The sequence below is a fragment of the Streptomyces sp. NPDC048481 genome, assembly GCF_043200075.1.
Lineage (GTDB): Bacteria > Actinomycetota > Actinomycetes > Streptomycetales > Streptomycetaceae > Streptomyces.
In genome coordinates this window covers 338,670-394,364 of sequence record NZ_JBICXC010000004.1, presented here as the reverse complement: position 1 = coordinate 394,364, position 55,695 = coordinate 338,670, and the positions used below count along the sequence as shown (strand labels likewise).

Annotated in this window: 51 protein-coding genes and 2 pseudogenes (2 of these 53 running past the window's edge); 32 read left to right on the top strand and 21 right to left on the bottom strand. The window is 72.4% G+C overall.

What is annotated here, in order from left to right; all coding sequences use genetic code 11:
• The 13 genes from ACGFSH_RS15845 to hypE form a co-directional block, all read left to right on the top strand.
• Positions 1 to 1,718 carry the 3' portion of a nickel-dependent hydrogenase large subunit gene (locus tag ACGFSH_RS15845; protein ID WP_097260870.1) on the top strand. 67 nt of this gene lie to the left of the window's left edge, so the window shows 1,718 of its 1,785 coding nt (coding positions 68–1,785); its start codon lies beyond the left edge, outside the window; the stop codon is at positions 1,716 to 1,718.
• Positions 1,715 to 2,233, top strand: a complete 519-nt coding sequence (locus ACGFSH_RS15840) for a hypothetical protein (protein ID WP_393348771.1) — start codon at positions 1,715 to 1,717, stop codon at positions 2,231 to 2,233. The genes ACGFSH_RS15845 and ACGFSH_RS15840 overlap by 4 nt, the downstream gene beginning before the upstream one ends.
• Positions 2,230 to 2,871, top strand: coding sequence for a DUF5947 family protein (locus ACGFSH_RS15835; RefSeq protein WP_393348770.1), 642 nt, complete (start codon positions 2,230 to 2,232; stop codon positions 2,869 to 2,871). The genes ACGFSH_RS15840 and ACGFSH_RS15835 overlap by 4 nt, the downstream gene beginning before the upstream one ends.
• The gene (locus ACGFSH_RS15830; RefSeq protein WP_393348768.1) at positions 2,868 to 3,554 is read left to right on the top strand and encodes a DUF6084 family protein; all 687 of its coding nucleotides are present in this window, start codon (positions 2,868 to 2,870) and stop codon (positions 3,552 to 3,554) included. Before ACGFSH_RS15835 ends, ACGFSH_RS15830 begins: the two co-directional genes overlap by 4 nt.
• Positions 3,551 to 4,981 (top strand): hypothetical protein, encoded by a 1,431-nt coding sequence (locus tag ACGFSH_RS15825; RefSeq protein ID WP_393348766.1) that lies wholly within the window; start codon positions 3,551 to 3,553, stop codon positions 4,979 to 4,981. The genes ACGFSH_RS15830 and ACGFSH_RS15825 overlap by 4 nt, the downstream gene beginning before the upstream one ends.
• On the top strand, positions 4,978 to 5,523 hold the full coding sequence (locus ACGFSH_RS15820) for a hydrogenase maturation protease (RefSeq protein WP_393348764.1): 546 nt from the start codon (positions 4,978 to 4,980) through the stop codon (positions 5,521 to 5,523). The genes ACGFSH_RS15825 and ACGFSH_RS15820 overlap by 4 nt, the downstream gene beginning before the upstream one ends.
• Before the next feature lie 11 nt (positions 5,524 to 5,534).
• Positions 5,535 to 5,639, top strand: a complete 105-nt coding sequence (locus ACGFSH_RS15815; RefSeq protein ID WP_373559629.1) for a DUF6893 family small protein — start codon at positions 5,535 to 5,537, stop codon at positions 5,637 to 5,639.
• 145 nt (positions 5,640 to 5,784) lie between these two features.
• Complete coding sequence (locus tag ACGFSH_RS15810; protein ID WP_393348762.1) at positions 5,785 to 6,186, top strand: hydrogenase maturation nickel metallochaperone HypA; 402 nt, start codon at positions 5,785 to 5,787, stop codon at positions 6,184 to 6,186.
• A gap of 3 nt (positions 6,187 to 6,189) precedes the next feature.
• Positions 6,190 to 6,945 carry a hydrogenase nickel incorporation protein HypB gene (gene hypB, locus ACGFSH_RS15805; RefSeq protein WP_393348760.1) on the top strand — a complete coding sequence of 252 codons (756 nt, stop codon included), beginning with the start codon at positions 6,190 to 6,192 and terminating at the stop codon, positions 6,943 to 6,945.
• Positions 6,942 to 9,329: a carbamoyltransferase HypF gene (hypF, locus tag ACGFSH_RS15800; RefSeq protein ID WP_393348758.1), complete on the top strand. Its 2,388-nt coding sequence runs from the start codon at positions 6,942 to 6,944 to the stop codon at positions 9,327 to 9,329. Before hypB ends, hypF begins: the two co-directional genes overlap by 4 nt.
• A 32-nt stretch (positions 9,330 to 9,361) precedes the next feature.
• On the top strand, positions 9,362 to 9,670 hold the full coding sequence (locus ACGFSH_RS15795) for a HypC/HybG/HupF family hydrogenase formation chaperone (RefSeq protein ID WP_393348756.1): 309 nt from the start codon (positions 9,362 to 9,364) through the stop codon (positions 9,668 to 9,670).
• Positions 9,667 to 10,794 (top strand): hydrogenase formation protein HypD, encoded by a 1,128-nt coding sequence (hypD, locus tag ACGFSH_RS15790; RefSeq protein WP_393348754.1) that lies wholly within the window; start codon positions 9,667 to 9,669, stop codon positions 10,792 to 10,794. The genes ACGFSH_RS15795 and hypD overlap by 4 nt, the downstream gene beginning before the upstream one ends.
• A complete protein-coding gene (hypE, locus tag ACGFSH_RS15785) occupies positions 10,787 to 11,866 on the top strand; it encodes a hydrogenase expression/formation protein HypE (RefSeq protein ID WP_393348752.1) in 1,080 nt (359 codons plus the stop codon). The genes hypD and hypE overlap by 8 nt, the downstream gene beginning before the upstream one ends.
• A gap of 58 nt (positions 11,867 to 11,924) precedes the next feature.
• Here hypE and ACGFSH_RS15780 read toward each other — a convergent pair whose 3' ends face one another.
• The 5 genes from ACGFSH_RS15780 to xylB form a co-directional block, all read right to left on the bottom strand.
• Entirely contained in the window at positions 11,925 to 12,299 is a 375-nt protein-coding gene (locus ACGFSH_RS15780; protein ID WP_391083627.1) for a hypothetical protein, read from the bottom strand.
• Positions 12,300 to 12,647: 348 nt separating this feature from the next.
• The gene (locus tag ACGFSH_RS15775) at positions 12,648 to 14,171 is read right to left on the bottom strand and encodes an aldehyde dehydrogenase family protein (protein ID WP_393348750.1); all 1,524 of its coding nucleotides are present in this window, start codon (positions 14,169 to 14,171) and stop codon (positions 12,648 to 12,650) included.
• Between the two features lie 99 nt (positions 14,172 to 14,270).
• Positions 14,271 to 15,539 (bottom strand): GAF domain-containing protein, encoded by a 1,269-nt coding sequence (locus ACGFSH_RS15770; protein WP_393348748.1) that lies wholly within the window; start codon positions 15,537 to 15,539, stop codon positions 14,271 to 14,273.
• Between the two features lie 351 nt (positions 15,540 to 15,890).
• Positions 15,891 to 17,099, bottom strand: a complete 1,209-nt coding sequence (locus ACGFSH_RS15765) for an ROK family protein (RefSeq protein ID WP_393348746.1) — start codon at positions 17,097 to 17,099, stop codon at positions 15,891 to 15,893.
• A gap of 126 nt (positions 17,100 to 17,225) precedes the next feature.
• On the bottom strand, positions 17,226 to 18,671 hold the full coding sequence (gene xylB, locus ACGFSH_RS15760; RefSeq protein ID WP_393348744.1) for a xylulokinase: 1,446 nt from the start codon (positions 18,669 to 18,671) through the stop codon (positions 17,226 to 17,228).
• A gap of 141 nt (positions 18,672 to 18,812) precedes the next feature.
• Here xylB and xylA point away from each other — a divergent pair, with 141 nt between their 5' ends.
• Together xylA and ACGFSH_RS15750 are read left to right on the top strand one after the other, a co-directional pair.
• A complete protein-coding gene (gene xylA, locus ACGFSH_RS15755) occupies positions 18,813 to 19,979 on the top strand; it encodes a xylose isomerase (protein WP_393348742.1) in 1,167 nt (388 codons plus the stop codon).
• Between the two features lie 246 nt (positions 19,980 to 20,225).
• Complete coding sequence (locus ACGFSH_RS15750) at positions 20,226 to 20,711, top strand: hypothetical protein (RefSeq protein WP_393348741.1); 486 nt, start codon at positions 20,226 to 20,228, stop codon at positions 20,709 to 20,711.
• A 229-nt stretch (positions 20,712 to 20,940) separates the two neighbouring features.
• On the opposite strand, the gene ACGFSH_RS15745 is transcribed toward ACGFSH_RS15750, so the two are convergent.
• Both ACGFSH_RS15745 and ACGFSH_RS15740 read right to left on the bottom strand, forming a co-directional pair.
• Complete coding sequence (locus tag ACGFSH_RS15745; protein WP_393348739.1) at positions 20,941 to 22,311, bottom strand: SWF or SNF family helicase; 1,371 nt, start codon at positions 22,309 to 22,311, stop codon at positions 20,941 to 20,943.
• A complete protein-coding gene (locus ACGFSH_RS15740) occupies positions 22,308 to 25,355 on the bottom strand; it encodes a DEAD/DEAH box helicase (RefSeq protein WP_393348737.1) in 3,048 nt (1,015 codons plus the stop codon). Before ACGFSH_RS15740 ends, ACGFSH_RS15745 begins: the two co-directional genes overlap by 4 nt.
• Positions 25,356 to 25,629: 274 nt before the next feature.
• On the opposite strand from ACGFSH_RS15740, the gene ACGFSH_RS15735 reads away from it, so the two are divergent.
• Positions 25,630 to 25,812, top strand: a complete 183-nt coding sequence (locus ACGFSH_RS15735; protein WP_393348735.1) for a hypothetical protein — start codon at positions 25,630 to 25,632, stop codon at positions 25,810 to 25,812.
• Positions 25,813 to 25,972: 160 nt separating this feature from the next.
• Here ACGFSH_RS15735 and ACGFSH_RS15730 read toward each other — a convergent pair whose 3' ends face one another.
• Together ACGFSH_RS15730 and ACGFSH_RS15725 are read right to left on the bottom strand one after the other, a co-directional pair.
• Positions 25,973 to 26,959 carry a hypothetical protein gene (locus ACGFSH_RS15730; RefSeq protein WP_393348733.1) on the bottom strand — a complete coding sequence of 329 codons (987 nt, stop codon included), beginning with the start codon at positions 26,957 to 26,959 and terminating at the stop codon, positions 25,973 to 25,975.
• Between the two features lie 139 nt (positions 26,960 to 27,098).
• Positions 27,099 to 27,428, bottom strand: coding sequence for a hypothetical protein (locus ACGFSH_RS15725; protein WP_393348731.1), 330 nt, complete (start codon positions 27,426 to 27,428; stop codon positions 27,099 to 27,101).
• A 97-nt stretch (positions 27,429 to 27,525) separates the two neighbouring features.
• Between ACGFSH_RS15725 and ACGFSH_RS15720 the strand changes: the two genes are divergently transcribed.
• On the top strand, positions 27,526 to 28,422 hold the full coding sequence (locus ACGFSH_RS15720; RefSeq protein ID WP_393349164.1) for an oxygenase MpaB family protein: 897 nt from the start codon (positions 27,526 to 27,528) through the stop codon (positions 28,420 to 28,422).
• On the opposite strand, the pseudogene ACGFSH_RS15715 reads toward ACGFSH_RS15720, so the two are convergent.
• Positions 28,408 to 28,763: pseudogene (locus ACGFSH_RS15715) on the bottom strand (PadR family transcriptional regulator); the annotation flags it as partial. The gene ACGFSH_RS15720 and the pseudogene ACGFSH_RS15715 overlap by 15 nt on opposite strands.
• A 7-nt stretch (positions 28,764 to 28,770) precedes the next feature.
• Between ACGFSH_RS15715 and ACGFSH_RS15710 the strand changes: the two are divergent.
• A pseudogene (locus ACGFSH_RS15710) lies at positions 28,771 to 29,054 on the top strand (alpha/beta hydrolase); the annotation flags it as partial.
• Between the two features lie 4 nt (positions 29,055 to 29,058).
• Here the strand turns inward: ACGFSH_RS15710 and ACGFSH_RS15705 are convergent.
• A complete protein-coding gene (locus ACGFSH_RS15705; RefSeq protein ID WP_393348730.1) occupies positions 29,059 to 29,658 on the bottom strand; it encodes a class I SAM-dependent methyltransferase in 600 nt (199 codons plus the stop codon).
• A 152-nt stretch (positions 29,659 to 29,810) separates the two neighbouring features.
• Here ACGFSH_RS15705 and ACGFSH_RS15700 point away from each other — a divergent pair, with 152 nt between their 5' ends.
• From ACGFSH_RS15700 to ACGFSH_RS15680, 5 genes are all read left to right on the top strand, one after another.
• Complete coding sequence (locus ACGFSH_RS15700) at positions 29,811 to 30,605, top strand: MHYT domain-containing protein (protein WP_393348728.1); 795 nt, start codon at positions 29,811 to 29,813, stop codon at positions 30,603 to 30,605.
• Positions 30,606 to 30,647: 42 nt separating this feature from the next.
• The gene (locus ACGFSH_RS15695) at positions 30,648 to 33,347 is read left to right on the top strand and encodes a nitrate- and nitrite sensing domain-containing protein (RefSeq protein ID WP_393348726.1); all 2,700 of its coding nucleotides are present in this window, start codon (positions 30,648 to 30,650) and stop codon (positions 33,345 to 33,347) included.
• On the top strand, positions 33,344 to 33,778 hold the full coding sequence (locus tag ACGFSH_RS15690; RefSeq protein WP_393348725.1) for a roadblock/LC7 domain-containing protein: 435 nt from the start codon (positions 33,344 to 33,346) through the stop codon (positions 33,776 to 33,778). Before ACGFSH_RS15695 ends, ACGFSH_RS15690 begins: the two co-directional genes overlap by 4 nt.
• A gap of 22 nt (positions 33,779 to 33,800) precedes the next feature.
• Positions 33,801 to 34,211, top strand: coding sequence for a DUF742 domain-containing protein (locus tag ACGFSH_RS15685; RefSeq protein ID WP_393348723.1), 411 nt, complete (start codon positions 33,801 to 33,803; stop codon positions 34,209 to 34,211).
• Between the two features lie 281 nt (positions 34,212 to 34,492).
• On the top strand, positions 34,493 to 35,095 hold the full coding sequence (locus ACGFSH_RS15680) for an ATP/GTP-binding protein (protein WP_393348722.1): 603 nt from the start codon (positions 34,493 to 34,495) through the stop codon (positions 35,093 to 35,095).
• Positions 35,096 to 35,116: 21 nt separating this feature from the next.
• On the opposite strand, the gene ACGFSH_RS15675 is transcribed toward ACGFSH_RS15680, so the two are convergent.
• Positions 35,117 to 35,545, bottom strand: coding sequence for a PPOX class F420-dependent oxidoreductase (locus ACGFSH_RS15675; RefSeq protein WP_393348720.1), 429 nt, complete (start codon positions 35,543 to 35,545; stop codon positions 35,117 to 35,119).
• Positions 35,546 to 35,663: 118 nt separating this feature from the next.
• Here ACGFSH_RS15675 and ACGFSH_RS15670 point away from each other — a divergent pair, with 118 nt between their 5' ends.
• Both ACGFSH_RS15670 and ACGFSH_RS15665 read left to right on the top strand, forming a co-directional pair.
• Positions 35,664 to 36,077 (top strand): roadblock/LC7 domain-containing protein, encoded by a 414-nt coding sequence (locus tag ACGFSH_RS15670; RefSeq protein WP_393348718.1) that lies wholly within the window; start codon positions 35,664 to 35,666, stop codon positions 36,075 to 36,077.
• A gap of 215 nt (positions 36,078 to 36,292) precedes the next feature.
• Positions 36,293 to 37,243 carry a DUF6397 family protein gene (locus tag ACGFSH_RS15665; protein WP_393349162.1) on the top strand — a complete coding sequence of 317 codons (951 nt, stop codon included), beginning with the start codon at positions 36,293 to 36,295 and terminating at the stop codon, positions 37,241 to 37,243.
• Positions 37,244 to 37,274: 31 nt separating this feature from the next.
• Here the strand turns inward: ACGFSH_RS15665 and ACGFSH_RS15660 are convergent, their stop codons facing one another.
• Both ACGFSH_RS15660 and ACGFSH_RS15655 read right to left on the bottom strand, forming a co-directional pair.
• Positions 37,275 to 38,144 (bottom strand): acyl-CoA thioesterase, encoded by an 870-nt coding sequence (locus ACGFSH_RS15660; RefSeq protein ID WP_393348716.1) that lies wholly within the window; start codon positions 38,142 to 38,144, stop codon positions 37,275 to 37,277.
• 175 nt (positions 38,145 to 38,319) lie between these two features.
• Positions 38,320 to 40,833, bottom strand: a complete 2,514-nt coding sequence (locus tag ACGFSH_RS15655; protein ID WP_393348714.1) for a DEAD/DEAH box helicase — start codon at positions 40,831 to 40,833, stop codon at positions 38,320 to 38,322.
• Positions 40,834 to 40,978: 145 nt separating this feature from the next.
• Here ACGFSH_RS15655 and ACGFSH_RS15650 point away from each other — a divergent pair, with 145 nt between their 5' ends.
• Complete coding sequence (locus ACGFSH_RS15650; protein ID WP_393348712.1) at positions 40,979 to 41,773, top strand: metal-dependent hydrolase; 795 nt, start codon at positions 40,979 to 40,981, stop codon at positions 41,771 to 41,773.
• A gap of 35 nt (positions 41,774 to 41,808) precedes the next feature.
• Here ACGFSH_RS15650 and ACGFSH_RS15645 read toward each other — a convergent pair whose 3' ends face one another.
• From ACGFSH_RS15645 to ACGFSH_RS15630, 4 genes are all read right to left on the bottom strand, one after another.
• A complete protein-coding gene (locus tag ACGFSH_RS15645) occupies positions 41,809 to 42,066 on the bottom strand; it encodes a type B 50S ribosomal protein L31 (protein WP_069772314.1) in 258 nt (85 codons plus the stop codon).
• 18 nt (positions 42,067 to 42,084) lie between these two features.
• On the bottom strand, positions 42,085 to 42,555 hold the full coding sequence (locus ACGFSH_RS15640) for a DUF5709 domain-containing protein (protein WP_393348710.1): 471 nt from the start codon (positions 42,553 to 42,555) through the stop codon (positions 42,085 to 42,087).
• Positions 42,556 to 43,056: 501 nt separating this feature from the next.
• A complete protein-coding gene (locus ACGFSH_RS15635) occupies positions 43,057 to 44,874 on the bottom strand; it encodes an ABC transporter ATP-binding protein (RefSeq protein ID WP_393348708.1) in 1,818 nt (605 codons plus the stop codon).
• A complete protein-coding gene (locus ACGFSH_RS15630) occupies positions 44,871 to 46,772 on the bottom strand; it encodes an ABC transporter transmembrane domain-containing protein (RefSeq protein ID WP_393348706.1) in 1,902 nt (633 codons plus the stop codon). The genes ACGFSH_RS15635 and ACGFSH_RS15630 overlap by 4 nt, the downstream gene beginning before the upstream one ends.
• A gap of 242 nt (positions 46,773 to 47,014) precedes the next feature.
• On the opposite strand from ACGFSH_RS15630, the gene ACGFSH_RS15625 reads away from it, so the two are divergent.
• Both ACGFSH_RS15625 and ACGFSH_RS15620 read left to right on the top strand, forming a co-directional pair.
• The gene (locus ACGFSH_RS15625; RefSeq protein WP_393348704.1) at positions 47,015 to 47,824 is read left to right on the top strand and encodes a L,D-transpeptidase family protein; all 810 of its coding nucleotides are present in this window, start codon (positions 47,015 to 47,017) and stop codon (positions 47,822 to 47,824) included.
• Positions 47,825 to 48,208: 384 nt separating this feature from the next.
• Positions 48,209 to 49,669, top strand: coding sequence for a cation:dicarboxylate symporter family transporter (locus ACGFSH_RS15620; protein ID WP_393348702.1), 1,461 nt, complete (start codon positions 48,209 to 48,211; stop codon positions 49,667 to 49,669).
• A gap of 128 nt (positions 49,670 to 49,797) precedes the next feature.
• On the opposite strand, the gene ACGFSH_RS15615 is transcribed toward ACGFSH_RS15620, so the two are convergent.
• Positions 49,798 to 50,334, bottom strand: a complete 537-nt coding sequence (locus tag ACGFSH_RS15615; protein ID WP_393348701.1) for a MarR family winged helix-turn-helix transcriptional regulator — start codon at positions 50,332 to 50,334, stop codon at positions 49,798 to 49,800.
• Between the two features lie 93 nt (positions 50,335 to 50,427).
• Between ACGFSH_RS15615 and ACGFSH_RS15610 the strand changes: the two genes are divergently transcribed.
• Together ACGFSH_RS15610 and mltG are read left to right on the top strand one after the other, a co-directional pair.
• A complete protein-coding gene (locus tag ACGFSH_RS15610; protein WP_393348699.1) occupies positions 50,428 to 52,329 on the top strand; it encodes an ABC transporter ATP-binding protein in 1,902 nt (633 codons plus the stop codon).
• Positions 52,330 to 52,382: 53 nt separating this feature from the next.
• Complete coding sequence (mltG, locus tag ACGFSH_RS15605; RefSeq protein WP_393348697.1) at positions 52,383 to 53,237, top strand: endolytic transglycosylase MltG; 855 nt, start codon at positions 52,383 to 52,385, stop codon at positions 53,235 to 53,237.
• Between the two features lie 13 nt (positions 53,238 to 53,250).
• Here mltG and ACGFSH_RS15600 read toward each other — a convergent pair whose 3' ends face one another.
• The gene (locus ACGFSH_RS15600; RefSeq protein ID WP_393348695.1) at positions 53,251 to 54,327 is read right to left on the bottom strand and encodes an NAD(P)-binding domain-containing protein; all 1,077 of its coding nucleotides are present in this window, start codon (positions 54,325 to 54,327) and stop codon (positions 53,251 to 53,253) included.
• A 160-nt stretch (positions 54,328 to 54,487) separates the two neighbouring features.
• Here ACGFSH_RS15600 and ACGFSH_RS15595 point away from each other — a divergent pair, with 160 nt between their 5' ends.
• Positions 54,488 to 54,910: a secondary thiamine-phosphate synthase enzyme YjbQ gene (locus tag ACGFSH_RS15595; protein WP_393348693.1), complete on the top strand. Its 423-nt coding sequence runs from the start codon at positions 54,488 to 54,490 to the stop codon at positions 54,908 to 54,910.
• A gap of 107 nt (positions 54,911 to 55,017) precedes the next feature.
• Here ACGFSH_RS15595 and ACGFSH_RS15590 read toward each other — a convergent pair whose 3' ends face one another.
• The gene (locus ACGFSH_RS15590) at positions 55,018 to 55,233 is read right to left on the bottom strand and encodes a DUF4177 domain-containing protein (RefSeq protein WP_057582602.1); all 216 of its coding nucleotides are present in this window, start codon (positions 55,231 to 55,233) and stop codon (positions 55,018 to 55,020) included.
• A gap of 350 nt (positions 55,234 to 55,583) precedes the next feature.
• Here ACGFSH_RS15590 and ACGFSH_RS15585 point away from each other — a divergent pair, with 350 nt between their 5' ends.
• Positions 55,584 to 55,695: the 5' end (the start) of a cytochrome P450 gene (locus ACGFSH_RS15585; protein ID WP_393348691.1), read on the top strand. It continues 1,301 nt past the right edge of the window; only the first 112 of its 1,413 coding nucleotides appear in the window; the start codon lies at positions 55,584 to 55,586; its stop codon lies beyond the right edge, outside the window.

Genomic DNA, 55,695 nt, shown 5'->3' with positions numbered 1-55,695 from the left:
CCCGGATCGTGGGCAGCCTCGGCATCCACACGAAGATCGACTTCAAGCAGAAGCGAGTCGCCGAGTGCTACAGCACCTCGTCGGTCTTCCGGGGCTACAGCGTCTTCATGCGCGGCAAGGACCCCCGCGACGCCCACTTCATCACCAGCCGCATCTGCGGCATCTGCGGTGACAACCACGCCACCTGTTCGGTGTACGCGCAGAACATGGCGTACGGCGTGAAGCCCCCGCACCTCGGCGAGTGGATCATCAACCTCGGCGAGTCCGCGGAGTACATGTTCGACCACAACATCTTCCAGGAGAACCTGGTCGGGGTCGACTACTGCGAGAAGATGGTCAAGGAGACCAACCCCGGCGTCCTCGAACTCGCCGAGCGCACCGAGGCCCCGCACGCCGCGGAGCACGGCTACCGCACGATCGCCGACATCATGCGCTCGCTGAACCCCCTTGAGGGCGAGTTCTACCGCGAGGCCCTCCAGGTCAGCCGCTACACGCGCGAGATGTTCTGCCTGATGGAGGGCCGCCATGTGCACCCCTCCACGCTCTACCCGGGCGGCGTCGGCACCATCGCCTCCGTGCAGCTCTTCACGGACTACCTCAGCCGGCTGATGCGCTACGTGGAGTTCATGAAGCGCGTCGTCCCCCTCCACGACGACCTGTTCGACTTCTTCTACGAGGCGCTGCCCGGGTACGAGGAAGTGGGCCGCCGACGTGTCCTGCTCGGCTGCTGGGGCGCGCTCAACGACCCCGAGTACTGCGACTTCACCTACGCCAACATGACGGACTGGGGCCGGCGCATGTTCGTCACGCCCGGCATCGTCGTCGACGGCAAGCTCGTCACCAACGACCTCACCGAGATCAACCTCGGCATCCGCATCCTGCTGGGCAGCTCTTACTACGAGGACTGGCAGGGCCAGGAGCAGTTCGTCACCCACGACCCGCTCGGCAACCCCGTGGACCCGCGCCACCCGTGGAACCAGCACACCATCCCCACCCCGCAGAAGCGGAACTTCGACGACAAGTACAGCTGGGTCATGTCCCCGCGCTGGTTCGACGGCAAGGACCACCTCGCCCTGGACACCGGTGGTGGCCCCATCGCCCGCCTGTGGTCGACCGCCCTGTCCGGCCTCGTCGACATCGGGTACGTCAAGGCCACCGGCCACAGCGTGGTCATCAACCTGCCCCGCACTATGACCAAGCCGGAGACCACCTTCGAGTGGAAGATCCCGAAATGGTCCAACGCGCTGGAGCGCAACCGCGCCCGCACCTACTTCCAGGCGTACGCCGCCGCCGTCGCCCTGCACTGCGCGGAGAAGGGACTGGCGGAGGTCCGTGCCGGACGCACCCAGACCTGGGAGAAGTTCGAGGTTCCGGACGAGAGCATCGGTGTCGGCTTCACCGAGGCGGTCCGCGGCGTCCTCTCCCACCACATGGTGATCCGGGACGGCAAGATCGCCAACTACCACCCGTACCCGCCGACCCCTTGGAACGCCAGCGTCCGGGACACCTACGGCACGCCCGGCCCCTACGAGGACGCCGTGCAGAACACGCCCATCTTCGAGGAGAACACCCCGGAGAACTTCAAGGGCATCGACATCATGCGCGCCGTCCGCAGCTTCGACCCCTGTCTGCCCTGTGGTGTCCACATGTACGTCGGCGGCGGCAAGACGGTGAAGTCCATGCACGTGCCCACCGGCCTGAGCGGACTGGGCGGATGAGCGCGGTCAGCTCCGCGGAGCAGACCGGGCGCCGCGTCGAGGAAATCCTCGACAGGCTGGCCGAGAGCGGCGACCCTGCCGCCACGGCGGCGGCGGAGGAACTCGTCCGGTCCCTCATGGACTTCTACGGCGCCGGCCTCGCCCGCATCCTCCACCTGCTGTCCGGCGCTCCCGGCGAAGCAGCCGCACGCCTCCTGGGCGACGACCTGGTCGCGAGCCTGCTCGTCCTGCACGACCTGCACCCCGAGGACCGCGACGCCCGCATCGCCCGCGCCCTCGACGGGGTCCGGGACCACACCCTGGAGGTGGTGGGCTTCGACGAGGAGAGCGGCACCCTGACCGTGCGGGCCCGAGAGGCCGGCGGCTGCGGTTGCGGCCCCGGCACGGGTGCCCGGGAGGCCGCGGAGGCAGCACTCGCCTGCTTCGCACCGGAAGTCAGAGCGGTCGACCTGCAGACCGCCCCGGCGGGGCCGACGCTCCTCCAGATCGGCACCGCACCGACGGGGGCCCGATGACGGCGTCCCCGGCGACACGCACGCCCGGCCTGCGGAGGTTCCTCACCGAGAGGCCTCCGCAGCCCGAGCGGTGCGAGCTGTGCGCCGTGGCGGTGGAGGCGGGCCACCGTCATCTCGTCGACACCGAGAAGCGCGCCCTCGTCTGCGCCTGCCCTCCGTGCGCGCTGCTGATGGAGCAGCCGGGCGCCGCCGCGGGCCGCTTCCGCACGGTCCCGGCGCGCTACCTGACCGACCCCGGACACCGCCTCGACGAGAGCGCGTGGGACGCGCTGCAGATCCCGGTCGGCGTCGCCTTCCTCTTCCGCAACGCGGCGCTCGACCGGCTGGTCGCCCTCTACCCGAGCCCGGCCGGAGCCACCGAGAGCGAACTCGAACCGGCCACCTGGACGGACGTCCTCGGTGGCAGCCGCCTCGCCGAACTGCTCGAACCCGACGTGGAGGCGCTGCTGCTGCGCCGCACCGACGGCCGGTTCGAGTGCCACCTCGTACCGATCGACATCTGTTACGAACTCGTCGGCCGTATGCGCCTGTTGTGGCAGGGCTTCGACGGTGGTGCCGAAGCCCGGGCCGCGCTGGACGCCTTCTTCGCGGACGTCGCGCGACGCGTCCGGCCCGTGGGCGAGGTGGGTCATCCGTGACCGCGTTCTCTTTCGCCTGCACCGGCGTCCGCGCCGACCAGTACGCCGCCGGACCGACCCTCGTCTTCCGGCTGCGCGTCACCGCCGCCGACAACGCGCGTGTGCACGCCCTCGCGTTGCGCTGCCAGATCCGCATCGAACCCGCCCGCCGCGGCTACGAGCCCGCCGAGACCGACGGTCTCGCGGACCTCTTCGGCGAGCGCTCACGCTGGGGCAGCACGCTCCAGCCGGTGCAGTTCGCCCAGGTCTCGGTCATGGTCCCGAGCTTCACCGGAGAGATCGAGACCGACCTGGTCGTGCCCTGCACCTACGACATGGACATCGCCGCCACCCGCTACCTCACCGCCCTCTCCGACGGCGAGGTCCCCCTGCTGATGCTCTTCTCCGGTACGGCGTTCACCGGAACCGGCGGCTTCCAGGTGGAGCCCGTCCCGTGGGACCGCGAGGCGGCCTTCCGGATGCCCGTCACCGCCTGGCGGGAGATGGTCGAGCAGCACTTCCCCGGCTGCGGCTGGATCCGGCTGCCCCGCGACACCATGGACGCCCTCCTCGCCTACCGCTCCCGGCACGCCCTGCCCTCCTGGGAGGCGACCGTCGCGGCGCTGCTGGAGGAGGGGGCCGATCCGCCCGCGCACGACCCGCTGCGCGCCCTCACCGCCACCACCGGAAGGACCGATCCGTGACCGTGACCGCGTTCGCCCCCGAGACCGAGGAGCGCCTCGCCCTCGCCCGGCAGGTGGCCGACGCCGTCCTGTTCGAGGGCTATGTGCTCTACCCGTACCGCGCCTCGGCGGCCAAGAACCGGCTGCGCTGGCAGTTCGGCGTGCTCGTGCCGCCCGGCTGGGGCGCCGAGTGCGAGGAGCACGACTTCCAGCACACCGAATGCCTGATGGAACCGAAGGCGGGGGCGACCCTCTCGGTCGAGGTGCGCTTCCTGCACGCCCGACGGCGCGCGGTGCAGCAGGCCCGCCCGGACGGCGGCTACGACACGGTTCCCGAACTCCGCCTCGACGAGCGGGTGTTGGTGCCCTGGGACGAGGGAAGCCAGGAACGCGTCGAGGTGGTCGCGTCGGTCGACGAACTCCTCGGCGACGGCGTCACGTGCCCCTTCCGGCTCCCCGCCCGCGAGGACACCGAGCCGGTCCTGGACGAGGCCGGCCGCGTCGTCGGCCGGCTGGTCCGGCGCTGCGAGGAGATCAGCGGGAGGGTCCGGCTGTCCGCCCGCGAACTCGACGGCCCCTACCGGGTGTTGCGGCTGACCGCCGTCGTCGAGAACACGAGCGACTGGACACCGCCCGAGGGCCGCGGCGCGGACCGGGAGGCGGCGCTGCCGCACTCCCTGGTGGCCAGCCACCTCCTCATGGCCCTCAGCGCCGGATCGTTCCTGTCGATGACCGATCCCCCCGAGTGGGCGCAGGGCGCGGTCGCCGCCTGCCGCAACCTGCACACCTGGCCCGTGCTCGCCGGCGAACCCGGCCGCGCCGACCTCGTGCTGTCCTCGCCGATCATCCTGGAGGACCATCCGGCCATCGCGCCGGAGAGCCCGGGCGCGCTCTACGACGCCCTCGAGATCGACGAGATCCTCGCGCTCCGCACCGCGGCCCTCACCGACGAGGAGAAACGCGAGGCCCGGGGCACCGACGAGCGGGCGGCCGCCGTGATCGAACTGGCGGACTCGATGCCGCCCGAGGTTCTGGAGCGGCTGCACGGGGCGGTGCGGAGCCTGCGCGAGGTGACCGGTCCCGGCCCCGCCGCCCCGGACGGCGGCTTCCCCGACGAATACGGGGTGATGCGGCCGGACACCCCCTGGTGGGACCCCGCGAGCGACGCGGGCTTCGACCCGGCGCAGGACCGGGTGGTCGTGGACGGCCGTTCGGTGGGCCAGGGCAGCCGCGTCGAGCTGCAACCGGGCCTGCGGCGCACCGATGCGCAGGACATCTTCCTGCGAGGCCGCACCGCGAAGGTCGAAGCGGTGCTGCACGACGTGGACGGCGGGGTGCACCTGGCGGTCACCGTGGAGGGCGACCCGGGCGCCGACGTCCGCCGCGAGCAGGGACGGTTCCTGTACTTCCAGCCCGACGAGGTCACACCGCTGGAGGACGACGTATGAACCTTCCCCCACCGCCTGGTCCGAGGACGCTCGTGGCGGGCATCGGCAACGTCTTCCTCGGAGACGACGGCTTCGGCGTGGAGACCGCCCGCCGGCTCGCCGAGCACGACCTGCCCGGACACGTCGAGGTAGTGGACATCGGGGTGCGCGGGGTGCACCTCGCCTATCAGCTGCTGGACGGCTACGACACCCTCGTTCTCGTGGACGCCACGGCACGCGGCGAAGCCCCCGGCACGCTGTACGTGATCGAGCACGACGTCGGCGGAGGGAGCCCTTCCCCCGCCGCCCCCACGCTGGACGGCCACCGGATGACCCCCGACGCCGTCCTGGCGCTGCTGGGCACCCTGTGCGCCGGGACCGGCGGCGAGCCACCACGCCGCGTCCTGGTCGTGGGATGCGAACCGGTCTCGGTGGACGAGGGCATCGGTCTCAGCCCGCCCGTGTCCGATGCCGTACCCGAGGCCGTCCGGCTGATCGAAGAGCTGCTGCGGGACGGCGAGCCGTCCGTGGCGCAGGCCTCAACCGCTGAGGCTCCGACATGAGGAGAGACGGGATGAAGAAGATCGTCATCGGCGGAGCGGCCGTCGCCGCCATGGTCGCTGTCGTCTATGAGGTACTTCCCGACCTGAGGCGCTACCTGCGCATCAGACGGATGTGAATCGTGGCCGCCACCGGTGTGCCGCGCGGTTGCGTCGAACGGCGTACCCGCCGGCCGGCCACGGCGTGCCGGACCGTGCGACCCGGCCGCGCCCGCCTCTAATGAAGGCCGACCGGAGGCAGCCGCGGACGGAAGGACGGCAACCATGCACGAGATGTCGATCGCGCTGGCCGTCGTCGACCAGGTGGAAGAGGCCGCCGCACGGGCCAAGGACGTCACGGCGGTGCGATCGGTACGGCTCCAGGTGGGCGAACTGGCCGGTGTCGTACCCGACGCACTCGCCTTCTCCTTCGAACTGGCCTGCGCCGGAACCCTGCTGGAAGGCGCCGAACTGATCACCGAGGCGGTGCCCGGGCGGGCCCGCTGCACCCCCTGCGCACACGAATGGGCCGTCGGTATGCCGCCCCGGCTGACCTGCCCCGCGTGCGGCGGTACGCAGACCGACCTGCTCGCGGGCCGGGAACTGCAGATCGTCGACGTGCACTGGGAGGACGGGCTCGGCCCCGCGCACACGCTCACCCGCGAACCGATCTCCGAGGAGCGCTGAACCATGTGTCGTGTCGTCGACCTGCGGCAGGCCGTACTCGCGAAGAACGACGCGAGCGCCCACGAACTGCGCGCGCAGCTCGCGGCTCGAGGCATCGCGCTCGTCAACCTGCTGTCCAGTCCGGGCAGCGGCAAGACCGCGCTGCTGGAACGCGAACTGCTGCGGGCACGGGAGCGGGCCGTTCCCGTCGCGGCGCTGAGCGCCGATCTGGCCACCGAGAACGACGCGGCCCGGCTGGCGCGTTCGGGGGTCCCCGTCAAGCAGGTGCTCACCGACGGACTGTGCCATCTGGAGGCCGGGATGCTCGCCGGGCACCTGGACGGGTGGCTGCCCGACGACACCCGGCTGCTGTTCGTGGAGAACGTCGGCAACCTGGTCTGCCCGGCCTCCTACGACCTGGGGGAGACCCTGAGGGTCACCCTCGCCTCCGTGACGGAGGGCGAGGACAAGCCACTCAAGTACCCCACCGCCTTCGGCCTCGCCCACCTCGTGGTGGTCACCAAGACCGACATCGCGGAGGCCGTCGAGTTCGACGAGGCGGCGTTCCGCGCGAATGTGCAGCAGGTCAACCCCGGAGTCGAGGTGCTCATGACGTCGGCACGCCGGGGGCAGGGAGTCGGCGCGCTGCTCGACCGGGCGCTGGCCGCCATGGACGGCACACCTGTCCACTCACCGGTCATGACTCGGCGCCCTCATCAGCACGGCCACCCGCACACGCACCCGGAGGCCACCGGCACCATGGCCCACACCCACTCGTGAGCGGTCCGCAGGCTCCGACCACCGCTGCCGAGGACACCCCACGACGCCGCCGGGTCACCGTCCGGGGAGTGGTACAGGGCGTGGGCTTCAGGCCCTACCTCTACGGCCTGGCCACTGAACTCGCCCTGGCCGGACACGTGACCAACACTCCGGAGGGCGTCGTAGCGGAGGTCGAGGGCAACGCCTCGGCCGTGGCCCGGTTCTGCGACCTGATCGCCGCCCAGGCACCGCCGCTGGCCCGCGTGGAGTCCGTCCACCACCGGGAGATGCCTCCCGTCGGCGGCACCGCGTTCACCATCCGCACCTCACGCAACGGTGGACCGGCCCGCACCCTGGTCTCCCCGGATTCCGCCACCTGCCCCGACTGCCTCGCCGAGTTGGCCGCCCCGGCGGACCGGCGCTACCGGCACCCGTTCGTCAACTGCACCCACTGCGGCCCGCGCTTCACGATCGTCACAGGTGTGCCGTACGACCGGGCGAACACCACCATGGCCGGGTTCGCGATGTGCGCCGACTGCGCCCGGGAGTACGAGGATCCGGCCGACCGCCGGTTCCACGCCCAGCCGGTCGCCTGCCCGGCCTGCGGGCCCCGTCTGCGGCTGGTCCTCGCCCAGGAGGCACGGATCGGGAACGTGGAGGGGGCGGACCCGCTCACCGACGCCCGCGCGCTGCTGACGCGAGGCGCGATCCTCGCCGTGAAGGGCCTGGGCGGCTACCACCTGGCCTGCGATGCCACGAACCAGGAGGCGGTCGCCCTACTGCGTCGGCGCAAGGCGCGCGGGGGCAAGCCGTTCGCCGTCATGGCCAGGACCGCGGACGACGTCCGTCACCTCGCCGGGCTGAGCCCGGCGGAGCGGAGCCTGCTCGAAGACCGGGCCAGGCCGGTCGTCCTGCTGAGGCGGAGTCCGCACGCCGACGGGGATCCCCGGCCCGCCGAGGCCGTGGCACCCGGCAGCCCCGACCTCGGCGTGATGCTGCCCTACACGCCCGTGCACCATCTGCTGCTCGGTCTGCCCGGCGACCCGGACGGCCCCGGGCTGCTCGTCATGACCAGCGGCAACCTGTCCGGTGAGCCCATCGTCACCGACGACGACGAGGCGCTGGAGCGACTGGCGCACCTGGCCGACGCCTGGCTCACGCACGACCGGCCGATCCACGTCCCGTGCGACGACTCCGTGGTCCGCGTCTGCGACGGGGAGCCGTTGGTGATCCGCCGCTCACGCGGCTACGCCCCGCTGCCGGTCTCCCTCCCGCTGCCCGTGCGGCCGGCCCTCGCCGTCGGCGGAGACCTGAAGAACGCCTTCTGTCTCGGGGCCGGCCGTCAGGCCTGGCTGTCGGCGCACATCGGCGACATGGACGACGCAGGCACACAGAGGGTCTTCGAGCGTGCGGTGGCGCAGTTGGAGTCCATTACCGGGGTGCGCCCCGCGACCTTGGTCTCCGACCGGCATCCTGGCTACCGCTCCGCTGGATGGGCCGACCGGAACGCGGCGCACCGGCCCGTTGTGCGCGTGCAGCACCATCACGCGCACATCGCCGCTGCCATGGCGGAGCACGGACTGGACGGCACCCGGCCGGTGATCGGCATCGCCTTCGACGGCACCGGCCACGGCGACGACGGCGCCGTGTGGGGCGGCGAGTTCCTGCTCGCGGACTACGACCGTTTCACCCGGTTCGGACATCTCGCGTATGTTCCGCTGCCCGGTGGTGACGCCGCGGTGCGCCGGCCGTACCGCATGGCGCTGGCCCATCTGAGGGCGGCCGGGATCGACTGGTCCGACGACCTCGCCTGTACGACCGCCTGCCCGCCCGACGAACTCCACCTACTGGCAAGGCAGTTGGAGCGCGACCTGAACTGTGTGCCCACGTCGAGCATGGGCCGCCTCTTCGACGCCGTGTCCTCTCTCGCCGGGGTGTGCCATCGAGCCGGATACGAGGCACAGGCCGCCGTCGAACTGGAGGGGGCGGCTCTGCACGCACCCGCCGACGACACCACCGCGTACGCCTTCGCGCTGCACGCGTCGGAGGAGAACCGCGACGGCGCCGTACGGGCCGATCCGGCACCCGTACTCGCGGCGATCGTCGGCGACCTGCGCGTGGGTGTCGAGCCGGCCCTGGTCGCCGCGCGCTTCCACCGGGGAGTGACCGGCCTGGTGCACCGGATGTGCGCGCGGGCTCGAGAGCGGCACGGGCTGGACACGGTTGCCCTGACGGGAGGCGTGTTCGCCAACACGCTGCTCTCCTCGGCCTGTGCCGCCACCCTGCGCGAGGACGGCTTCACGGTCCTGCGGCACCACATGGTGCCGCCCAACGACGGTGGCCTGGCCCTGGGCCAACTGATGGTGGCCGCCCGCGCCACTCCCACTCTCACCCCCACCGACTGAGCAGACGCGCGACCCACAGCGAGGAGAGGCTCATGTGCCTGGCGGTACCCGGCAGAGTGCTGGACATCGAGGAACGGGACGGCACTCGGATGGCCACCGTCGACTTCGGCGGCGTGGTCAAGGAGGTGTGCCTGGAGTATCTGCCCGACCTCCAGGTCGGCGAGTACGCCATCGTCCACGTCGGGTTCGCCCTGCAGCGGCTGGACGAGGAGTCGGCGCGGCGGACACTCGAACTCTTCGCCGAACTCGGCCTTTTGCAGGAGGAGTTCGGCGACCCCTGGGAAACGGCGGCGGCGGAGGCGGCAGGCTCGGAACCGGTGGAAGAGGTGCAAAACAAGTGAAGTACATCGACGAGTTCCAGGACCCGGAGCTGGCACGCCGGCTACTCGACGACATTCACGCCACGGTGACCAGGCCGTGGGCGCTGATGGAGGTGTGCGGAGGGCAGACGCACAGCATCATCCGGCACGGCATCGACCAACTCCTGCCGGAGGAGGTCGAGTTGATCCACGGGCCCGGCTGTCCCGTGTGCGTGACACCGCTGGACGTCATCGACAAGGCTCTGGAGATCGCCTCCCGACCGGAGGTGATCTTCTGTTCCTTCGGTGACATGCTCCGCGTGCCGGGCACCGGACGGGACCTGTTCCAGGTCCGCGGAGAGGGCGGTGACGTGCGCGTCGTCTACTCACCGCTCGACGCGCTGCGGATCGCCCAGCAGAACCCGGAGCGCGAGGTGGTGTTCTTCGGCATCGGCTTCGAGACGACGGCACCCCCCAACGCCATGACGGTCCATCAGGCCCGGAAGCTCGGCATCCCGAACTTCAGCATGCTGGTGTCGCACGTCCGCGTACCGCCCGCCATCGAGGCCATCATGTCCTCGCCGAGCTGCCGGGTGCAGGGCTTCCTCGCGGCCGGCCATGTCTGCAGCGTGATGGGCATGGGGGAGTACCCGGAGCTGGCGGAGCGCTTCCGGGTGCCGATCGTCGTGACGGGCTTCGAGCCACTGGACATCCTCGAAGGCGTGCGCCGTACCGTCCAGCAGCTGGAACGCGGTGAGCACACCGTCGACAACGCCTACGCCCGTGCCGTTCGCGCGGAGGGCAACCCGGCCGCCCGGGCCATGCTGGAGGACGTCTTCGAGGTCACCGACCGCGCCTGGCGCGGCATCGGGGTGATCCCGCAGAGCGGCTGGCGGCTGGCACCGAAATACCGCGCCTACGACGCCGAGCGCCGCTTCTCCGTCGAGGGCATCCGCACGCAGGAGCCGGCCGAGTGCCGCAGCGGAGAGGTCCTGCAGGGACTGCTCAAGCCGCACGAGTGCGAGGCCTTCGGCACGCTGTGCACGCCTCGTACACCGCTGGGGGCCACCATGGTCTCCAGCGAGGGAGCCTGCGCCGCGTACTACCTCTACCGGCGGCTGGACATGCCCGCCACCAAGGCCCAGGAGGTGACCCCCGTTGTCTGACACCACCGATCTCCCCGTCCCCGCCCTGGACGTCGAGGCGTGGACGTGTCCGGCGCCGCTGCGGGACCGGCCGCGTGTCGTCATGGGTCACGGCGGTGGCGGAGTGCTCTCCGCCGAATTGGTCCAGCAGATCTTCGCTCCCGCTTTCGGGGGCGCGGTGCTCGCCCAGATGGGTGACGCCGCCGTCCTCTCCCTGGGCGGCGCCCGGCTGGCGTTCTCGACGGACTCATACGTGGTGCGGCCGCTGTTCTTCCCCGGCGGCAGCATCGGAGACCTGGCGGTCAACGGCACCGTCAACGACCTCGCCATGAGCGGTGCCCGCGCCGCCTACCTCTCCTGCGGATTCATCCTGGAGGAGGGCGTCGAGCTGGATGTGGTCACTCGGGTGTCCAAGGCTCTGGGGGCGGCCGCGCGCGCCGCCGGTGTGGAGGTGGCCACCGGGGACACCAAGGTGGTGGAGGCCGGCCACGGCGACGGGATCTACATCAACACCGCGGGCATCGGTCTAGTCCCGGCGGGCGTCGATCTGCGTCCTCAGCGGGTCGTCCCCGGCGACGTCGTGATCGTCAGCGGCGCCATCGGTGTCCACGGGGTGGCGGTCATGAGCGTACGCGAGGGACTGGAATTCGGAGTGGAGATCAAGAGCGACTGCGCGGCGCTCGGCGGCCTGGTCGACGCCATGCTCGCCGTCACCTCTGATCTGCACGTCCTCCGCGACCCCACCCGAGGCGGCCTGGCCGCCTCACTCAATGAGATCGCGCAGGCCTCCGGCACCGGGGTGGTCATCCAGGAACGCGACGTCCCGGTCCCGCCGGCCGTGGCCAACGCCTGCGCCATTCTCGGACTGGACCCCATGTACATCGCCAACGAGGGCAAGCTGGTGGCCTTCGTTCCGCGCGAGCACGCCGACGCCGTCCTCGGGGCGATGCGCACCCATCCTCTGGGCGCGGACTCCGTGATCATCGGTGAGGCCGTGGAGGAGCATCCCGGCATGGTCGTGGCACGGACCGGCCTGGGCGGGACACGGGTGGTCGATCTGCCGATCGGGGAGCAACTTCCGCGCATCTGCTGACGTGGGTGTGTCTCGCCGGGGAACCTCTCGTCCGGGCCCGATCGGAGGGTTGATCCGGTCAGCGCCCGGACGGCGGATCCTGTGGGTCCACGCCGGTCTTGGCGGCAGCGTCCTTCGTGCCGCTGGGGCGCTGGGAGCGGCCCTTGCGTCCGGCGTCGCGCCTGCCCCTCTCGTCCGCGTCGCCGTACTCCTCGCCGCTTGCGTTCGGGCTTTCGACCGTGTCACCGGGGACGGACTTCGTCTCTTCGGCGGACTTCGTCCGGCCCGGACCGCGCTTGCCGGCGTGCTCGGCGTGGAACGAGCGTTCGGCGCTCGGGTTGTCCTGCTGGCGCGTTTCGTCCACGTCGGGTGACCAGCCGTGCTGTCCGGTGCCCTGGTGACGGCTGGGACCCTTTCCGTGCGGTGGCTCGGACGAACGTGGTTTCTTCGACATGGTCGGATCCGCCTTTTCACGGTCAGGGGGACACCGGAGACGGCGTTCCCGAGTTACGTAAATTATCCCACCTTGCAATATTTTGGGCATTTCATGACCCCTTTCCAGCGCTGCCCCGGAACACGGGCTCCCGACCGCGGGCCGGCTCCCCCGCAGGCACGATCGGCGAGGACCGGGACGCCCTGGCGCTCACAGAGCAGGTCGACGGCGGCTCCTGTGCCTGTGGGTTGAGACTTCCAGCCCCTCCCCGACGGCACGGGAGCCGCGCGCGTTGCGCACACCACCGGTGTCACCCGATCAGTGGGGCCACTCTGCGCAACGACGCCTCCAGGCAACCGACTTCAAGCTCTAGAAGAACCCGAGCTTCTTCGGGCTGTAGGAAACAAGGAGGTTCTTCGTCTGCTGGTAGTGCTCCAGCATCATCTTGTGCGTCTCGCGGCCGATCCCGGACTGCTTGTAGCCTCCGAACGCCGCGTGCGCCGGATAGGCGTGGTAGCAGTTCGTCCACACCCGGCCGGCCTGTATCGCCCTGCCCGCGCGGTACGCCGTGGTGATGTCACGGGTCCAGACGCCGGCTCCCAGGCCGTACGACGTGTCGTTGGCGATCTTGACGGCGTCGTCGAAGTCGTCGAACGAGGCGACCGACACCACCGGGCCGAAGATCTCCTCCTGGAAGATCCGCATCCGGTTGTCGCCCTCGAAGATCGTCGGGCGGACGTAGTAACCGCCCTTCAGCTCGCCGTCGTATTCGGCTCGTTCACCGCCGGTGAGGACCTTGGCGCCCTCCTTCCGGCCGATGTCGATGTACGAGAGGATCTTCGCGAGCTGCTCTCCCGACGCCTGCGCGCCGATCATCGTGTCCGTGTCGAGGGGATGCCCCGGCTTGATGAGTTCGGTGCGGGCCACGGCCGCCTGGAGGAAGTCGCCGTAATTGCCGCGCTGGATCAGGCCCCGCGACGGACAGGTGCACACCTCGCCCTGGTTGAGGGCGAACATGGTGAAGCCCTCCAGGGCCTTGTCGCGCAGGTCGTCGTCCTTGTCCCACACGTCGTCGAAGAAGATGTTCGGCGACTTGCCGCCCAGTTCCAGCGTGACCGGCTTCAGGTTCTCGGCCGCGTACTGCATGATCAGCCGGCCCGTGGAGGTCTCGCCCGTGAAGGCGACCTTCGCCACCCGCGGACTGGACGCGAGCGGCTTGCCCGCCTCCGGGCCGAAGCCGTTGACGATGTTCACCACGCCCGGCGGCAGCAGGTCGGCGACCAGGCTCATCCAGTAGTGCAGCGAGACCGGGGTCTGCTCGGCCGGCTTGATCACCACCGCGTTGCCCGCGGCCAGCGCCGGGGCGAGCTTCCAGGTGGCCATCAGGATCGGGAAGTTCCACGGGATGATCTGCGCCACGACCCCGAGGGGTTCATGGAAGTGGTACGCCACGGTGTCGCCGTCGACCTCGCTGAGGGAGCCCTCCTGCGCGCGGACCGCGCCCGCGAAATAGCGGAAGTGGTCGATGGCCAGCGGGATGTCCGCCGCCAGCGTCTCGCGCACCGGCTTGCCGTTCTCCCAGCTCTCGGCGACCGCCAGCGGCTCCAGGTACGCCTCCATGCGGTCGGCGATCTTCAGCAGGATGTCGGAACGTTCGGTCGCCGAGGTGCGACCCCAGCCCGGCGCCGCCGCGTGCGCCGCGTCCAGCGCCCGCTCCACGTCCTCGGCGGTGCCGCGCGCCACCTCGGTGAACGTCTCCCCGTTCACCGGCGACGGGTTCTCGAAGTACCGGCCGCGAGCGGGGGGCACGTACTCGCCGCCGATGTAGTGGTCGTAGCGCGCCCGGTAGGAGACGATCGCGCCCTCGCTCCCCGGCGCCGCGTAACGGGTCATCCTGGTCGGCCTCCTTCGGCAGCGCTGCCCGCCGCCGGACAGCTCTGCGCGCGACGCTAGGCGCGCGGACGTTGCACTCACGTTGCGCCTCCGCCGTGTTCACGGACGCCGCCGCTCGCCCGGCGCCGTCAGCTCGCGCTCCAGCGACGCGAGGCGGGCCAGCGTCGCGGCCGCCGGACGTGACGCCGCGAGAGCCCGCCACACGTCGAGGTCGTCCTCGCCCCACGGCGCGTGCGCCCAGTCCGTCAGCAGGTCCGGGTCGCCGCAGGCGATCAGCGCCGCGCGCAGACCGTCCGCGAGACGCCGTCCGAGCCGTGCCACCGCCGGCGCGCGGGAGCCCGGCAGCGGCGGTCCGGTGTAGGCGGTCAGCGCCGCCGTCACCGCGCCAGCCGCCAGCCGCCGTTCGACGACGTCCAGGTCCGACTCGACGGCCGCGGTGAGCCGGTAGGGCCGCGAGGCCAGCGATCCGGGACCCAGCACCCCGCGCAGCCGGGCCAGTTCGGCCCGCAGGGTCACCGGGGTCACCGACTCGTCCTCGTAAAGGGCGCACAGCAATTCGTCCCCTGTCAGGCCCTCGGGGTGACGGGCCAGCAGCAACAGGATCTCGCTGTGCCGGCGGCTCAGCCGGATGCTCCGCCCGTCGGCGGTCATACGCGCCTCGTCCCGGCCCAGCACCGCCAGGCGCCACGTCCCGGCGGCCGGCCGCTCGGGGGTGAGCAGAGCGAGATGGGCCTCCGCGGCCCGGGCGACGGCCTGCACGAACCCGAGGCTGTGCGGGTGCGCCAGCCCGTCGCCGCCCGTGATGTCCACGGCGCCCAGCACGCGTCCGGTCCGCGGATCGTGCACCGGGGCGGCCGCGCACGTCCACGGCTGCACCTGGCGTATGAAGTGCTCGGCGGCGAACACCTGCACCGGCCTGTCCAGGGCGACCGCCGTGCCGGGCGCGTTCGTCCCCACCGCACTCTCCGCCCAGCGCGCGCCGGGCACGAAGTTCATCCGGTCCGCCTGCCGCCGGGTCGCCGCGTGCCCCTCCACCCACAGCAGCCGCCCGCGCGCGTCGCACACGGCCAGCAGGTGTTCGCCGTCGGCGGCGAACGTGCCCATCAGCTCGCGGAACAGCGGCATCACCCGTGCCAGCGGGTGTTCGCACCGGTAGGCGCCCAGCTCGCCGTCGTCCAACTCGACGCGTGCGGCTCCGTCCGGACCGACTCCCGCCCGCGCGGAACGCCGCCAGGAGTCGGCCACGACGGCACGCACCGGCCGTGGCACGGTGCCCGCCGCGGTGAACGTCTCGTGCGCCCGGCGCAGGAGCCGCACGCGCTCGGCGGGGTCGGCCCCGGGTTCCAGGGCCACCCAGGGATCGGTCAACTGGTCCTCCCGGAAGGCGTCGCGGCTGTGGGCGGGTTGAGGTGCGGCTGCGGACATCGTCACGCCGGGGGCGCGGGCCGACAACCGTCCGGACGACGCTCGGCCGAAACGTCGCCGCCCGATCACGCTACGGTGCCCGCCTGACGGACCGGGGGACGCCGCCGAGATCCGTGGACGAACCCGCGCTTGGGGACAACTCGCTCACCGGAACGAGAATCTCCGGGCACACGACGACCGGTCGGCGGCGCGGCGAGGCGGCCTCGGGCCCCGCCGTCGCTCACGCGGCACTCGGGCCTCTCAGCACCCTCGCGCTTCTCAGTGCCCTCAGGACTCGCAGCGTCCTCGGGACCGTCAGGACCGTCCCGCCACCGTCGCGGGGTCGTCGAGCACGGACCGGACCACCGAGTGCGCGGCGCCGAGCAGAGGGCCCTCGGGGCCGAGGCCGGAGACGAAGACCGGGCATGCGGGGCCGGCCGTGCGCCGCGCCAGCTCGGCCTCCAGCGACGGAAGCAGCCACGGCGCGAGCCCGGAGAGCGCTCCGCCGAGCACGACGCCCTGCGGGTCCAGCAGGTTGAGCGCCCCCGTCAGGGCGATGCCGAGGGCCGTTCCGGCCTCGTGCAGAGCACGCCGCACCTGCGGGTCGCCGTCCGCGGCCCGTCCCGCGAGGAGGCCGACGCGGTCCTCGCCCGGCTCCAGGCCGGCCGACCGCAGCACCGCCTCCTCGCCGGCGTACTGCTCCAGGCACCCGCGTCCGCCGCACCCGCACGCCGGGCCGTCGGGATGCACCGGCACATGGCCCAGCTCGCCCGCGAACCCACGGGTGCCGCGCAGCAGGCTGCCGTCCATGACCAGCGCGGCGCCGATGCCGATCTCGGCGGACACGTGCAAAAAATTGTCCGGAGTGTCCGTGCCGAGCCAGAGTTCGGCGAGCCCGCCGAAGTTGGCCTCGTTGTCGACCGTCAACGGGAACTCGCCGGGCAGCAGCGCGCCGAGGTCGACACCCTGCCAGTCGAGGTTCGGCGCGCGGACCACCGTGCGGGCGTCGCGTGCCACGAGACCGGGGACGGCGACCGCGAGCCCGGCCGGCCAGAGGCCCTCACGGTCGGCCTCGGCGACGACCCGGCGCACGAGGCCGGTCAGTTCCTCGACCACCGGCCCGGGGGAGCGGCCCCGGTTCGCGCCGTGCCGCTCGGCGCGCGCCCGCACCTCGCCGCGCAGGTCGACGACGCAGACAGCCAGGTGGTCGACGCCGATCTCGGCGCCGATGCCCGCGGGGCCGTGCCCGCTGACCGCGAGCGCTGATCCCGGCCGCCCCACCCGGCCGGGGCGCTCCGGGCCCAGCTCGTCGAGCAGGCCGGTGCGTATGAGCTCGTCGACGAGGGTCGAGACGGCCGCCCGGGTCAGACCGATGCGTGAGGCGACCCCCGCGCGCGAGAGCGGCCCTTCGGCCCTGACGGCGTGCATCACCCTGGCCAGGTTGCGGCGGCGCATGCCCTGCTGGGTGTCGGGCAGCGCGCGCCCCGGGCCGGTCGGCCGGGCCTCGTGCGGCGGTGCGGTCATGCCTCCGTCGATTCGTCGATTCGTCGATCGGTCTGTTCATCGAGTGGTGCTGCGGCGTCCTGCGTCCTGCGTCCTGCGTCCTGCGTCGTGCGTGGTGCCCGGGTGCCGACGCCGGGTGGTCGAGGGTCAGCGGGCGTCCGTGCTCCGTTCGAGCAGCGGGGCCGCGTCGGAGAGTACCCCGGCGATCCTGGCCAGCGTCGACTCGTCCCGCTCGACGGCGTCGAGGACCGGCCCGCGGGCGGTGTTCCAGCGGCGGGCGACGGCGGCCGGATCCTCGCCGGTCAGCAGCCCCGCGGCCTGGGCCGCGGCCCCCAGCGCGACGAGTTCCTCGGCCTCGGGCACCTGGACGGGCCGCCCGGACAGCCGGCGCACGGTCTGCTGCCAGGCCCGGCCCCGGGCGCCGCCGCCGATCAGGAGCAGGGGGGCCGAGCGGTCGGCGTCGTCGTCCAGGACCAGGTCGAGCGCGCCGAGCAGCGAGTGCACGGCGCCGTCGTAGGCGGCCTGGAGGAGCTGGCCGGCCGTCGTGTCATGGCGCAGCCCGTGCAGCAGGCCGGAGGCGTTCGGCAGGTTCGGGGTGCGTTCGCCGTCGAGGTAGGGCAGCAGGGTGAGGTGTGCGGTGGGCTCGACCGCCTCGCGGTCCAGACCGAGCAGGGCGGCGACCCGGTCGACGGCGAGCGTGCAGTTCAGGGTGCACGCCAGCGGCAGCCAGTCGCCGTGGGCGTCGGCGAAGCCGGCCACGGTCCCGGTGGGGTCGGTGGGGCGCTGCCTGGCGACCGCGTACACGGTGCCGGAGGTGCCCAGGCTCAGGACCGGCGTGCCGGGGCGCAGGCCCAGGCCCAGCGCCGCGGCCGCGTTGTCGCCGGTGCCGGGGGCGACCAGCGTTCCCTTGGCGAAGGGCAGACCGTGACCGTCACGCACGGTGCCGGCGATCTCGCCGGGCCGGACCACGCGCGGGAGCAGCGCCGGCGGGAGACCCACGTGGGCGAGGATCTCCTCGTCGTACGCCTCGGTGGCCGAGGCCCACCAGCCGGTGCCGGAGGCGTCGCCGCGGTCCGTGGTGCCCTCGCCCGTCAGCCGCTCGGTGAGGTAGTCGTGGGGGAGGCGCACCGCCTTCGTGGCGCGCACGGCCTCCGGCTCGTTCTCGGCCAGCCACGCCCACTTCGTGACCGTGAAGGAGGCCGCCGGGACGGACCCGGTGCGTTCCGCCCAGAACTTCGCGCCGCCCAGCTCCTCGGTGAGCCGACGGGACTGCGGGGCCGACCGCACGTCGTTCCACAGCAGGGCCGGACGCACCGGCTCCCCGCGCCCGTCCAGCGTGACGAGCCCGTGCTGCTGCCCGCCGATGGACACCGCGGCCGCCTCGCGGGCCGCGTCGCCGCACTGGTGCAAGGCCTGGCGCAGGGCGTCCCACCACTGGCGCGGGTCGCTCTCGCGGCCCGCTCCGGAGGACACCGAGTGCGGCGCCCGGCCGCTCGCGACGACCTCGCCGGTGGCCGCGTCGACGACCAGCGCCTTGGTGGACTGGGTGGACGTGTCCACGCCGACGACGAGCGGACCCTCGGCTGCTGACATCGGGCTCTCCCTCAAGTTTTTCCGCGGCTCTGCGGGATCTGTCTTCCCAGAGATGCGTTGGCATACTAATTTGTAAACGGCCATGACGAAATAGTTCGCCACGGACCGAACCGACAGATCCGTACAGCAAGGAGCCGCGGCATGAGCTACCAGCCCACCCCCGACGACAGGTTCACCTTCGGTTTGTGGACCGTCGGCTGGCAGGGAAGGGACCCGTTCGGCGACGCCACGCGGCGTGCCCTGGACCCGGTCGAGACGGTGACGCGCCTGGCCGAGCTGGGCGCCTACGGCGTGACCTTCCACGACGACGACCTGATCCCCTTCGGGTCCTCCGACAGCGAGCGCGAGGAGCACATCAAGCGCTTCCGCCAGGCTCTGGACACCACCGGCATGACGGTGCCGATGGCCACCACCAACCTGTTCACGCACCCCGTCTTCAAGGACGGCGCGTTCACCGCGAACGACCGTGACGTGCGCCGCTACGCCCTGCGCAAGACGATCCGCAACATCGACCTGGCCGCCGAGCTGGGCGCGAAGACCTACGTCGCCTGGGGCGGCCGTGAGGGCGCGGAGTCCGGCGCCGCCAAGGACGTGCGCGTGGCGCTCGACCGCATGAAGGAGGCCTTCGACCTCCTCGGCGAGTACGTGACCGCCCAGGGCTACGACCTGAAGTTCGCCATCGAGCCCAAGCCGAACGAGCCGCGCGGCGACATCCTGCTGCCCACGGTCGGCCACGCCCTGGCCTTCATCGAGCGCCTGGAGCGCCCGGAGCTGTACGGCGTCAACCCCGAGGTCGGCCACGAGCAGATGGCCGGGCTGAACTTCCCGCACGGCATCGCCCAGGCGCTGTGGGCGGGCAAGCTCTTCCACATCGACCTCAACGGTCAGTCCGGCATCAAGTACGACCAGGACCTGCGCTTCGGCGCCGGCGACCTGCGTGCCGCGTTCTGGCTGGTCGACCTGCTGGAGAGCGCCGGCTACGCTGGCCCGAAGCACTTCGACTTCAAGCCGCCGCGTACCGAGGACCTCGACGGCGTGTGGGCCTCGGCCGAGGGCTGCATGCGCAACTACCTGATCCTGAAGGAGCGCGCGGCCGCCTTCCGCGGCGACCCGGAGGTCCAGGAGGCCCTGCGCGCCTCGCGCCTCGACGAGCTGGCCCAGGCCACCGCCGAGGACGGCCTGCAGGGGCTGCTCGCCGACCGCACCGCCTTCGAGGACTTCGACCCCGAGGCGGCCGCCGCCCGCGGCATGGCCTTCGAGCGGCTCGACCAGCTCGCCATGGACCACCTTCTCGGCGCCCGGGGCTGAGCCGGCGCCCGCACACGCGCGCGTGTGCTGTCAGGGGCCGCACCCCGCACGCGCCCGGCGGCGGGAGCCGCACAGGCGCTTACGGGGTGGGGCCGCACACGCGCGTGCCGCCGGACGCACCTGTCCGGCGGCGGACGGGTACCTCCGCGCGCAATACGCCGGAATCATGTCCTCCGTGACCTGAACCGGTATCAACTCGCGCGCGGAGGTCGCGTTCCGCACGCCTCCACGGTCACGCTGAGCGGTATGGCCCAACCGCCCGTACCGCCTCAGCCGCCCGTTCCGCCGGGCGGCATGCCGCCCTCCGGCGGCTTCGGACCGCCCACCACCCCGTTCGCCACCGTCGGCCCGGGCGACCCCGGGAACTCCGGCGGTCCCGGCCGGCGCAGGAACCCGCTTCTCGTGGTGCTCGTCCTGCTGGTCGTGGCCGGCGCCGTGCTCGCCGTCGTGCTGATGGCCTCACGCGACGGCTCCTCGGACGACACGCCGGGCACGGGAAAGAGTGCCACGACGTCGCCCGAGCCAACCGCCAGCCTGCCCGTGGAACTGCCCAGCGGGTTCCCGAGCGAACTGCCGTCCCAGCTGCCGACCGGCCTGCCCACACAGCTGCCGAGCGGGATGCCGACCGAACTGCCGAGCACCCTGCCCACCGACCTGCCCAGCGGACTGCCCTCCGACCTGCCGAGCGCGCTGGAGTCGCTGCTGTCCCAGGCGGGCGAGCCGGCGTCATGACCGGCCGACCGGCTTCCCACCCCCGCGGCAGCCACGCGCGCGTGCCGTCCACACGCGCGTGACCGTCGTCCCGTCGCCGCATGAGCGGACACCGGCCGGCCGCGGGCCCTGATGCTGACGACGGGTGTCGGAACCAGGGGTGTCGGACGTACGGGCGACGGCCTTCGGGTTCACCCGGAGGCCGCCGCCCGTCATCCGACACCACGGCCGGCGACAGGAAACGGACCGTCTAGGAAGACGCTTCCTCGGTGTCGCCGGTCCACACGGTGGCCCACGCCGTCGCCGGGTCTTCGGCGGCTTCCCCCGCCGGCGCCCAGTGACCGCCCTCCTCCCGGTACGGCCACCAGCGCCCGTCCCGTCCCAACCGGAGCTGGACGCCGGTCCCCACGGCCGTCCACCGGTTCCCGCACACACGCAGAACGGGGCGCTCGTCCGCCTCCCAGGCCGAGTCCAGTGCGGCACGCGCGCGTGCGAGCACCTCGCCCCCGACGGCCCACTCCTCCTCGAGGACCGACAGCGCGTGTGCTCCTCCGTACGTCCAGGCGCGTACGGCCGAGGCCAGGCGCTCCCGGTCGCGCCCCGACCCCGCGGCGAGCCGGCCGATCACGGCCGCCATCGGGCCGTCCACCTCGGGACGGCAGCCGAGGACGCCCGCCGCCAGCCGCACCGCGTCCTGGGACAGCGTCCACCGCCCTGCGACAGCCGCGCCCCGCCCGGCGTCCTCCCGCAGCGCCTGCGCGAGCATCAGACGCGCCTCGACGGCCGTCACCGCCGCAAGGATCTCCAGCGCCGCCGGATCCAGCCCGGCCGGGACCGGCGCATCCGTGTCCAGCGACGGCAGGCGGCCCGCTTCTTGGGGGAGTCCGGGCGCCGCGGGCAACGGGGGGAGGATGCTCCCGGCCGCGTAGGCCTCCGCCGCGTCCACGCCCTCCGCACGTTCCGCCTCGCGCACGACGGCGGCCGCGGATCCCCGCGCCTGGAGATCGCTCAGCAGGACGGCCTCGGGACGTCCTCTGAGCAGCAGCAGGACGAACGGATCCTGGTCGAGCAGCCTCGCCACCTGGTAGCAGACCGCCGCGGTATGACCGCAGTGGTCCCAGGCGCCGCAGTCGCACTCCGCCTCCAGGTCGCCCAGCGCCGGGAGGAGGTTCACGCCCGCCGCCCCGGCATCCTCGACCAGATGGGGCGGCATGTCCCGGTCGAGCAGCGCGGCAACGTGTCCCGAGCGCTCCCCGGCCAGATCCAGGAACCGGTCCCACTGAACGTCGGTCAGCACGTCCAGCAGCACGTCGGCCCGGTGAGCCGTGCGGTCGCGGTCCCGGACGACGGCCGTGACCCGTCCGGGCCGAACCGACACCGCGCCCACCGCGCCCGCGCGCGCCAGCCGACGGCCCGCCTTCACCTGCGCCCCGTCCAGTGCGCCGTCCTCCAGGGCGGTCAGCCAGGCGCGGCCCCACCACGTCTGTGCGAACGCCCTGCCCGGCGCGGGAGGCAACCCCGCGAACGTCCGCTCCCCGACGTCCTCGCGGCCGCCCCGGCCGTCCTGATCCTCGTGGCCGCCCCGGCCGTCGTGGCCGGCGCGCCCGTCGTACCCACTCATCGTGCGTCCCCCCGCAGTTCCACCAGTTCCGCCAGCTCGGCGTCCGTCAGCTCCGTCAGCGCCGCCTCTCCGGCCCCCAGAACGGCGTCGGCGAGGTGCTGCTTGCGGCGCAGCATGTCGGCGATGCGATCCTCGATCGTGCCCTCCGCGATCAGCCGGTGCACCTGTACCGGCCGGGTCTGGCCGATGCGGTACGCGCGGTCGGTGGCCTGCGCCTCGACGGCCGGGTTCCACCATCGGTCGAAGTGCACGACATGCTCCGCGCGCGTGAGGTTCAGGCCGGTGCCCGCCGCTCGCAGCGACAGCAGGAACACGGGCACCTCACCGTCCTGGAAGCGCCGGACCATCGCCTCGCGCTCCGCGACCGGGACACCGCCGTGCAGGAACCGGGTGGGCACTGCTCGCGCCGCCAGATGCAGTTCCAGCAGACGCGCCAGGCGCACGTACTGCGTGAAGACCAGCACGCTCGCGCCCTCGGCCAGGAGCGCGTCGAGCAGCTCGTCGAGGAGGTCCAGCTTCCCGGAGCGGCCGGCGGTCCTCGGCCGCTCCTCCCTCAGGTACTGCGCGGGGTGGTTGCAGATCTGTTTGAGCGCGGTCAGCAACTTCACGACCAGTCCGCGCCGCTCGATGCCGTCGGAGGCGGCGATCGCCGCCAACGTCTCGCGCACCACCGCCTCGTACAGACCCGCCTGCTCCTCCGTGAGGGCCACGGGATGATCGGTCTCGGTCTTGGGCGGCAGTTCCGGTGCGATCCCCGGGTCCGACTTACGACGACGCAGCAGGAACGGGCCCACCAGCCGCGCCAGACGCTCGGCCGCGGCCGGATCACGCCCGCCCTCGACCGGGCGCGCGTACCGTTTACGGAAACCACCCAGACGGCCCAGCAGCCCCGGCGTCGTCCAGTCGAGGATCGCCCACAGTTCCGAAAGGTTGTTCTCCACGGGCGTGCCGGTCAGCGCCACGCGTGCGCGTGCGCCGATGGTGCGCAGCGCCCGCGCGGTAGCCGAGCAGGGGTTCTTGACGTGCTGCGCCTCGTCCGCCACGACGAGCCCCCACGATGTGCGGCCGAGCCGTTCCGCGTCCAGCCGCAGCGTGCCGTACGTGGTGAGCACGAACTCGCCGTCGCCCAGGCCGTCCAGATCGCGCCGGGTGCCGTGGAAGCGGCGCACGGGCGTGCCGGGCGCGAACCTCTCGATCTCCCGCTGCCAGTTGCCCATCAGGGAGGTCGGACAGACCACGAGCGTGGGACCCGCCGAGGACGGGTCCGTCTGCCGGTGCAGGTGGAGTGCGATCAGCGTGACCGTCTTGCCGAGCCCCATGTCGTCCGCCAGGCAGCAGCCCAGTCCCACGGACGTGGTCCGGGCCAGCCAGGTCAGCCCGCGCCGCTGGTAGTCGCGCAGGGTGGCGTCGAGCGCCGCGGGCTGGTCCACCGGCTCGTGCGCCTCGGGGTCGGCCAACCGCTCGCGCAGGGCCGCCAGCCACCCCGTGGCCCGCACCTCCACCCGGTGGCCGTCCACCTCCGTGGAGCCCGTCAGGACGGCGCTCAGGGCGTCCACGGGCGTCATCGCGCGGTCCGGTCCGCCCTGCCCGTCCTGTCGGTCGCGCAGCCGCCGGACCTCCCCGGGATCGATCAGCACCCACTGGTCGCGCAGGCGCACCAGCGGCCGGTCCGCCTCGGCGAGACGATCCAGTTCCGCGTGCGTCAGCTGACGGTCGCCCAGCCCGAACCACCAGGTGAAGCTCACCAGGGCGTCCGCCGACAGGAAGGACGGCGTGTCCGAGCCGGTGCGATCGGGTCCAGGGGTTCCGTCCGCCGGCCCCATGACCGCGCGGGCCGTCAGCGTGCGGGCGAGTTCCTTCGGCCAGTGCACCTCCACACCGGCGTTCGCGAGGGCTCGCGAACCTTCCGCGAGGAGTTCGACGACCTCTTCGTCGAGGAGCTCGACCGCCTCCGGGACGGTGGCGGACAGCAGCGGGGCGAGCGGTGGCCAGGCCCGGGCCGCCCGGCGCAGCGCGAGCAGGGCTTCCCTCCGCGCGTGGGGGCCGAACGTCCCGGGCATGCCTTCCGCACCGGCCCAGAGAGCGGCGGCATCCGCGGCGAACGCGGGATCGCTCACGCTGTGCACCTGCGGCACGACCCGGAACCGCGGCGCCGGCCCGCCCCCGTCGCGAACCACTGGATCAGCCGCCGACCCGCTCGCCATGGTTCCCCCGCCCTCGGACCCGAGCGGGCTGAGTGACCGCCGGCCGGAGAGGGGCGGTTCGTGGACGGACCGGCCGGGAACAGTCGGGTCGGAGACGGGCAGGTCCAGGGCGGGCCGGTCGGAGACGGGCGGGTCGGGGGAGGTCAGGTCGAGGCCCGACACCTCGACCCGCAGCGAGATCCGTACGCCGGCGTCGTGTGCTCCGCAGACGTCGGCGGCCCACGCGCGAAGTTCCGGCACGCGCTGCGGGGGAAGTGCGGCGTAGGCCGGGGCGCCCGTCACGAGCTGCGCGGCGGGCGTGCGGGGAAGGGTGTCGGCGACGGCGTCCAGGAAGGCCCGCAGCAGACCCTCCGGATCGGGCAGCCGCAGCGGTGTGCTCTCGTCGACCGGTACGGCATGGGCTTCCGGGGGCATGGAGGCAGCCAGCCTGCGCACCAGGTCGACGTCATCCGCTCCCAGGGGGCCCATGCGCCAGGCGTCATGGTCCTCCGCGGACAGCCCGGGAAGGAGCAGGCCGCGTGCGGCGCACCGCAGGGCCAGCAGAGCGGCCGCGCCCCAGAAGGCGGTGGACTGGTGGGCATCGGGCTCGACCCGCGCGCGGGTGAGGACGGGCAGGGCGTCGCGCAAGGTGAGCAGCACGGCCGGCACGCGAGTGAGAGTCACGCCGGCGCCGAGCGGTCGGACCACGCGCAACGGGCGGACGGACGCCGGGGGGACGGCGGGAGGAGCCTCCTCGTCGGCGGGGCGCCAGAAGGCGACGCCACCGGTGCGGGCCGGAACCCCGGGGACGAATACGGCGCGGGATCGGACTAGTTCAGAGACGTCGGACGGTGCTTCCACGGAAACCCTCTGCGCGGAGATGAGGCCTCTCCTCAAATTTGACTACGTGGGCGGGGTCGCCGAGGGTACAGCACCGGGCCGGGAACGCGCACGGCTCCGACAGCGGCTCGACTGCGCTTGCGGCGGCGAGGCCTGTCACGGGCGCGTCGGGGATTCTCAGGGGAGTCTCGGGGGTGTACCTCAGGGACGACTCAGGGTCGGGTTCGGAACCGCGGGCGGCGCAGACCCGTTTTCATGGCAGAGAGCGGCAACGGCCGCGAAGGAGGCGACGCAGATGTCGAGAAACGCGAAGATCGCCGCGGGGGGTGTGGCGGTCGGGCTTCTCCTGCTGATCTGGCTGCCCTGGTGGGCGGCCCTGCTGATCGTGGTGGGGGTTCCGGCGGCGGCCTACCTCACGCTCGATCCGTCACAGCGGCGCAGACTGCGCCGTGTGAGCCGCAAGGAACTCGGCCGCTGAGGCGAGGGCGCCGCGGCCGCGACGGCGCGACCGGTACGGCGTCCCGCCGTGGCAGCACCGGCCTGCGGTGACCCGACATGGTCAGCGCAGGAGTCGAAGGCCACCGCGGGCGTCACAAGCGGAACGCCGGCGCGGTGGCCGTCGAGGGGGACGAGCGGCCTCACAGAGGCCGCACGGCCATCTTGTCGAGTGCCTCCAGCAGTCCGGGCAGTTCGGGGCCACGGCCCACCGGCAGAACCTCGCCGGGCTTGTCGTCGAGGAGGACGAACGCGATGTCGTCGGTCCTGGCCACCAGCGACCAGCCCGGCCCGTCGGCGCGCAGGGTGCGCGCGTCGCCGGGAGCGAAGGAAGAGCGCACCCGCCCGAGCGGAGGAGGGGTGTCCACGTAGGCGCGCACTTCGGCCAGCACACGGCGGATGCCGCTGTGACCCTTCGGCGCGTCCCCTCCGGCCCCAGACGCTGCCCCGGCCTCCCCGGTCGGCGCGGCCCCGGCCTGAGCCGTCACCGCGTCGGCCTGAGCGGTCACCGCGCCGGTCCGAGCGGCCACCGCGTCCGCCCGGCCCGCTCCGACGACGGTCGCGTGCGTGTCGACCGAGTGCGGGTCGTCCGCGGCCGTGTCGGACTCGCTCTGCCCGGAGGGCGCGAACTCCGTGTCGTCGATCTGCTCGCGCCACAGCGCCCACTGCAGGGCGATCTCGTCCGCCCCCAGCCGCCGCTGGGCCGGACCCCAGGTGCTCGTGTCCGGCGGGCACAGGGCCGGGCCGTCCGTCACCTCGGGGGCGGGATCGTGCGGCGCGGGCACGCCGGGCGCCGCGACGGCGACCGCCAGCGGCCAGCCGGGCAGCGCGGCGACCACCGTCCGCTCGTCCGGTGACAGGTCGTACTCCATGCCGCAGTCCCACGACGCGATGGCGACGGCGACCAGCGACACGTCGTCGATGACGACGGTCCAGCGTGCGCCCTCGCCGTCCTGTCCCAGCACCAAGCCGTAGCCGTCGGCGAGCGGCGGGAGGCCGAGCGCCGCACAGGCCTCCGGATAGTCGTCGCCCAACGCACTCGGGAACTTCGCCGGCGTCAACAGCACCGCCGTGAGCACATAGAGCGCATCGTCCGCGGCGGCGACGGCGTCCTCGTCCGTCCCGGCCATCCCAGCCTCCCCATCGGTTCGTCCAACGGCGCGCACCCTAGTGCGGTGGGAAGGCGCTTGTCACGGCCGACCGACACAGCCGGAGCTGCAGCTTTCCGGTCGGACGGGGCGAATCGACCACCTCGGGCCGTCGCACGCGTCACGTCGCCGGCAGCCCGAGGAGCGCGCGGGCCACGGCACGGGGCGACTCGTCACGCTCTCGCGCGAGAGCGAGGACGGCGCGGCAGGCCAGTTCGTTGACCCCGAAGGACAGGGCCTCGGGCGACACCCAGCCCGCCGCCTCGTCGATCCTGTCCTGGTCGTTCTCGGCGCAGGCCGAGACGTAGGAGGCGGCCGCCTCGAAAAGGTTCGGGGCGCGTTTCCTGGCGGGAGCCGGCGCTCCGTCCGGGCCGGCCGTGCCGTCCGCTCGCGAGGACGCGCGCTGCGCGCCGAGAAGTCTTCCGAACGCCGTGCGGATCTTGCCGATCATGCCGACCGCCTTCCCAGGTCATGCCCCCGGCTCAACGTCCATCTGCTGCTTTTCAACCTAGAGTTGGCGCTCCGGCGGCAACAGAGGGGACGCAGTGGTGAAGCGCTTCGAGCGACTCGAAGGGATCCGGCGGCTGGACCCGCACGAGGACGCCTCCGAGATCTACCGGCTCATGGCGGCCTACGAGTTTCCCTGGGACGTCACCCGGGCTCTTGAGATGGCCCTGTACCGCACCTACGCGGTGCCCTCCATCGGGCGCCTGCTCGCGGAGACCGCCGAGCTCACCGACCGCTCCCAGAAGCGCTACGACGACACCTCGCTCCTGCTCGACGCCGTCGTCGAGCACGGCTTCGACAGCGAGCAGGGGCGCACCGCCGTCCGCCGCATCAACCGGATGCACCGCAGCTACGACATCAGCAACGACGACATGCGGTACGTGCTGTGCACGTTCGTCGTGATGCCCAAGCGGTGGATCGACGCCTACGGCTGGCGCAGGCTGTCGCGCCACGAGATCGTCGCCTGCAGCGCGTACTACCGCACACTGGGGCAACGCATGGGGATCAAGGGCATTCCGGGGACCTACGAGGAGTTCGAGGCCTGTCTCGACGCCTACGAGGAGGCTCATTTCGGCTGGGACGAGGGTGTGCGACGCGTCTCGGACGCGACGCTCGACCTGATGGCCTCGTGGTACCCGCGGCCGCTGGCGCCCCTCCTGCGCCGTGCCACGCTCGCCCTTCTCGACGCGCCGCTCCTGGAGGCCTTCCGCTATCCCGCGCCCGGTCCCGTCACGCGCGCTCTGGTGCGCGGAGCGCTCCGCGCCCGTGGACGAGCGGTGCGGCTGCTCCCGCCGCGCCGCGCCCCGCACCACGCCCGGCAGAACCGGGAGATCAAGGGTTACCCGAACGGGTACCGACTGGAGGAGCTGGGCACCCGTCCGACTCCGGGAACGGCAGGCTGCCCCGTACGGCGGCCGGGCGAGTCAGCCGGGCAGTGAGTCGAGCGTCTCGCGCAGCCAGCGCGGCTCGGCCCACGGGGTGGCCCGCGCGATGGTGAGGACGCCCCGCCGGAAGGGATCCCCCGGCTCCTCGGCGCGCAGCGGCCGGTCGCCGTCGTAGAAGAAGCTCGCCGGCTCCTCCAGGAAGGCCAGCCGTCGCCGTAGGACGGCAGCCTGGGCCTCGGCGTCGTCCAGGTGCCTGAGAACGCCGGCAGCGTGAACCAGCGGTTCTCGTCGGTGATGTCACGCCGGTCGGCCCCGAGAGGCGGCCGCGCAGTTCCGTCCTGCCTTCCCTCGGTGAGGCTGAGGACGTGCCGGGGAGCGGCCACCGCGCCCGGCTCGTGGCACGTACCGCCCGTGTGGGCCGCCACCATGCGTCCGGCGGACCCGCGCGCGCTGCACCGCAGTGCCGTGGGGCTCCGCCCTGGATCGGATCCCGTCATGCGCCAGATCCTTCTCGGGCGACGACGGTCGAACGCGTCTGTCTGCAGGGCGCGCACAGCGGGGAACTCGACGGAACGGACGGGCTGGAGGCGGCGGGTGTGCGGGTGGTGACCGTTGCGGGGGCGGGCCACAACGTGATGTTCGACCGGCCCGACGCGTTCGCGAGCGCGGTCGCCGGACGGGCGTGAGTCCTCAGCCCTCCCGGACGGCGAGCGCGAGGAAACGGGAGTCCTCGTCGGCGTACGAGGTCATGCGCCAGCCCGAACGGGCCAGGAGGGGAGCGAGGTTGGCCTCCGCGCGCAGGTCGTCCGGTGTGATGCTCCGGCCCTGGCGGGCCGCGAGGGCCGCCCTGCCGATCGGGTGGAAGAGCGCCAATGTGCCGCCGGGGCGCACCACCCGGGCCAACTCGCGCAGGCCGTCCGCCGGGTGGTGCAGATGGGCGACGAGTCCGGCCGCGAACACGGCGTCCAGCGAGGCGGAGCGCAGCGGGAGCGCGGCGACGTCGGCGAGCAGCAGCAGCCCGTCGCGGTCCCGTCCGGCCCGTACGGCGGCCTCCAGCATGGCCGGGGTCAGATCCACCCCGACGACCGTTCCCGAGGGCCCCACGACCGCACGCAGCGGCGTCAGGGCGCGTCCGGTGCCGCACCCGGCGTCGAGCACGCGGTCCCCCCGGCGCAGACCGAGTGCGCCTGCCGCGGTCTCGTAGGCGGGACCGTCGTCGGGGAACCGGCTGTCCCAGTGCGCTGCGCGCGCCGTGAAGAACTCCTGGACGTGTGTGTGGTCGTCGCTCATGTTCCGCATGATCCCTCACCGGCACGGGTGATGCTTCGGTGCACATGTTCGAGCGCGACCCGGTCGTTCCGTCGCACTTCCCCGTCATATTCCAGCAGCTTTCGAAATGCGCCCCCCTTGTGCTTCCGTGCTCCGGCTAGCGTCCCGGGCCCATGGGACACCTGGACCACGCCGCCTTCGGCTGGCTGACCCCCGTGCTGTCGTACGCGATGGCCTGCATCGGCGCCGCCCTCGGGCTGCGCTGTACCGTGCGCGCCCTCGGCGCCACCGGACGCTCGCGCCGCAACTGGCTGATCACCGCCGCCTCGGCGATCGGCACCGGTATCTGGACCATGCACTTCGTGGCCATGCTCGGCTTCGCGGTGCGCGGCACCGACCTGCGCTACGACGTTGCGCTGACCGTGCTCAGCCTGATCGTGGCCATGGTCGTCGTCTGCGCCGGCGTCTTCGCCGTCGGCTACAGCCGTGACCGCACGCGCGCGTTGCTGATCGGCGGTCTCACCACCGGTGTGGGCGTGGCGAGCATGCACTACCTCGGCATGGCCGCGGTCCGGCTGCACGGCGACATCAGCTACGACCCCGTCAAGGTGGGCCTCTCCGTGCTGATCGCGGTCGCCGCCGCCACAGCGGCGCTCTGGGCCGCGCTCAACATCAGCTCGCCGGTCGCGGTCGGCGTCGCCTCCCTCGTCATGGGAGCGGCGGTCAGCAGCATGCACTACACGGCGATGTTCGCCGTGAGCGTCCATGTCACGCCCTCGGGGGCGCCGCTGCCCGGGGCCACGGCGATGCAGTTCGTCTTCCCCCTCGCCGTCGGCCTCGGGTCCTACCTCTTTCTGACCGCGGCCTTCGTCGCGCTGTCGCCCACCGCGGGGGAGCGCGAGGCGTCCGCGTCCGCCCAGCGGCCGGGGGAGAGCCTCGCCGACCGGCAGCAGGCCAGGACCGCCTGACACGACCGGCGAGCCCCGTCCCACCTTCCGAGCGAGGAGGCCATGCGCACACCCCGTAGGACCCCCACGGCAGGCGCCGAAGCGCCGCCCCCCACACGCGGGCGCCGCGCCCACGCCGGACCCCCGGCCGACGAGGCGGCGCACCCGTCGGCGGATCAGCCGACGGACGCCACACCCCCGCGCGCGGACCACTGGCGGCTGAGGCCGCGCACGGTGCGCGCCAAGATCGTCTGCCTGCTCATGGTGCCGGTCGTGTCCCTGCTGGCCCTGTGGGCGTACGCCACCGTCAGCACCGCCCAGGACGTCTCCGCGCTGCGCCGGCTGCAGCGCGTGGACGCCGAGGTCCGCGCGCCCCTCTCGGACGCGGTGACCGCCCTGCAGACCGAGCGGGCTGCCGCTGTGCGGTACGCGGCCGCCGACCCCGACCCCGACGCCGACCCCGGGCAGGACGGCGGCCTCGGAGTCCTCGCCGCACGTACGGACCGAGCGGTCGCCGAGCTCAAGGTCGGCGACCACGGCACGGTCGCCGACGGCCGGGAGCTGCCCGCGGAAGTGGCCCGGCGACTCCAGCGGTTCGTCGCCGGCGCCGAGGCGCTCGCCCGGCTGCGGACCTCGGTACTCGGCGGCGACGCGAGCTGGAAGGAGGCCTACGACCGCTACACGAGCACGATCTCCGCGGCCTTCTCGGTGAGCGGAGCCCTCTCCGACGTCCATGACGCCGGCCCCGGCCCGCACACGCGCGTACTGCTGGAATTCTCCCGCGCGGGCGAGGCGCTCGCGCGGGAGGACGCCGTCCTGTCCGGCGCACGCCCGGCCGGACGCCTCGACACGGAGCGCCTGCGCCTGTTCGCCGGGGCCGTCGGCAGCCGCCGCATGCTGACGGAGACGGCCGTCGCCGATCTGCGCGGCCCCGAACGCACCGCCTGGCGGCGTCTCGCGGCGGGCGGCGACTACGCAGCCCTGTACGCGGCCGAGGACAAGGTGCTGGCGAACGGGCCCGGCGCCCGGGCGATCGCGGCTGCTCCCGCAGGGGTCTGGAATGCGGCCCACGCGCGCGTGCAGCACGGGATGCGGACCCTCGCGACGGACGCCGGACGCGAGGCGGCAGGCCGCGACGACCCGCTCGTGCGCGGCCTGCTCAGCGCGCCCGGCGCAGCCGTCCTGCTCGGTCTGGCAGCCGTCGTCGCCTCGCTCGTCATCTCGGTGCGCATCGGCCGCGGACTCGTCGTCGAGCTCGTCAGCCTGCGTAACGACGCACTGGAGATCGCCCGGCGCAAGCTTCCCGAAGCCATGCGCAGACTGCGCGCCGGAGAGGACATCGACGTGGACGCCGAGGCCCCGCACGGACCGCCGTCCGAGGACGAGACCGGCCAGGTCGCCGAAGCGCTGAGCACCGTGCACCGCGCCGCCCTGCGCGCCGCCGCGGAGCGCGCCGAACTGGCCGGGGGGATCTCCGGGGTCTTCGTCAACCTCGCCCGGCGCAGCCAGATCCTCGTCCACCGCCAGCTGACCCTCCTGGACAGCATGGAGCGCCGCTCCGACGACCCGAACGAACTCGGCGACCTGTTCCGGCTCGACCACCTCACCACGCGCATGCGACGCCACGCCGAGAGCCTGATCATCCTCTCCGGCGCCGCGCCCGGCCGGGCCTGGCGCATGCCGGTCTCCCTCACCGACGTGATCCGCGCCGCCGTCTCCGAAGTGGAGGACTACGCGCGCGTGGAGGTGCGCCGGCTCCCGGAGACGGCCGTCATCGGCACCGCGGTCGCCGACCTGACACACCTGCTCGCCGAACTCGTCGAGAACGCGGCCCAGTTCTCGCCGCCGCACACGCGTGTGCGCGTCACCGGCGAACCCGTCGGCAACGGATACGCCGTCGAGGTGGAGGACCGGGGGCTGGGCATGGGCCACGAGGCGCTCGCCGACGCCAACCGGCGCATCGCGCAGTCGGAGGCCCTCGACCTGTTCGACAGTGACCGGCTCGGCCTGTTCGTGGTCAGCAGGCTCGCCGCCCGGCACGGCGTCAAAGTACACCTGCGGACCTCGCCCTACGGCGGCACCACAGCCGTCGTCCTGCTGCCCACGCCCCTGCTGCACGACGGCGGGCCGGAACGTTCCGCCGTCGGGACGTCGCACCTGCGGCGGCCCGTGGAAGGCGAGTACGCGCGCGTGCCCGCGGTCGACCGCCCCGCGGCCGGCCCTCGCGCCGTCGACCGTGGTACCGCCGACCGGCAGCTCCTCGATCGGCAAATCCCCGACCAGCAGAGCGCCGACCGGCAGGCCTCCTACCGGCAGAGCGCCCGACGTCGGGCGGCCGACGGGCAGTTCGCCGACCGCCGGTCCGGCGAGCCGCACCAGGACGCCGTCCCCGCCCCCGCCGACCGTCCCGCTCTGGCGGCCCCCCGGCGGGCAGCCGCCGAACCGACGGCCGCCGGCCCACCGCCTCCCGGAGTGACCGCCTTGCGCCTGCCCCGCCCCCCGGACGACGTCGAAGGCTCGGACGACCTGCCGCGCCGGGTGCGGCAGGCGAGTCTGGCCCCCCAGCTGCGCCGCTCACACGCCGAGGAACCGGCTCGGGCCGCAACACCTTGCGGCGACGAGGGACGGACTCCCGAACTCGTACGGGATCGGATGGCCGCCTACCGGGACGGCTGGGCGCGGGGCGGCGGAAGGCAACCCGGCCGTGGAGCCGGACCGAAGCCCGAACCGGGCAGCGACAGCAGTGAAGGAGACCCCGCATGATCCAGGACCCGAGTACGCGGTCGGCCCGGCGGTCGGGTGAACTCGACTGGCTGCTGGACGACTTGGTGATGCGTGTGACCGAGGTGAGGCATGCGGTGGTGCTGTCCAACGACGGCCTCGCGGTCGGCGCGTCCACCGACCTCGGACGCGAGGACGCCGAACACCTCGCGGCCGTCGCCTCCGGCTTCCACAGCCTCGCCAAGGGAGCGGGCCGGCACTTCGGAGCAGGCGGAGTGCGCCAGACCATGGTGGAGATGGACGACGGCTTCCTGTTCGTCGCCGCCGCCGGCGACGGCTCCTGCCTCGCCGTGCTCACCGCGGTGACCGCCGACATCGGCCTGGTCGCGTACGAGATGGCGCGGCTGGTCAAACGGGTCGGAGAACACCTCTACACGCCGCCGCGCCTCGGCGCGCGACCGCCCGTCGGATGAGACCCGAGAGCGACCCGCCCAGATGACCGAGGACATGACCGCCGCCCCGCGCGCGGGCGACAGCCAGTGGTACGACAACGACGCCGGCCCGCTGGTGCGCCCGTACGCCATGACCGGCGGGCGCACCCGGTCCGGCCCCTCCGGAGTGCGCTTCGACCTGATCGCCCTGGTCACGCTGGATCCGGGCGCACCAGGCACGGACGGCATGGCGCTCGGGCCGGAACACCGCGCCCTCGTCGGCCTGTGCCGTGCGGAGACGCAGTCCGTCGCCGAACTCGCGGCGGGCGCCGATCTTCCCCTGGGCGTGGTCCGCGTGCTCCTCGGCGATCTGCTGGAGCTGGGCTGCCTCACCGTCAGCCGGCCGGTCCCGCCCGCGCAGTTGCCGGACGAAAGGATCCTGCGCGAAGTGATCGACGGCCTGCGGGCGCTGTAGACGAACGCCGGGACCGACCCGGACGCGGACGGGCCCGGGCGGTGCCGAGTCGAACACCGCTCGGACACCGCCGATCAGGAGTCGGTCACATCGGTCGGAACCGGTCGAACCGCTCGAAGCGGGGCCGCGATTGTCATGATGCTGGCTTCAGCACAGCGCGCCGGGCCCCGCGCGATCTCGTGTCGGGGCGCGGCGCTCCCCGAGCCGGCGCAGCCCGTTGCGCGTGCGCACACCTCTGTACCGACGCAGACCGCCACCGGCACTCCCGAGAGAAGTGATCCATGGTCTACGAGCACTCCGACGCCACCGCCGAGACGGCTCCCCTGGCGTTGAAGATTCTGGTCGCCGGCGGGTTCGGCGTGGGCAAGACCACCATGGTGGGCGCGGTCAGTGAGATCAAGCCGTTGCGCACCGAGGAACTGCTCAGTGAGGCCGGGCAGTCGGTGGACGACACCGAGGGCGTCGACCACAAGGTCACGACCACCGTCGCGATGGACTTCGGCCGCATCACCATCCGCTCCGGCCTCTCCCTGTACCTGTTCGGGACCCCGGGCCAGGACCGGTTCTGGTTCCTGTGGGACGAACTGTCCCAAGGCGCTCTGGGTGCGGTGGTCCTCGCCGACACCCGGCGTCTGGAGGACTGCTTTCCGGCGGTCGACTACTTCGAGCACCGGCACATCCCGTTCGTCGTCGCCGTCAACTGCTTCACCGGCTCGCGCAACTACGGCGCCCAGGACGTCTCACGCGCGCTCGACCTCGACGGCGGCACCCCCGTCGTCCTGTGCGACGCCCGCGACCGTGCCTCGGGCAAGGAGGTCCTGATCAGGCTGGTGGAGTACGCCGGGCGGGTGCACACCGCCCGGCTGCTCGACTCCGTGGGCTGACGGCGCCGTACGAAGCCCCCGTCAATCCGCGATGCGCTTCTGGGCCAGGACCTTGGCGATGGTGACGCGGACGAGGAGTTCGCCCGGTACGCCGTTACGGGCGCCGAACTCCTCGGCCCGTTCCTCGCCCATGTACCGGGCCGCGATCCGGGCCGCCCAGTGCCGAAGCTCGTCGAGTTCCTCCGAGATGTGGGCCCGGCCCTGAAGGACCACGAAGTCGAACGGCGGCCGGTCGTCGTCCACGCACAGGGCGACCCGGCCGTCCCGGGCCAGGTTACGGCCCTTCACCGTGTCCTTTCCGGTGTTGAAGACCACGTCGTCGCCGTCCAGCACGAACCAGATCGGCGCAATGTGCGGGCTGCCGTCGGCCCGCACGGTGGACAGTTTTCCGGTGCGGGTCCCGTGCGTGACGAACGCCCGCCATTCCTCATCGGTCATCTTCTGTGCCATGCCGCCATCCTCCTTGCTCCGGCGCCCGGTCCTGCGCAAGGCTGGCGAACAGATGCTCCGGTGAGGCGGAGGATCATACGGGGACTTCACACGGGGACGTCACACGGGGGAGTGGGGCATGGCGGGGAACGAGGGCCTGGACCGGCTGCTGGACGATCTGACCGAGCGCGTCGAGCCGGTACGCCATGCACTGGTCCTGTCCAACGACGGGCTGGTGGCGGGCGCGAGTTCGAGAATGCGCCAGGAGGACGCGGAGCACCTGGCCGCCGTCTCGTCCGGTCTGCACAGCCTCGCCAAGGGGGCGGGGCGCCATTTCGGAGCGGGCGGCGTGCGGCAGACCATGATCGAGTTCGACGACGCGGTGCTCTTCGTCACCGCCGCGGGCACCGGCAGCTGTCTGTGCGTGCTCAGCGGCGCGGACGCCGACATGGGACGGATCGCCTACGAGACGACCCGGCTCGTCAACCAGATCGGCGAGCACCTGACCGTCGATGCCCGACACCCGGATCGCGGCCCGTTGACCGACCTCTGACCTGCCATTTCTCCCCCTCGCTCCAAGTTGTCCACAGGCTCGTCACGCTCTGTGGCATTGCGGCTACGGTTTTCCCGAGGGCCGCGAAGGACGCGGCCCTCGCTCCGTAACCACTTCACTCCCCGGGGGAGACCACGATGTCCCGCACCACGATCCGCACGAACGCCACCTGCGCCACCACCGCAACCGCCGCGAACGCCACCACTGCAACCCCCATGAGCGCCGTCACGGCCGCCATCACCGCCCCGACCGCCACCGCCACGATCACCGCCCGCACCCCACTCCCGCATGCGCGTGACTCCGCCTCCTTCCGCACGCCGAGCCGCGCCGCCCGCGAACTGGACCTGAAGCGGGCCGAGTTCGAACTCGCCGTGCACCTCGGGCGCATCAGGACCGTGCCCGACGAAGCAGGCGGCGCATGCAGGGTGCCGCGCGCCGAGATCGATCGGCTGCGGGCGCAGCCCGGTTTCCCCGAAGCGCTGCGCGAGAGCGTGCGGGCCGTGGGGACCGCCGAGGGCGCCGCCCTGCTCGGTATGCCGCCGACCCGCTTCACCCGGCTCGCTCGTCTGGGGCTGGTGGTGCCGGTGAGGTTTTACGTGAACCGCTACCGGGCCGTCGTCTGGCTGTATCTCGCCGACGAGCTGAGCCAGTTCGCCGCGGACCGGACCAACGCGTTCCTGTTCACCGGCCGCACACCCGAGGTGCTGCGGGGCCAACTGGCCGCCGGCGTGGACCTGCGTCCCCGGAACTGGCGTGGACGCCACCTGGGCTTCCTGCTCCGCCAGGCCCGGGAGCCGTGGCGGCGCGCCGGAGTCCTGGCCGGGTTCCTCGACCCTCTCCGGGTCGCGGAGACCGTCACGGATCCCTATGAGCGCTCGCACCTGAACCGGTTCCGGCCCGGACCGCCCGTCCACTGCGCCCCCGGCACACCGGCCGCACACCTCGTCGAGAAGATCATGACGGCGGAGGACGCCGACGAGATCCGCTGGCTGACGTACGACCTGCGACGCACCCTGGACGAGGCGCGCGCCGGTCAGCCCGCCCCGCGTCCCGCGCCGAAACGAGCCCTGCCACCCCCACCGCAACAGCGGGACGCGAGGCGAACGGACGATCCGGAGCGCCCCAGGCGTGGCCTGCTGAACCGGTTGCGTCGTCGCGGCGCGTGACCTGCGGCGCCGACGACGACTGCGCCGGCGGCTAGAGCGCCCGGAACAGGCCCTCCTGGACGACCGACACCAACAGGCGACTCTCCCGGTCGTAGATGCGCCCCCGGGCCAGTCCGCGACCGCCGATCGCGATCGGCGACTCCTGGTCGTACAGGAACCACTCGTCCGCGCGGAACGGCCGGTGGAACCACATCGCGTGGTCCAGCGACGCCATGTCGAAGTTGCGCGGCCCCCACAGGGGCTCGATCGGAAGGCGGACGGCGTCCAGCAGGGTCATGTCGCTGGCGTATGTGAGCGCGCAGGTGTGGACCAGCGGATCGTCTCCGAGCGGCCCGACCGCGCGCATCCACACCGCGCTGCGCGGTTCGGCTTCCTTGAGGTCCTCGGCGCTCCAGCGCAGCGGATCCGCATAGCGGATGTCGAAGGGCTGGCGGCGCGCCATGCGCTCCAACTGCTCGGGCAGTGCGCCCAGATGCGCCCGGATCTCCTCCGTCACCGTCGGAAGCGACTCCGGGTCCGGGACCTCGCGCGCCGGCGGCAGCTGGTGCTCGAAGGGACCTTCCTCAGGTTTGTGAAAGGAGGCGGTGAGAGTGAAGATCGTGCGCCCCTGCTGCACGGCGGTGACCCGGCGGGTCGTGAACGACCGGCCGTCGCGCACCCGCTCGACCTGGTACACGATCGGCACGCCCGGCCGGCCCGGGCGCAGGAAGTACGCGTGCAGCGAGTGCACCGGCCGGTCGCCTTCGGTGGTCCGGCCGGCCGCGACCAGCGCCTGGCCCGCCACCTGGCCGCCGAAGACGCGCTGCAGCGACTCGTGCGGGCTGCGGCCCCGGAAGATGTCGACCTCGATCTGCTCCAGGTCGAGCAGGTCGACGAGCCTCTCGGCCGGATTCGTCGTCATCGGTGCGTTTCTCCTGTGCCCTCTGCTGTGGCTGTCTCTGCGCCTCGGCCCGCGCGTGGCGCGGTGTCCGGCGCGCCTGCTCCGCGGGTCCCGCCCGGCAGGCCCGTTCGGCCCGTTCGGCCTGCTTCGCCCATCCCGGTCCGCACCTGCGAACCGCCGCCCGACACCGCCGACGTCACAGCTGGCCGACGGAGGTGACGCGGACGACCGCACGGCCCTCGGCGTCGGACGCCGTGAGGTCGACCTCCGCGCTGATGCCCCAGTCGTGGTCGTCGTTCGGGTCGTCGAAGATCTGACGTACCCGCCACAGCGCGTTCTGCGGCTCCTCCTGGATGACGAGCAGCTTCGGCCCCCGGGCGTCGGGGCCGGTGCCGAGGTCGTCGTACTCGTCCCAGTACTTGTCCATCGCCTCACCCCACGCGTCGGCGTCCCAGCCGGACTCGCCGTCCAGCTCGCCGAGTTCGTCGACACGGTCGAGAGCGGCCAGCTCGACCCGGCGGAACATCGCGTTGCGGACCAGGACCCGGAAGGCGCGGGAGTTGGCGGTGACCGGCTTGACCTCGTCGGCCTTCTCCTGGGCCTCCTCGGCGGTCATCTCCTCCGGGTTGGCGAGCTGCTCCCACTCGTCCAGGAGACTGGAGTCGACCTGGCGCACCATCTCGCCGAGCCACGCGATCAGATCCTGGAGATCCTCCGACTTGAGGTCGTCCGGGACGGTGTGGTCGAGCGCCTTGTACGCGCCGGCCAGGTACCGCAGCACGATGCCCTCGGTGCGGGCCAGCTCGTAGTGCGAGACCAGCTCGGTGAACGACATCGCCCGCTCGTACATGTCCCGGATGACGGACTTCGGCGACAGCGGATGGTCGCCGACCCACGGGTGGCTCTTGCGGTACGTGTCGTACGCGTGGAAGAGCAGCTCCTCCAGAGGCTTCGGGTACGAGACGTCCTGGAGGCGTTCCATGCGCTCCTCGTACTCGACGCCGTCGGCCTTCATCGCGGCCACCGCCTCGCCGCGCGCCTTGTTCTGCTGCGCGGCCAGGATCTGGCGCGGGTCGTCCAGCGTGGACTCCACGACGGAGACCATGTCGAGCGCGTAGGAGGGCGATTCCGGATCCAGCAGTTCGAACGCGGCCAGCGCGAAGGTGGACAGCGGCTGGTTCAGTGCGAAGTCCTGCTGGAGGTCGACGGTGAGACGGACGATCCGGCCGCTGGCGTCCGGCTCGTCGAGCTTCTCCACGACGCCGCCGTCCAGCAGCGAGCGGTAGATCGCGATCGCACGCCGGATGTGCCGCAACTGCTGCTTGCGCGGCTCGTGGTTGTCCTCCAGCAGGTGCCGCATCGCCTCGAAGGCGTTTCCGGGCCGGGCGATCACCGACAACAGCATCGTGTGCGTGACGCGGAAGCGCGACGTCAACGGCTCCGGGTCGGAGTCGATCAGCTTGTCGAAGGTGTTCTCCGTCCAGCCCACGAACCCCTCGGGCGCCTTCTTGCGCACCACTTTGCGACGCTTCTTCGGGTCGTCGCCGGCCTTGCTGAGGGCCTTCTCGTTCTCGATGACGTGCTCGGGAGCCTGGGCGACCACCAGACCCGCCGTGTCGAAACCGGCCCGGCCCGCGCGGCCCGCGATCTGGTGGAACTCACGGGCTCGCAGCGTGCGCACCCGGTTGCCGTCGTACTTGGTCAGCGCCGTGAACAGCACCGTGCGGATGGGCACGTTGACCCCGACGCCGAGGGTGTCCGTCCCGCAGATCACCTTCAGCAGTCCTGCCTGGGCCAGCTTCTCCACCAGACGCCGGTACTTCGGCAGCATGCCCGCGTGATGGACGCCGATGCCGTGCCGCACGTAGCGCGAGAGGTTCTGGCCGAACTTGGTGGTGAAGCGGAAGTTGCCGATCAGCGCGGCGATCCGCTCCTTCTCCTCACGCGAGCACATGTTGATGCTCATCAGCGCCTGCGCCCGCTCCACCGCCTGCGCCTGCGTGAAGTGCACGATGTAGACGGGCGCCTGCCGGGTGTCCAGCAGGTCGGTGAGCGTCTCCGTCATCGGCGTGTACCGGTACTCGTAGGACAGCGGCACGGGGCGGGTCGCCGAACGGACCACCGCCGTGGGCCGGCCGGTGCGCCTGGCCAGGTCCTTCTCGAAGAACGACACGTCCCCGAGCGTCGCCGACATCAGCACGAACTGCGCCTGCGGAAGCTCCAGGATCGGGATCTGCCACGCCCAGCCGCGGTCGCCCTCCGCGTAGAAGTGGAACTCGTCCATGACGACCTGGCCGACGTCGGCGTGCCTGCCGTCGCGCAGCGCGATCGAGGCGAGCACCTCGGCGGTGCAGCAGATCACCGGAGCGTCGGAGTTCACCGACGCGTCGCCGGTCAGCATGCCGACGTTCTCCGTGCCGAAGATCTTGCACAGCTCGAAGAACTTCTCCGACACCAGCGCCTTGATCGGCGCCGTGTAGAAGGTGACCTCGTCCCGGGCGAGGGCCGCGAAGTGGGCGGCCGCGGCGATCATGCTCTTCCCGGACCCCGTCGGCGTCGAAACGATCACGTTCGCCCCGGAGACCACCTCGATCAGCGCCTCCTCCTGGTGGGGGTAGAGCGTCAGACCGCGCTCCTGCGCCCAGGACTCGAAGGCTTCGTACAGGGCGTCGGGATCTGCGGTCGTCGGCAGCTGATCGATGAGGGTCACGACCCCATCTTGCCTGCCGTCACCCCCGAGGGGGGAATCGGCTGCCGACCCGAAGATCACGGCGGCTACGCTGTGACGCCGACGGAGCGTCATCGCACCCGGTCAACTGGACAGCGGCACACGAGAAACAGGGCGGGCAACGGCCATGATGGGACCAGCACACTCACTGTCGGGCGCCGCCGCCTGGCTCGGCGTCGGTGCGGCGGCCGCGGCAGCGGGGCACACGATGCCCTGGCCGGTCCTGCTCGCCGGCGCGCTGATCTGCGCCGGCGCCGCGCTCGCCCCGGATCTCGACCACAAGGCCGCCACCATCTCCCGGGCCTTCGGCCCCCTCTCCCGCTGGCTGTGCGAGATCGTCGACAAGCTCTCCTACGCCGTCTACAAGTCGACGAGGAAGCAGGGCGACCCGCGCCGCTCGGGCGGGCACCGCACGCTCACGCACACCTGGCTGTGGGCCGTCATGATCGGCGCGGGATCGTCGGCGCTGGCGATCACCGGCGGCCGCTGGGCGGTCCTGGCGCTCCTGTTCGTGCACATGGTGCTCGCGATCGAGGGCCTGCTGTGGCGGGCGGCCCGGGGCTCCAGCAGCGATGTGCTGGTGTGGCTGCTCGCCGCGACCAGCGCGTGGATCCTCGCCGGTGTCCTCGACAAGCCCGGCAACGGCTCGGACTGGCTGTTCACCGAGCCCGGTCAGGCGTACATGTGGCTGGGACTGCCCATCGTGCTGGGCGCCCTGGTGCACGACGTCGGGGACGCCCTGACCGTGTCCGGCTGCCCGGTCCTGTGGCCCATCCCGATCGGGCGCAAGCGCTGGTACCCGATCGGGCCGCCCAAGGCGATGCGGTTCCGGGCGGGCAGCTGGGTCGAGCTGAAGGTGCTCATGCCCGTGTTCATGGTGCTCGGCGGGGTGGGCGGGGCAGCAGCCCTCAACTACATCTGACGGCCCGGGCGGACCGTCCCCGGCGGACGGCCGGCTCAGGTCATCGCGCCGCCGTCGCCGTAGCGCCGCTCGAAGCGGGCCACACGGCCCTCGGTGTCCACCGTGCGCGCCTTGCCGGTGTAGAAGGGGTGGCTCTCCGAGGAGATCTCCACGTCGACGACCGGGTAGGTCTCACCGTCGTCCCACTCGATGGTCTGGTCGCTGGCCGCCGTGGACCGGGTGAGGAAGGCGAATCCCGCGGCGCGGTCACGGAAGACGACCTCGTGGTAGTCGGGCTGCTTGTCCTGCTGCATGAATGCTCCTCGTGCGGTTCAACCGGACAGGGCGTCCTCGTCGACGATGTGCATCGCGGCCTCCTCAGCGGAGGCGGCCGCGCCGTCGATGCCGACGTCCGTGGCGATCAGCGCGCTCTCCTCGTCCTCGTGGACCCCTTCGTCGGGAGCCACGAGCCGTCCGGAGCGCATGGCGCCGACCTCGTTGTCGAGGAGTTCCCCGTCCGTGCCGTCGCAGTCGCCCAGACCGTCGCCGTCGGGCGTCTCGGGATCCGGCAGCTCCTCCGCGAGGCGCTGGTCCAGGCTCTCCCCCTGCCGGCGCTCCGCGGCGGTCACACCGGTGTGCTCGACGGCCCAGGGGCGGTCCGGCGGCGACCAGCCGCGGTCGAGGGGGTCCTCGACGCCGTCGTTCTCCAGCGTGTCCTCGCCGTCGAGCAGCCCCGCGTCGTCCTGGATGTCGGAGGCGTCGGGCTGGTAGACGTCGTCTCCCCATCCGTCGGCGCTGTCCACGGCTACCTCCAGGGGGTGACGGGCCGCTTTCCTGCGCGGTCGGCGGCCGGGTGCCGCCGTACAGGGCGTCGGCCGGGCGCGGCGTGTGCCGGATGGATTCCGACGGTCTCCCGCGCGGGTGCCGATATCCAGCGTTCCACCCTGCTTCGGTACCGCGCAACGCCAGAGGCCGCGGGATCGCCCGGCCCGCTCCCTTCGGACGCGGCGCCGCCGCCCCTCCCCGGCCTGCGGACCGTGCGTCGTGCCGACCGGCGGTCACGGCCGTCGCCCCCGTCATGCCGTCGTCCGGAGCCCGCCGGGGCGACCCGCCGTGGCACCGCATCCTGCCGCGCCACGGACGTCCGCTTCCGCCCACCCGTCCAGGCCGGCACCGGCGAGGGCGGTGGCACAGTAGTCGCAGCCGCCTGCTGCATCCGGGCCGGGACCCGCGCCCGTACCGACGCCCGTGCCCCTCGGACGGGTGTGCGGCCCCCGCGCGGGATGCCTCGTCCGCCCTGCTGCTCAGCCGTGCCACGACCTCCAGAGGGCCGCGTAGGCTCCCTCCGCCGCCACCAGCTCGGCATGGCTGCCCAGCTCGCTGATACAGCCGTTCTCGACGACGGCGATCACGTCGGCGTCGTGGGCGGTGTGCAGCCGGTGGGCGATCGCCACGACCGTGCGGCCGTCCAGCACGCGGGCCAGGGACCGTTCGAGATGGCGCGCGGCACGAGGGTCGAGGAGCGAGGTGGCCTCGTCCAGGACCAGCGTGTGCGGGTCGGCCAGCACCAGCCGGGCCAGTGCGATCTGCTGGGCCTGCGCCGGGGTGAGCGCGACGCCGCCGGAGCCGACCTCGGTGTCGAGGCCGTCGTCCAGGGCCCGCGCCCACCCGTCGGCGTCGACCGCGGCGAGCGAGGCCCACAGCTCGGCGTCCTGCGCTGCCGCCGAGGCCCCGTCGCCCGGACGCAGCCGGGAGTGGGGGAGCGCGAGGCGGAGGTTGTCGCGCAGGGAGCCCACGAACACGTGGTGCTCCTGGTTGACCAGCGCCACGTGGGAACGGACCCGCTCGGCGGTCATCCGCGACAGTTCCGCGCCGCCGAGCGTGATCCGGCCGTCACGGGGCGCGTAGATCCCGGCCAGCAGCCGCCCCAGGGTGGACTTGCCCGCCCCCGACGGGCCGACCAGGGCCAGCCGGGTGCCGGGGGACACCTCCAGGGACACCTTGCGCAGGACGTCGACCCCTTCGCGGTAGCCGAAGTGCACCCGGTCGGCGAGCACGTCGTGTCCGTCCGGAGTCAGCTCGCGGTCCCCTCCGTCCGGCTCGATGTCCCGCACACCGACCAGCCGGGCCAGCGACACCTGGGCCACCTGCAACTCGTCGTACCAGCGCAGCACGAGGTTCACGGGGTCGACGAGCATCTGCGCGAGGAGCGCCCCCGTCGTCAGCTGCCCGACGTCGATCCAGCCCTGGAGCACGAACGCCCCGCCCAGCATGAGGACCGAGCCGAGCACCGTCACATGCACCATGTTGATCACGGGGAAGAGCACGGACCGCAGCCACAGCGTGTAGCGCTCCCAGGCCGTCCACTGCCGGATCCGCTGCTCCGAGAGCGCGATGCGGCGGCCGCCCAGGCGGTGCGCCTCGACGGTGCGGCCCGCGTCCACCGTCTCGGCGAGAGCGGCGGCCACGGCCGCGTAGCCCGCCGCCTCGGAGCGGTAGCCGGCCGGCGCCCGCTTGAAGTACCAGCGGCAGCCGACGATCAGCAGGGGCGCCGCGACCAGCACGGCCGGCGCGAGCGGCGGCGCCGTGACGACCAGCCCGCCGAGCAGCAGCAGCGCCCACATCACACCGATGGTCAACTGGGGCACGGCCTCGCGCATCGCGTTGGCCAGCCGGTCGACGTCCGTGGTGATGCGGGAGAGCAGGTCGCCGGTGCCGGCCCGCTCCAGCACGCCCGGAGGCAGGCGAACCGACCGGACGAGGAAGTCCTCGCGCAGGTCCGCGAGCATCTGCTCGCCGAGCATCGCTCCACGCAGCCGCACCTGGCGCACGAACGCCGCCTGGACGACCAGAGCGACGACGAACAACGCGGCGGTGAGCCCCAGATGGAGCTGGCGCGCCTCGTGCGACAACCGTTCCACCATGTCGCCCAGCAGCCAGGGACCCACCATCGACGCGATCGTGGCGACCGTGTTGACGAGGAGGAGGAGCAGGAAGGCGCGGCGGTGCCGGCGCAGAAGTTCGGCCACGTAGGCGCGTACGGTCGCGGGGGCGCCGACGGGCAGCGTGCCGGCCGTCTTCGGCGTCGCCGGGTCGTAGGCGGGTGGCGCCACACCGATCATGCCCTCTCCTCGATCTCTTCGCGCTCCTCGCGCCCCGTCCGAGCGAAGTCGCGCTCGGCGGCTGTCAGGTCGTCCTCGATGGTCACGAGGCCGTTGTTCTCCGGGAGTCCGGGCTTGCCGCTCGGAGAGGTCGTCCGGTCGTGGAGGGCCGTGCTCCGGGTGCTCTCCTCCTCGGTCTCCCTGGTCACCACGGCCCGGTACCGCGGCTCGTGGTGCAGCAGTTCGCGGTGCGCTCCGGCCGCGACGGCCACGCCCTCGTGGACGAGCACGACCCGGTCGGCCCGGTCGAGCAGCAGCGGGGACGAGGTGAACACGACCGTCGTGCGTCCTTCCCGCAGCTCGCGCACCCCTTCGGCGATGCGGGCCTCGGTGTGCGAGTCCACGGCCGAGGTGGGCTCGTCCAGGACGAGGACCTCGGGGTCGGTGTACAGCGACCGGGCCAGCGCGAGCCGCTGCCGCTGGCCGCCGGAGAGGGACCGGCCCCGTTCGGTGATGCGGGCGTCCATCGGGTCCGCGGCTTCCAACGACCCCTGGACGAGCGCCTCGAGGACGTCGTCGCACTGGGCGGCGGCCAGCGCCGCACCCGCGTCGACCTCCCCCGAGGCGGGCACGTCGAGCAGCTCGCGCAGCGTGCCGGACAACAGGACGGGATCCTTGTCCTGCACGAGGACGGCCGTGCGGGCGCAGTCCAGCGGGAGTTCGTCCAGGGGGACGCCGCCGAGCAGGACCGACGGGCCGTCCTCCGCGGGATGGCCGCCCAGTCGTTCGGCCAGGACTCCCGCCGCGTCGGGGTCGCCGCACACCACCGCGGTGAACCGGCCCGACGGGGCGAGCAGGCCGGTGGCGGGGTCGTACAGATCGCCCGAGGGAGCTTCGGCCGCGCGGGACCCGCCGGTGTCGGTCGCCCGCTCCAGGGACAGCACACCCGCGGCACGATGGGCCGACGGACGCGAGAACGAGTAGGCCATCGCGATCTCCTCGAAGTGCCTGAGGGGATAGGTCAGCACCATCACGGAGCTGTATACGGTGACCAGTTCACCCACCGTGATGCGGCCTTCGCGCGCCAGGTGGACGCCGTAGCAGACGACCGCGATCAACAGCAGACCCGGCATCAGCACCTGGATGGCGCTGATCAGCGACCACATACGGGCGCTGCGCACAGCCGCGTGCCGCACCTCCTGCGAGGCGCTGCGATACCGGTCTAGGAAGAGTTCCTCACCGCCGATCCCGCGCAGCACCCGCAGGCCGGCCACGGTGTCCGAGGCGAGTTCGGTGGCGCGTCCGGCCTTCTCGCGCTGGACGTCGGCGCGGCGGGTGGCCCGCGGGAGCAGTGGCAGCACCGCCAGCGCGAGCACGGGCAGGCCCACGGCGACCACGACGCCGAGCGCGGGCTGGTACACGACCAGGCCCACGCAGACCAGGAGGACGGTGACGGCCGCGGCGGTGAAACGGGACACCGCCTCGACGAACCAGCCGATCTTCTCGACGTCGCCCGTGGAGACGGCCACGACCTCACCGGCCGCGACCCGCCGGGTCAGCGCGGAACCGAGCTGCGAGGCCTGGCGGGCGAGCAGTTGCTGTACCCGGGCGGCGACGGTGATCCAGTTGGTGACCGCGGCCCGGTGCAGGAACGTGTCACCGACGGCGATGGCCGCGCCGCACAGGGCCAGCACCACGCCGGTGAGGGCGAGTCGGGCGCCGGAGCGGTCCACGACGGCCTCGATCGCGAAGCCCACGCAGAAGGGCAGCGCCGAGACGGCGACGAAGTGCAGCAGCCCCCAGGCCAGGGCCTTGAGTTGACCGCCGAGCTGGTTGCGGCCCAGCCACCACAGGAAGCGGGGGCCCGAGCGGGCGTCCGGCACACCCGGGTCGGGGTACGGGAGGTCTTGGATCTGCATGGCGTCCCAGTGGTTCGAGTCAGGGGAGGGGAAAGGCGGGCGGGGAGGGGGCGTGAGGTGAGGGAGCGGCGGCGGACGGAAGGCCCGCGGACCGCGGCAGCAAACCGTGCAAGGTTCGCGTCGGGACCTGGTCGGAATCAACCGGTTTTCCGTGGCGTCGGCGGGATCCGGGCACCGCCCCGACCCGGCTCGGTGTCCTGAATCGGCATGAGAAGTCCGGAAAGTGATGCGAGCATGGTCCGATGCGACTCGGCGATGAGCGACGTGCGGCAGCCGCCGCGTTGGCGTCCGTCCTTCTGTGCGCGGCCCTGGCCGCTTGCGGCGGAGCGAGCACGGAACGCGGAGGTGACGGTGCGGCAGAAGCCGCAGCACGGCGCGCAGATGGCGGCGGATCGGGGGGCGGGGCGCAACGCGCCGGGCATTCAACGGGAGCGGCTGCGGAGGACGAGTCAGGCGCGGGTGCGGGCGTGGCGACGGGCCTGCCGGGTATCGGCGACCGGATGCGGCGACGGATTCCCGTGGCCGCGCGACAGATCGTGGCGGTGTACGGCGACGGGAAGGACTCCGCGCGGGCCACCGTGGTGCTCTATGCCAGACGCGGCCCGCGCTGGGAGCGTGTCCGTGCCTGGCCCGGACACAACGGCAAGAGAGGCTGGACGGCCCGGCACCGGGCCGGCGACAACCGCAGTCCGGTAGGGGTGTTCACGCTCAGCGACGCGGGCGGGGTGCTCGCCGACCCCGGGGCCCGGCTGCCCTACACGAGATCCGCCTCCTACGCGGCGCCAAGGTGGTGGGCGAAGTCGCACTGGCACGACTTCGATTACGTGATCGCCATCGACTACAACCGCGTCAAGGGGGCCCCGCCCGACGACCCGGCGCGGCCCGAGGGCGAGGACAGGGGCGGAGGCATCTGGCTGCACATGGATCACGGCAGCGGCACGTCGGCGTGCGTCAGCGTGTCCCAGGAGGCGATGGAGCACCTGTTGCGCACCTTGGACCCGGATGAGCATCCCGTGGTGGTCATGGGGGACAGGGCCGCGCTGAAGGCTTGAGGCTGGGGGGCGTGGGGTCTCAAAGGGCTGGGGCCTCGAAGGGCCGAATGGGCCGACTGGGCCTGAGGGGCCTGAGGGGCCTGAAAGGCTGAGGGGTTTGAAGGGCTTGCGCGTTGGGGTCGCGGCCGTCGACGACGTATCACCCGGGACGGGATCAGCCCGGCCGGGATTTACCTGACGGAAACCCGGCGGTTTCGCGGACGATCAACGGCGGCCGCACAGTGATCAACGCGGAAACTGCTTTCCGTATGGCAGAAGTCCCCTTCGGTTCGCCGTGCCGCCAAGTCCCGTGCCGTCAACTCCCGTAGCGCCGAGCCCCGTACCGCCATGTCCGGTGCCCCCCGGCGCCCCCGCACCGCCGGCCGTCCCCCCCCAGGAGTCCCCGTGCAGCCGTCCGCCCCGTCCGCCTCGCGCCGCGTCGTGCGCGTACTGCGTACCTCACTCTTCGCCCAGGTAGCCGTCGCGCTGGTCCTCGGCGTGCTCGTCGGAAGACTGTGGCCCGGCGTGGCCACGGATCTGCAGCCGCTCGGCGACGGGTTCACCCGGCTCATCAAGACGATCATCTCGCCCCTGGTGTTCTGCGTGGTCGTCGTCGGCATCGCCAAGGCCGGGGATCTGAGGGCCTTCGGCCGAATCGGCGTCAAGGCGCTGGTCTGGTTCGAGGTCGCCAGTACTTTCGCCCTGGTCATCGGGCTGCTGGCCGCCAACCTCGTCCGGCCGGGCGCCGGCATGGACGTCGACCCCGCCACGCTCGACACCTCCGCGGTCGACGCGAAGACCGGCGGCGGTTCGCTGCCCTCGGCGGCCGAGTTCGTCGTGAACGCGCTCCCCACCAGTTTCGTCGGCGCGTTCGCCGAGAACTCCCTGCTCCAAGTGCTCGTCCTCGCCTGTCTGGTGGGCGCCGCGCTGCTGCATCTCGGCCACACCCGGGTGCCCAAGGTGCTGCCGGCCGTCGAGCAGGCCCAGGAGATCGTCTTCGCCGTCGTCGGGTTCGTCATGCGACTGGCGCCGATCGCGGTGTTCGGCGCGACGGCCGTCCTGATCGGCAACTACGGCCTCGGGGTGATCGAGACCTACGGCAAACTGATCGCCCTGTGCTACGCCGCGGCGGCCCTTTTCATCGCACTGCTGGCCGTCGCCCTGCGCATGGTCACCGGGCTGAGCCTGTGGAAGTTCCTGCGCTACATCCGTGAAGAGATGCTCCTCGCGCTCGGCACGGCGTCCACCGAATCCGTCATGCCCCGCGTGATGCAGAAGCTGCGCAGGGCCGGAGCCCGCGACGACGCCGTGGGCCTGGTGCTGCCGACGGGCTACTCCTTCAACCTGGACGGCGCCTCGCTCTATCTGTCGATCGGCACGCTGTTCCTCGCCCAGGCGGTGGGCGTGGACCTGAGCCTGGGCCAGCAGGTCACGGTGATCCTGGTGCTGATGCTCACCAGCAAGGGCATGGCCGGAATCCCCGGCTCGGCCTTCCTCGCGCTGTCGGCGACCGCTTCCTCGCTGGGCGCCGTGCCCGCCGGCGCGGTGGCGCTGCTGCTGGGCGTGGACCGCATCATGGACTCGATGCGCGTCGTCACCAACCTGCTGGGCAACTGCGTCGCCGTCTTCGCGGTCTCCCGCTGGGAGGGCGCGCTCGACCTGGAGCGGGCCAGGAGGGTGCTGGACGGGGACGTCCCGGAGGGGAGGGAGCGGGAGCCCGAGGGCCCAAGGGGCTCCGAGGTCTCCCGAGACCCCGAGGTCTCCCAGGGCCGCGCCGACGATTCCCAGAGGGCCGGTGCGGTGACCGGCGCAGTGGGCGGGATCCCGGTCCAGCCCACCAAGGAGTCCGCCAACGGGGTCGCCTGACCACCCCCGACCCGCGCCCCGAGCCAACCCCGACCCCGACCGACCCGGACCCCGACCCCGATTCACCGGCCGTGCTCGCTACTCCGGCAAGTTGCGGAGGGGGCGAGCACGGCCCGTTCGCGTGCCGCTCAGCAGACGTGGCCCGGCTCCGCGGAACCCTCTGCGGAGCCTTCCCTCGCCCGCTCCCGGTGCTGCGCCCGTTCCCGTTCGCGAGCCGGCTCGTGGTCCGCCGACTCGCCGCCGACCAGTGCGTCCAGCAGACCGCTCAGCACCTCGCGCTCCAGGGTGGTCAGCGGGTCGAGGATCTCCTCCGCCGCCGACACGCGAGCACCGCGCAGTTCGCGCAGCGCTCTGCGGCCGCCCTCGGTCAGCTCGATCCGGATGACCCGTCGATTGGTGGGGTCGGGCGCCCGCCGCGCCAGACCGCTCGCCTCCAGGCCGTCGACCAGGGTCGTCACCGCCCGGGGCACCACCTCCAGCCGGGCGGCCAGGTCGGCCATGCGCGGCGGTGCGGCGCAGTGCGCCAGGGTGCGCAGCAGCCGGGCCTGGGCCGGCGTGACACCCAGCCCGCTCTGCTGCAGATGGCGCTTCTGGATGCGGTGCACCCGGCGCGTGAGCCGCAGCAGTTGCTCGGCGAGCAGACTGTCGGAATCCGGGGTGGTCATGCGGGAACAATATCAGGAGGCCGTTCATTGTGAGTATAGGTAACAATGAGCTACGGTCCGCCCGTCCTTCTCGTCACACCCTCCGTAGGAGCCATGCCCCGAGATCACATCGAATGGACCCCCACGCCCGACGCGTCGGCCGACGAGCCCCGTCAGGTGCGCCGCATCCTCGCTCTCTTCAAGCCCTACCGTGCACGGCTCGCGGTCGTCGGCCTGCTGGTCGCCGCCGCGTCGCTGGTCACCGTGGCCACCCCGTTCCTGCTCAAGGAGACGCTGGACGTCGCGATCCCCCAGGGGCGCACCGGCCTGCTGAGCCTGCTCGCCCTGGGCATGATCCTCAGCGCCGTGCTCGGCGGCGTCTTCGGCGTGCTGCAGACACTCATCTCCACCACGGTCGGCCAGCGCGTCATGCACGACCTGCGGACGGCCGTCTACGGGCGCCTGCAGCGCATGTCCCTGGCGTTCTTCACGCGCACGCGTACCGGCGAGGTGCAGTCACGCATCGCCAACGACATCGGCGGCATGCAGGCCACGGTCACCTCGACCGCCACCTCCCTGGTCTCGAACTTCACCAGTGTGGTCGCCACGATCATCGCGATGGTGGCCCTCGACTGGCGGCTGACGGTCGTCTCGCTTCTTCTGCTGCCGGTATTCGTGTGGATCAGCCGCCGTGTGGGCAACGAACGCAAGAAGATCACCACCCAGCGCCAGAAGCAGATGGCCGCGATGGCCGCGACGGTCACCGAGTCCCTCTCCGTCAGCGGCATCCTGCTCGGTCGCACCATGGGCCGCGCCGACTCGCTCACCCAGGCCTTCTCGGACGAGTCCGAGCAGCTGGTGGACCTCGAGGTGCGGTCGAACATGGCCGGACGCTGGCGCATGGCCGTGATCGGGATCGTCATGGCGGCCATGCCCGCGGTCATCTACTGGACGGCCGGCATGGCACTGCAATTCGGCGGCCCCGATGTCTCCCTCGGCACGATCGTGGCCTTCGTGTCGTTGCAGCAGGGCCTGTTCCGCCCGGCCGTCAGCCTTCTGTCGACCGGCGTGCAGATCCAGACCTCGCTCGCGCTCTTCCAGCGCATCTTCGAGTACCTCGACCTCCCGATCGACATCACCGAGCGCGAGGACCCGGTCCACTTGGATCAGATCAAGGGCGAGGTGCGCTTCGAGGACGTCGTCTTCCGCTACGACGACCGCGACGGCGTTGACGACGGTGACGGCGACGGTGTCGAAGGCCTCGGCGGCGACGACCGCGGCGGCGACAGCCGTAAGCGGGACGGCAGGGGAGGTGCGGCGCTCAGGCCGGTGCTCGACGGCATCGACGTCACCGTCCCGGCGGGCGGCAGCCTGGCCGTCGTCGGCCCGACCGGCGCGGGCAAGTCCACGCTGGGCCACCTGGTGCCGCGGCTGTACGACGTGACGGGCGGCCGGGTCACCATAGACGGCGTCGACGTGCGCGACCTCGACTTCGACACCCTGGCCCGCGCGGTCGGCGTCGTCTCGCAGGAGACGTACCTCTTCCACGCCACGGTCGCCGACAACCTGCGCTTCGCCAAGCCGGACGCCACCGACGAGGAACTGCACGCGGCGGCGCGGGCGGCGCAGATCCACGACCACATCGCCGGACTGCCCGACGGCTACGACACGGTGGTCGGCGAGCGCGGACACCGCTTCTCGGGCGGGGAGAAGCAGCGTCTGGCGATCGCCCGCACCATCCTGCGCGATCCGCCGGTGCTCATCCTGGACGAGGCGACCAGCGCCCTCGACACCCGCACGGAGCAGGCCGTCCAGGACGCCATCGACGCCCTCTCGGCGAACCGGACCACCCTCACCATCGCCCACCGGCTGTCCACCGTCCAAGACGCCGACCAGATCGTGGTCCTCGACTCCGGCACGGTCGCCGAACGCGGCACGCACGAGGAGCTGCTGCGGCTGGACGGCCGGTACGCGGCCCTGGTGCGACGAGACGCCCGACTGGAGCCGACAAGATGAAAGTATGCCCGGTTATGTCGGGTTTGTAATGATCTGAGGGTTACCGTGCCCCCATGCAGATGAACACTCCGCCTCGGAGCACGATTCGACTGACGCGCCGGGGCCGTCTCGTCCTGATCGCGACCGGAGCCGTCGTGGCCGGCACCGCCGTGGCGGTGCCGCTGCTGACCCTGGAGAACGCCGAGAAAGAACCGAAGCCGAGGACCCTGGTCGTCCCCGAGGGCTGGCGCGCGAGCCAGGTCTACGCGGCCATCGACAAGGCACTCGCCCTGCCGTCCGGCACCACCAGGAAGGCGATGCCGACGGCCGGCCTGAAACTGCCGGGCGACGCCAAGGGCAACCCGGAGGGGTACCTCTTCCCGGCGACCTATCCGCTGGACGAGAAGGCCACGCCGCGGACGCTGCTGGCGTACATGGTCGACACGGCCGACAAGCGGTTCAACGGCGCGCCCGTGACCGCGGGCGCCCAGCGCAACGCCATGAACGTCTATCAGGCGGTCACCGTCGCCAGCCTCGTCCAGGCAGAGGCGGCCACCAAGGCGGACATGGGCAAGGTGGCCCGGGTGGTGTTCAACCGGCTGGAGCGCGGGATGCCGTTGCAGATGGACTCCACCATCAACTACGCGTTGAACCGCTCCACGCTGAGGACGACGGAGAGCGACACCCGCGTGCAGAGCCCGTACAACTCCTACCAGCGCATGGGGCTGCCCCCGACGCCCATCGACAACCCCGGCGAGGACGCCATGCGCGCCGTCGTCAACCCCACTCCGGGCGACTGGCTGTACTTCGTCACCGTCAAGCCGGGCGACACCCGCTTCACGGCGAGCCTCGCGGAACACCAGCGCAACGTCGCGGAGTTCAACCGCAACCAGAAGGCCCTCAAGCGCCCGCCCGCCGCGGCCGGATGAGGCGGCGGGGCCGTCAGGCGGCGAGCGTCTCCCGCGCGAGCAGCCGCCTGATGTCCCGGACGGCCGCCCGCCCGGCCCGGTTGGCGCCGATGGTGCTGGCCGACGGCCCGTAGCCGACGAGATGGACGCGCGGGTCGGCGGCAGCGCGCGTGCCCTCGATACGGATCCCGCCGCCCGGCTCGCGCAGCCGCAGCGGCGCGAGATGGTCGACGGCAGCCCGGAAGCCCGTGGCCCACAGGATGACGTCGGCGTCGACCCGCCGACCGTCGTTCCACTCCACGCCTTCCGGGGTGATCCGGTCGAACATGGGCAGCCGGTCCAGGACCCCGTCGGCCAGCCCCTGGCGGATCGCGTCGTTGAGCGGCAGGCCCGTCACGGAGACCACGCTCCGGGGCGGCAGCCCCTGGCGCACGCGCTCCTCCACGAGCGCGACCGCCGCGCGGCCCGCCTCCTCGTCGAAGGGCCCCTCCCGGAAGACCGGAGGCCGGCGTGTCACCCAGGTGGTGGCGGCCGCGAGAGGCGCGATCTCCAGCAGATGCTGGGTGCCGGACGCGCCGCCGCCCACCACGACCACCCGTGCCCCGGCGAACACCTCCGGCCCCGGGTACCGGGCGGTGTGCAGCTGTCGTCCGCGGAAGGTCTCCTGGCCCGGATAGCGGGGCCAGAACGGTCGGCCCCAGGTGCCGGTGGCGTTGATCAGCGCCCGCGCGGACCAGGCGCCGTCGGAGGTCTCCACCAGAAGGCGCCCGCCGGCGCCCTCCCGGACGGCCCGCACCTCGACCGGCCGCCGCACCCGCAGATCGAACTCGCGCTCGTAGGCGGCGAAGTACGCGCCGATCACCTCGGACGACGGCCGGGCGGGATCCGCGCCCGTCAGCTCCATGCCGGGCAGCGCGTGCATCCCGTGCACCTTGCCGTAGGTCAGCGAGGGCCAGCGGAACTGCCAGGCGCCGCCCGGAGCCGCGGCCCGGTCGAGAACCACGAAGTCGCGCTCCGGCTCGAAACCGGTGCGCCGCAGGTGATAGGCGCCCGCCAGACCCGCCTGACCCGCGCCTATGACGACCACCTCGACCTCACGCACATCGTTCACGCTTCTACCAACGCCCGGGCGGACATGGATCTTCCCGAGCGCCGGGGAACCCACGGGCGCCGGGCGGGGCGGCCGAGGGACGCCGGCCCGCCGCGTCGTGGGCCCTCGGCGCGGGCGCCTCCGGGGGTGTGGAGCGCGGCATATGGGTCAGGATGGTGGCATGTCAGATGCGTTCACCACCCGAGTCCTGTCCGTCGCCTCCGGTTCCCGGGAGAGGGTCGTCGACCTCACCGGCGACTGCGAGACGTTCCTGCGCGAGGTGGCCACCGGCCGCGACGGCCTTCTGAACGTCTTCGTCCCGCACGCGACGGCCGGCATCGCGATCATCGAGACGGGCGCGGGCAGTGACGACGACCTGCTCGCCGCCCTGCACACGCTGCTGCCCGCGGACGACCGCTGGCAGCACCGGCACGGCAGCCCCGGTCACGGCCGCGACCACGTCCTGCCGGCCTTCGTCCCGCCCCACGCGACCCTGCCCGTGGTGGACGGCAGGCTCGAACTGGGAACGTGGCAGGCGGTGTGCCTCGTGGACACCAACAAGGACAACCCCGACCGTCAGGTCCGGCTGAGCTTCCTGGGATGAAGCCGAACAGGAGCGCACCCGGCGCCTGACGGCCGAAGCGGACGTCTGACGGTCGAACCGGGGGGCCTGACGGTTGCGTCCGGCCCCGGGGTTCACGGCGCCGGACGTCAGCGGCGCGGGCGCTCCAGGGTGAGGAGCAGGCCCTCGACCGCGCCGGGACCGATACGGCCCTTGACGTCGGCGGAGGTGATGGCCTTGAGGGCCCAGCCGTCCTCGGCGTGCTTGTTCAGGACCTTCTCCAGTTTGTCGCTGTCCAGCGCGTCTCCGATCAGTGACTCGCGGAAGGTGACGACCTTGTACTCGAGTGCGTGCGGGTTGCTCATGTCTGGGGCCTTCCCGTGTTGGACCGGCTGACGGAACCGGCAGAGCACAGCCAACCACCGACTGGCACTCCCACGCGCGGCGGGGGCCGAATCTCCGGGCCGGGCGGGCCCGTTCCACGACGGCGCACCGGAAGCCGAGCGGCGGAACCGCGGAAGCCGCGCCTCATCGCGGGCGCGGCCCGCAGACGTCCTCGGCCGGCCCCTGCCGGACGTCCTCGCCCGGCCCCCGTCCGGCGTCCTGAGACGTCCCCCGTCGTTCACCGCGGGCCGGGCCTGGGATAGGGTCCCCCCGGTTCCGGCTACCGATCGAAGACGCGCCGGTACGGGGAGTGTCGGAGGGGCGGCGAGCGATGGAATCCCAGGTGGGCGAGGGCGCGACCGTGGACCTGGACGGTGCGCGGCTGGAGACGTTGCCCCTCGAACCGCTGCTGACCCGGGACTACGAGACGCGTCCCGCGCTCG

Bases quoted from the DNA above. Each gene is read 5' to 3' on its own strand.
- ACGFSH_RS15840 (WP_393348771.1), top strand. From the start codon at position 1,715: ATGAGCGCGGTCAGCTCCGCGGAGCAGACCGGGCGCCGCGTCGAGGAA.
- ACGFSH_RS15835 (WP_393348770.1), top strand. From the start codon at position 2,230: ATGACGGCGTCCCCGGCGACACGCACGCCCGGCCTGCGGAGGTTCCTC.
- ACGFSH_RS15820 (WP_393348764.1), top strand. From the start codon at position 4,978: ATGAACCTTCCCCCACCGCCTGGTCCGAGGACGCTCGTGGCGGGCATC.
- ACGFSH_RS15815 (WP_373559629.1), top strand. From the start codon at position 5,535: ATGAAGAAGATCGTCATCGGCGGAGCGGCCGTCGCCGCCATGGTCGCT.
- ACGFSH_RS15810 (WP_393348762.1), top strand. From the start codon at position 5,785: ATGCACGAGATGTCGATCGCGCTGGCCGTCGTCGACCAGGTGGAAGAG.
- hypB (WP_393348760.1), top strand. From the start codon at position 6,190: ATGTGTCGTGTCGTCGACCTGCGGCAGGCCGTACTCGCGAAGAACGAC.
- ACGFSH_RS15795 (WP_393348756.1), top strand. From the start codon at position 9,362: ATGTGCCTGGCGGTACCCGGCAGAGTGCTGGACATCGAGGAACGGGAC.
- ACGFSH_RS15780 (WP_391083627.1), bottom strand. From the start codon at position 12,299: ATGTCGAAGAAACCACGTTCGTCCGAGCCACCGCACGGAAAGGGTCCC.
- ACGFSH_RS15775 (WP_393348750.1), bottom strand. From the start codon at position 14,171: ATGACCCGTTACGCGGCGCCGGGGAGCGAGGGCGCGATCGTCTCCTAC.
- ACGFSH_RS15765 (WP_393348746.1), bottom strand. From the start codon at position 17,099: ATGACCGCACCGCCGCACGAGGCCCGGCCGACCGGCCCGGGGCGCGCG.
- xylB (WP_393348744.1), bottom strand. From the start codon at position 18,671: ATGTCAGCAGCCGAGGGTCCGCTCGTCGTCGGCGTGGACACGTCCACC.
- xylA (WP_393348742.1), top strand. From the start codon at position 18,813: ATGAGCTACCAGCCCACCCCCGACGACAGGTTCACCTTCGGTTTGTGG.
- ACGFSH_RS15750 (WP_393348741.1), top strand. From the start codon at position 20,226: ATGGCCCAACCGCCCGTACCGCCTCAGCCGCCCGTTCCGCCGGGCGGC.
- ACGFSH_RS15745 (WP_393348739.1), bottom strand. From the start codon at position 22,311: ATGAGTGGGTACGACGGGCGCGCCGGCCACGACGGCCGGGGCGGCCAC.
- ACGFSH_RS15735 (WP_393348735.1), top strand. From the start codon at position 25,630: ATGTCGAGAAACGCGAAGATCGCCGCGGGGGGTGTGGCGGTCGGGCTT.
- ACGFSH_RS15730 (WP_393348733.1), bottom strand. From the start codon at position 26,959: ATGGCCGGGACGGACGAGGACGCCGTCGCCGCCGCGGACGATGCGCTC.
- ACGFSH_RS15725 (WP_393348731.1), bottom strand. From the start codon at position 27,428: ATGATCGGCAAGATCCGCACGGCGTTCGGAAGACTTCTCGGCGCGCAG.
- ACGFSH_RS15705 (WP_393348730.1), bottom strand. From the start codon at position 29,658: ATGAGCGACGACCACACACACGTCCAGGAGTTCTTCACGGCGCGCGCA.
- ACGFSH_RS15700 (WP_393348728.1), top strand. From the start codon at position 29,811: ATGGGACACCTGGACCACGCCGCCTTCGGCTGGCTGACCCCCGTGCTG.
- ACGFSH_RS15695 (WP_393348726.1), top strand. From the start codon at position 30,648: ATGCGCACACCCCGTAGGACCCCCACGGCAGGCGCCGAAGCGCCGCCC.
- ACGFSH_RS15690 (WP_393348725.1), top strand. From the start codon at position 33,344: ATGATCCAGGACCCGAGTACGCGGTCGGCCCGGCGGTCGGGTGAACTC.
- ACGFSH_RS15685 (WP_393348723.1), top strand. From the start codon at position 33,801: ATGACCGAGGACATGACCGCCGCCCCGCGCGCGGGCGACAGCCAGTGG.
- ACGFSH_RS15680 (WP_393348722.1), top strand. From the start codon at position 34,493: ATGGTCTACGAGCACTCCGACGCCACCGCCGAGACGGCTCCCCTGGCG.
- ACGFSH_RS15675 (WP_393348720.1), bottom strand. From the start codon at position 35,545: ATGGCACAGAAGATGACCGATGAGGAATGGCGGGCGTTCGTCACGCAC.
- ACGFSH_RS15670 (WP_393348718.1), top strand. From the start codon at position 35,664: ATGGCGGGGAACGAGGGCCTGGACCGGCTGCTGGACGATCTGACCGAG.
- ACGFSH_RS15665 (WP_393349162.1), top strand. From the start codon at position 36,293: ATGAGCGCCGTCACGGCCGCCATCACCGCCCCGACCGCCACCGCCACG.
- ACGFSH_RS15660 (WP_393348716.1), bottom strand. From the start codon at position 38,144: ATGACGACGAATCCGGCCGAGAGGCTCGTCGACCTGCTCGACCTGGAG.
- ACGFSH_RS15650 (WP_393348712.1), top strand. From the start codon at position 40,979: ATGATGGGACCAGCACACTCACTGTCGGGCGCCGCCGCCTGGCTCGGC.
- ACGFSH_RS15645 (WP_069772314.1), bottom strand. From the start codon at position 42,066: ATGCAGCAGGACAAGCAGCCCGACTACCACGAGGTCGTCTTCCGTGAC.
- ACGFSH_RS15635 (WP_393348708.1), bottom strand. From the start codon at position 44,874: ATGATCGGTGTGGCGCCACCCGCCTACGACCCGGCGACGCCGAAGACG.
- ACGFSH_RS15630 (WP_393348706.1), bottom strand. From the start codon at position 46,772: ATGCAGATCCAAGACCTCCCGTACCCCGACCCGGGTGTGCCGGACGCC.
- ACGFSH_RS15625 (WP_393348704.1), top strand. From the start codon at position 47,015: ATGCGACTCGGCGATGAGCGACGTGCGGCAGCCGCCGCGTTGGCGTCC.
- ACGFSH_RS15615 (WP_393348701.1), bottom strand. From the start codon at position 50,334: ATGACCACCCCGGATTCCGACAGTCTGCTCGCCGAGCAACTGCTGCGG.
- ACGFSH_RS15610 (WP_393348699.1), top strand. From the start codon at position 50,428: ATGCCCCGAGATCACATCGAATGGACCCCCACGCCCGACGCGTCGGCC.
- mltG (WP_393348697.1), top strand. From the start codon at position 52,383: ATGCAGATGAACACTCCGCCTCGGAGCACGATTCGACTGACGCGCCGG.
- ACGFSH_RS15595 (WP_393348693.1), top strand. From the start codon at position 54,488: ATGTCAGATGCGTTCACCACCCGAGTCCTGTCCGTCGCCTCCGGTTCC.
- ACGFSH_RS15590 (WP_057582602.1), bottom strand. From the start codon at position 55,233: ATGAGCAACCCGCACGCACTCGAGTACAAGGTCGTCACCTTCCGCGAG.